Below are 57,206 nucleotides of genomic sequence, written 5' to 3'. Positions count from 1 at the left end.
GCTGCTGCCCTGGCCTGCGGGCCACGGGGGTGGCCTCCCCTGTCGTGGAGAGAACGGCGTTGTCGCCCGCGATCACGTCGGGCCCGTCACCGCCGAACAGCGTGTCCCCCTTGTCAGGGTACGTCCCGGTTCCTCCGCCGACGATCTCGTCCTCGCCCGCCTCTCCGTACACGGTGTCCGCGTCGTTGCCGCCCTCCAGGTGGTCCGCGCCGTCGTTGCCGTGGATCTCGTCGTCGCCGATCCCGCCGAAGGCGGTGTCGTCGCCGGCCCCGCCATGGATCACGTCCCCGGCGCCCGCCGTCGCCGGCGTCCCGTCGAGGTCGTGCGACCCCGTCGCCGTGCCGTTGTCGCCGACCAGCCGGTCGGCGCCGGTGTCGCCGTACAGCGTGTCGGCCCCGTCGTCCTTTCCGGCGAGACGGTCTCCGCCGACGACCAGGTCGTCCCCGGCGCCGCCGAAGAGCGTGTCCTCGCCATTGTTGCCCTCGACCGTGTCGGCCTGGGCGCCGCCGTACAGGGTGTCGTCGCCGCCGTCGCCCGACACCTGGTCGGCCCCGTCGTCGCCGTATCCGGTGTCCTTGCCCGACCCGCCTTCGACGGTGTCGTCGCCGGCGCCGCCGTACAGTTCGTCGTCACCACGTTCGCCGCAGACCCGGTCGTCGCCACCGCCCGCCGCGACTCGGTCGTCGCCACCGCCCGCCGACACGACCTCGCGGCCCGCGCCGCCCAGAATGAGGTCCCGGCCGTCCTCGGCGTCCTCGGCCTCCTCGCACGGCTCGGCGCGACGACGGTCACCGAAGACGGTGGCCCCGCCGTCCCCGCCGACCAGGTGGTCGTCGCCGTACCCGCCCACCAGCAGCTTGGCCGAGGCGACCACCCCTTCTGGCAGTGGCAGGCGGTTCACGGCGCGCACCGGCCCGTACGGCTCCGTCCCGGTGACCTCGCCGACCTCGGACGGCTCGGCGATCACCCAGTCGTCGCCGGGACCGCCGAAGATCTCGTCCTTCCCATAGCCTCCCGTGAGCACGTCCTCGCCACCGCCGCCGAAGATCCGGCTGACCTGGCCGGGCTGCGAGCGCCCGGCGACCAGGTCGACGCCCCTGCCGCCGTAGACCTTGTCGTCGCCCGCGCCGGTGTCGACGTAGTTGACCCCGGAGTCCTCCGGGCCCTCGTCCTCCGGCGCGGTGGCCTGCAGCGGACCCGTGTAGATCTCGTCGTCGTTCGAGCCGCCGGTCAGCGTGTCCCCGCCCGGCCCGCCGACCAGGGTGTTCGGCTGGGCGCGGTAGCGGGGGGATGGGTCGCCGGCGGCCAGCGGGCTGTCGGAGCCCACGCTGATCGTGTCGGCTCCACCGTTGCCCCACAGGTGGTTGCCGCCCAGACCCGCGGTGATCCTGTCGTCACCGTCGTCGGCGCGATCCTGCGGTTGTTCCGGAGTGTCGTCCCCGTCCCAGTCCGCGACCTCGACGCCACCGACCTTGCGTTTGCCGGGAACGAGCCCGCCATCGCCCGCGACCCAGTCGCCCGCGCCGCCCACGGTCAGGTAGTCGTTGCCCGGCCCGCCGGCCACGAAGGCCCTGGCACCGCCGTACTGGTCACCCGTGGTGATCTGGTCGTCGCCCGCGCCGCCGTCCACCACGGAGGCGCCCGCGCCCGTCATGACCACGTCGTTCGCCGCGCCGCCGAAGGCCACCACCTTCTTGTCGAAGGGGTACGGCTTGCCGTCCGAGTCCGCGTAGCCCTGGAAGAGCAGCCGCAGGTCGCCGGTCGCCCCACGGCCGTCGGCCAGCACCCGGTCGAACCCACCGCCTCGGTACTCCTCACGGAAGCCGAGCGCGCTGACCGCGAATCCCACCTCCTGCGCGTCGTCGGCGGGGAGTTGGATCACCGTCCACTGTTCGGCGTCGTCGCCCGGATCCGCCCAGTCGCCACCGCGAGCCCCGCGCATGGGGCCGATGTGCAGGACGAGGGCGTTTCCACTCGCCGTCGCCAGCTTCGGTGGTTCGACCTCGCAGTCGGGCCGTACGGCGAAGTCGAGCAGGGTGGCCTCGACGATCGTCCAGTCGAACCGCTTCTTGAAGATCGAGGCTCCGATCTCCACCCATGCCTTCAGGTAGACCTTGAGCTTGCCGTCCATGTTGAACAGGCACTGCGGGTTGCGCAGCAGCACGGTCACGAACTCGCCGAACCGGAACTTGCCGTCGTTGGTCGGGTCCGCCCAGCTCATCGCGATCGTCAGGGAGATGCCCCCGTTTACCCCGGCCTTGATGAGGAACAGCTCCACCGCCGCCCCGGCCTCCAGCTCACCGCGCAGGGTGATCACCGGGAGCGGGAGCCCGCGCTCGTCGGTCGTCACCAGATAGAGGCTGTCGAGAATGCGGATGTCGACCTTACGTTCCTCGATCGCCTTGCGGATACCGTAGGTGTCGAAGCCCGCCTTGATGCGCCCCTCGATGCCGGCGCTGCCGGAGATGACCACCATGATCGGCGGCGGGGCGTAGACCGGGCCGAACGACTGGCTGTAGTTGAACCCGAGCCGCAGCGGGCCCGAGTCGTACTCGACGAGCTCCACGTCCTTGCCCATGAGCAGGCTGAAGATCGCCTTCCCCTTGTTCTCGAGCACGGGGAAGCTGAACCCGGCGCTCTCCGCGTGCTCGACGGGGCCGGACGGGGCGGCCTTCGCCTTCGCGCCGCTCTTGGCGCCGGCCTTCGCGCAGGTCCTGGCCTTGTCGTCCAGCGCCTTGAAGAGATCCTCGGTGGCGAAGCGCTCCCCGGTGATGAGCGAGTCCGCCACGTCCGGCGAGTTCGGCGTGTTCAGCGCCTGGCCGCCGAGCACCTGGAAGCTCCCGATCGGGATGGCGATCGAGCCCTGGCAGTCGGGCAGGCTGGACAGGACCCTGGTGACCTCGACCACCTTGGTCAGGAACTCCGTGTCCATTCCCCCGCCGAGGGTGTTGAACTTCTCGGCGATCGTGATCAGGTTCACGTCCGTGCCCCCGGCCGCCCTGCTCAGGTCCGACAGCACGGGGATCGGCGCGTAGAGCTGGTCGATGACCGGCCTGACCGGTTCGGTGAGCCGTTTGACCTGGGTGACCACCGGGCCGAGCACGGTGCGGAAGAAGTCACCCGCCTCCAGGGTCACGTCGTTGAAGGAGATGTGCAGGTCGTCGGGGTCCGGTGTGCCCCCCTTGGTGAGGTCCCAGTCGAGCCGGAATCCGCCGTACAGGCCGGGCAGCATCGGTGAACCCGCCTGGACGGTGAACTTCCAGTCGATGTTCGCCCGAGCCGACATCGTGGTCTCCACGAGATCTCCCGGGTCGGCCAGCTGGGCCATGCCGATCCGGCCGACGGGTTTGAGGCCGACGATGAACGCGCCCGCGAAGAGTTCGGGTGCCGCCGTGGGCCGGTTCTCCAGCTTCACGTCCAGAATCGAGAGCTTGGCGTTGATCTCCTTGGGCAGCTTGACGTTCACCCCTACTCCGAGGTTGGGCCGGTCGTCCTGCTCGGAGTTGACGAAGAACCCGCTCTGGCGGTCCAGGCCGACGGTGGCGTGCAGCCTCCAGGCGAGGTTCGCCTGCACGCCGTCCCCCTCTCCCTGGCGCAGCGCGAGGCCGGGGACGCCGATGTCCAGCCGCCGCTCGACGCTCTCGCAGTCGCCGGAGCACCCCTTGACCGGGTCGAGCTCTCCGACGCCGATGTCGATGGTGAACTTGATGCCGGTCAGTTGCGGGCCCGGTACGGCGTCGCACGTCTCTCCCTCGGCGGGCCCCTGCGCGGTGACACAGCTGATCACCGGCTGCACTCCTGGGCCGATCTTGGGCGCGAGGTAGGTGGTGTACCAGGTCCGCAGGTCCTTGCCGGTGGGGACCCTGCCCTGGTTCGGCAGCTTGGAGAGCGCCTCCTTGATCTCCTGGCGCTTGGCTCCGATGAAGTCGGCACCCTGCTGGAGGTCGTCGCCGACGGCGGGCAGCTTGCCGTCCTGTGCGGCGAACCGCAGGCCGGACTCCATCAGCGTGAGGTAACGCTCGATGCCGTCGCCCAGGTTGTACCAGTCCAGCTCCATACCGGCGGGCAGGGTGCCGAAGTCGAAGTCCGGCACCTCCAGCCGTTTGATCCCGTCCGGCAGTTCGGTGGTGAGGTCGAACATGTCGGACAGCGGGGCCACACGCGGGAGCCGCACGACGAAGGCGTGCTTGCCGTCGGTGGTCACCGGACCGCCGTTGAGGTAGGTGGGGAGCACCGCGCACAGCGCCAGGTCCGTCTGCTCGCGCTGCGGGTCCTGGGCGCACTGGACCGAGTCGCTGGTCTCGTTGAGCGACAGGTCGACACCGGTGAAGAAGTCGGCCAGCTTGACAGGCTCCTCCGTCTCTCCCGCGTAGCGCAGGTTGACGCTGTAGGCGAGCTTGACCTGCAGGGGGTCGTCGTCCTTCTTGCCGAGTGCGACGGGCAGCGGCCCGATGGTGCCCTCGACCGTGCCGTTCAGCTCCGCCTGGGCCCCGAGCCACACATTCGAGGTGGGGTCGATCCGCAGGTCCTCGGCGGGGTCGAAGGCGGCCTTGAGCGGCACGACGAGGCCGAGCTGGACCCCGCCGTCCACGCCGACGTCGAGAGTGCCGGAGCCGGAGGCGGCGACCAGGCTCTTGTCGCCGAACGAGAACCGCAGCGGCTCCTCGGAGGTGGCCTTCTTGTCGTAGTTCAGTGTGATCTTGAGCTCACCGGGGGAGCCCGGCAGGTAGTTGATCCCGACCTGCCCGCCGAGCGCCTTGTTCAGCTCGTCCACCACACCCTGCAGGGTGTCGGGCGGAGCCGCCGTCAGCCGGTCGATCGCGTCCCTGAGGGGAGGTCGCAGGCGGTACCGCGTGCCGGTCTCGGGGATGTTGCCGGTGAACTTCTCGGTGAAGGCGAGGGTGTCGTCGCCGCAGACGGCGGCCACCTGCAGGAGCCGGCTGCCGACATGCACCCTCCGGCCCATGTAGGCGTCGGTGAACGTGTGCGAGGGGTCGGTGAGGTGGCCCAGGTCGGGGCGGCAGCCGCCGTTGCCGTAGAGGACGCCGGAGCCGCCGCCTGTCTCCTCGGCGGCGACGAGCTCGGACACCGAGCGGCCGACCAAGGGAAGCTTCGTGGCCAGGGCGTCCTGCACCGGGCCGGTCCCCTTGACGTTGTCGAGGTAGGCCGCCAGCGCCCCCAGTGACTTGATCAGCGTGCCGAAGAGCGCGCGGGGGTTGTCGGGGTCGAAACCGAACTCCCCGACCTCGCCGAGCCTGTCGAACCCGCGGAACTCGACGGTGGCCGGATCGCCGATGTCCGGCATCACGACGTCTCCAGAGATCGTGCCGCCGAAGAAGTCGGACGCTCCGGGAACACCCACGGCGAGCCGGCCCCTGGCCTCGGCGTTCACCTGGACGTCGAGTAGCTCGCCCGGCTTGGCGGCGAGCCGCTCGAACAGCTGTGTCAGCCGTACGTCACCCTGGTCCTTGAGCGTCACCCTGAGCAGGTCGCCCGTGTTCCCGGCACCCATCGACAGATTGCCGGTGAGCCGCACACCCAGGTAGCCGACGCCCGCGTCGACGTTCACTCCGGTCAGCACCGACAGCTGGGCACCGAACAGGTCGCGTCCCGTGCGGAGCAGGGTGCGGTCGGCGGCGCGGGGCAGCTCGGACACCACGGTCGAGGTGCCATCCGGGTTGGTGTGGCGGTAGGGGCACGCCTTGCCCTGGCCGTCCGGCCTGCTCGCGCAGCCCTGGCCGGTGACCGGGTCGCTCAGGTCGAGTACGACCGTCGCCGAGGCGTGGTAGCCCCGCATGACCTGTGCCGTCGACGCCGCGGCGTTCGCCCTGGTGATCCCGGCGTTGGCCTTGAAGGTGTCGCCGAAGGTCACCTGGCCGATCAGCGGATCGGACGAGGCGATCCGATACGTCACGCCGGGCGCGGGGACGCTTTTGCGCCAGTCGCCGGCCAGGGTGATCGTGTCCGCGGAGTTGCCGGCCACGATGCCGCTCGATGTGCCCGCGGTGATCGTGCGCCCCTTGAACTCGTCCTTCTCCCACTTCCTGCCCGTGTGCTTGAGAGTCCGGGCGGCATAGGTGACGCCGGTGCCGCCGCCACTGGTCGTCTGGCCCGCCGGGTTGAGCGGTTCCGGCGTCACGTTGACGTTGCGGTCGATGACGATCGTGAAGGCGATCTTCTTGTCGGAGTCGTCGTATCCGGCCTCGGTGACCTTGATGACCGCGCCACCGGGAAGGTTCTTCGCCGCTCCCAGCGCGGCCAACATGCTCTGGATCGAGGTGAACGTCGGCTCGCCGGTGTCACCGTTGACGCTGTCCTTGACGAACTTCTCGATCGCCTCGGAGACCCGCACCGCGTCCGCCAGGCTGCCGCGCATGAACGGTAGGTCCAGGTTGCCCTCCAGCGGGCTTTGGGCGTCCTTGCGCCACTGGGAGCGCTGGACCGCGTTGATCGCGTTGGCCAGGTGCGCCAGCCCGTCCAGCAAATCCTTGGGCGTCAGGTGCTGGAAGCGGTTGAGCCGGTCCAGGTCGGACTGGGCCACGGTGACCTGTGGCGTCCCGGTCGCGATGTCCGGCCAGTTCACCTTGACGGTCGCGGTCGCGCCGTCGACCGGCGCCCCCGCGAAGGGCTGGGCCCGCAGGTTGAAGGTGGCGGCGGCCGACCCCGCCGGGGAGACGCGGAACAGACCGGCGGCCGCGCCCTCCGCGGCCAGCTCACCTGTCCCGGTCAGGTCCAGCCTGCCGTCGCCGTTCGGGTCGGCGGCCGAGAAGGTGAGGGTGGAGCCGATGTCGAGCGCCGAGTCTCCCAGCACGTCCACGCCGAGAATGCCGAACGCCGCCGTGGCCTTCGCCGCGGAGTCCAGCCGTCCGGCGGCCTGGACCGTCAGCGCGGGGCCGGAGGCGTCCTTGATCAGGTAGACGGACCGGGTGGCCTGGTCGTATCCGAAGGACAGCTTCGCGTTCAGCTTCAGGTCGACGTCCACGCTCTTCGACGTGGTGAACGACACCCTGGGCGTCGCGCTGGAGATGCTGACCGGCTGGTCGCCGACCGACCTGGTGACGTCGAGGGTCAGGTCGAGGCGCTTGACGTCGCCCTCCTCACGGGTGCTCGCGAGAAGCCTGCCTGCCCGCGGGCCCGGCGTGGTGTACTCCGGTTCGAGTTCGGAAAGGCTGGTGATGTCCTTGATCGGGTCGTACATCGCCTGATCGAACAGGGTTTCCAGGCCCAGGCCCGCCTCGGCTCCGGGGACCAGCCCGACCAGCGGCAACCGCTCACCGAGCCTGCCCAGGGTGGCGAAGCCCCGGCTCACATCGGCGAACCGCTTCACCCCTGCCAGCAGGGCGGTGGTCTCGGCGTCCCGTTGGGACCGCGCCGACGCGGTCTGAGGCAGCCCGGCCGTCATGCTCACCGTGACGAGCACCGCACACAATATTCTGAGCAGTCCACGTGCCCGCATGAGACCTCCACGACAAACCAGGTTTCACAGGTACAAAACGCGGTTTTTGTACTCCTTCCGACTTGAGATCGACTAGGTGAGATCCGGTCGAGAAAACCCCAAGTCGCCTCGGATAGAAGAACCCGCCACCCCTGCGGCCGGCCACCACCACCCGCCCACGGGCTGGCCTTCCGCCGCCCACCGGCACGCCGCAGGGACGGCCCTGGACGCGGCACCGCCCCTGCCGCGCGCCGCGCGCGACCCGGGGTTGAGGAAACTACGGACAGCCGTTAGCGGTACCCGCCGGTAACATCGCCTGACAGAACAGATCTTGCATTCTGTCCGGTCTAGCGGACTGTTCTACGACCTGATGCCGCCCTTCACGATCGGCGTAGAGCGCGTGCGAGGCGTCGGCGATTACGACACGCCGAGCGGTGACCTGCCGGTCGCCGACACTCTCGCCCGTCAGGTGTTCGAGGGCGTCACCAGCCGCGGCTTCGATCCGGCGATCTCGCTCGACCTCCGCGTCGACCACGGCATCACCCAGGTACCTGATCCAGGGCATGCAGGATGTGGTCATCCCGGTGTCCAGGACCTACGAACTGCTGGACACCATCCCGACGGCGGACGCGCACCTGTTCAACCGATGCGGCCACTGGTCTCAGGTTGAGCGTGCGACCGACTTCAACGCGGTGGTACGCCAGTACCTGGATGTACATGGCGTGACGTCCGATGAAGGATATGGAGGCGCGAGGTCTGATCACCTCGACCAGCGAGCGGGTCGGGACCAAGTCCGAAAAGAGAACCTACGAGATCACCGCCGATGGGCGGAAGGCCATCCGGGAGTGGCCTGAGGCACCTCCGACGTATCCCCCTAACCGGGACGGGGAACGCCTGCGGCTCGTTTTCGGTGATCGCGGCAACCTCGCTGCCCTGCGCACGCACTTCGAGACCCATCGGCAGCATTGTCAGGAACGCCGCGACAGCCTGCCGCGCCTCCTCCACGAGGTCTCCAGCCGTCGACACCCGAGAATCGAGCGACGAGTCGCCAACGCTCCGGACGAGGCGCATCGGGAACTTGTGATCGCCTTGCGCGAGATGGCCTATCGCGGAGACCTTCGCCGGGCCGAGAACGAGATCTCCTGGGCCGAGGACTCTCTGCGCTGGCTCGATGCGTTCGAGATACGTCACCGGCTCGCTCCGCACTCATCCGGGGCCGAGGAGTAGGTAGCCGCGGTTGTTGCCCGCGGCCATGGACTCTTCGGCGCAGGCGCCGTGCGGCACCGCACTCACCCCGCATGGTCAAGGAGCCTGGCTCCATCTCACTCAGGACGGAGCCAGAACACAGGATCTCCAGTGGTCTTCCAGGCGGTCAGTTGTCCCAGACCGCGTTCTTCAGGACGGTGGCCAGGCCCGGGGTGGCCCACTGGTCGACGATGAGGATCTTCGACTGGGGCAGGTACCACTCGCGCTGGTTGAACGTCGACTTCTGCTCACCGCCGGTGTACGTCACGCACCGGCCGGGCCACACCCGGTAGTGCGCCTTGTGCGCCACCCCGATGTTGCGGTGGCCGACCGCGATCGCCTTGCCGAGGACCTGGCCGTACCTGGGGTTGGTCGCGCAGGGCACCACGTCGGACGCCGGGTAGAACGGCCCCTGGTCGGGGTTGTAGCGCCCGAAGCCCTCGGCTCCGTTCTTGAGGGCCTTCGGGCCCATGATCCAGAAGCTGTCGCATTTGGGCTGGAAGTAACCACCGTTGGGCCGCGCGCAGGCACCGGTCACCACCCGGACCTGATCTGTGGTCCCGTACACCCGCCAGGAGTTCGGGACCTCCAGCGTCAAACCGCCGCGCAGCCGGAGCAGCGTGGTGGAGGAGCTCGCGGACACGGGAAGCTGGGCCGCCAGCACGGCGGCTCCGGCGACAGCGGTCACCGCGATCATTCTTTTCATCATGGCGGCGATGCTAGTGAGGGCGGCTTGCCGTTTGCATGCATTCCTCTTGCCATGGGACGAGATATCACCATTTGAGACGCCGTCAGGGGATGTGTCGACGGCCTCCGAAGTCAGTGTCACGAGGTGGCCAAGTGGCCGGGGTCACGATGGCCGCATGAACCTGCCGACCCAGGAGAGCCGCTACACCCTGCGGCCGAACGCCGGTAGGACCGACACCTCCGACTATCAGGTCAACATCACACTGACGCCCAGATGACCCCTTTCTGACCCCTCCCCGAAGGGTCGACAGGCGGGTAAATGGGCATCAAGTGTCACGGAGTACCGCATACGGCTCTCCCGTGACACGGGTAAGATCATCGAGAGAGGAGCCGGGCGTGTTCAGCACTCCGAGCAACCCCGAGTCCGTCTTCACCTACGGCGCCCCCGCTCTGAAGTTCGGCTCCGGTGCCTCGGCCGAGATCGGCTTCGATCTCGGGCAGTACGGCGCCCGGCGCATCCTCGTCATCACCGACCCCGGGGTGGCCGCGACCGGCGCGCCACAACGGATCGCCGAACAGCTCTCCGGGTTCGGCATGGAGGCGAGCGTCTACCAGGGCGTACGCGTCGAGCCGACGGACGAGAGCCTGCTGGCGGCCATCGAACACGCCCGTGCCAGTGGGCCGTGGGACGCCTTCGTCGCGGTCGGGGGCGGCTCCAGCATCGACACCGCCAAGGCGGTCAACCTGCTCACCACCAACCCGGGCGAGCTGATGGACTACGTCAACGCGCCGGTGGGCGGCGGCCTGGCCCCGTCCCGGCCGCTCAAGCCGCTGGTCGCGGTGCCCACGACCACGGGCACCGGTTCGGAGAGCACCACGATCTGCGTGCTCGACGTGCTCGACCTGAAGGTGAAGACCGGGATCAGCCACGCCCGGCTCCGGCCGGTGCTGGCCGTCGTCGATCCCGACCTGACGATGAGCCAGCCCGCCGGGGTCACCGCGGCCGCCGGGATGGACATCCTCTGCCACGCCCTGGAGAGCTACACCGCCCGGCCGTACACCTCCTACGAGCGCAAGCGCCCCGAGGAGCGGGTGCCCTACTGCGGCTCGAACCCGGTGGCCGACATGTGGTCCGAGCGCGCCATCGCGCTGCTCGCGCGGTCCTTCCGCACCGCGGTACGCGACGGGGACGACGCGGAGGCCAGGGGGCGGATGGCGCTGGCGGCGACGTTCGCCGGGCTGGGGTTCGGCAACGCGGGCGTGCACATCCCGCACGCCAACGCCTACCCGATCGCGGGGCGGGTCAGGGACTTCCACCCCGAGGGCTACCCGGCGGGCGAGCCGATGGTGCCGCACGGCATGGCCGTCGCGCTGACCGCTCCCGAGGCGTTCAGGTTCACCTTCGAGGCGCGGCCGGAGCGGCACCTGCGCGCGGCCGAGCTGCTCGACCCGTCCGCCGCCAGGCCCGACGACCTTTCCGAGTACCTGCCCGGTGTGCTGACGAAGCTGATGCGCGACATCGGCCTCCCCGACGGGATCGGCGGCGTCGGCTACACCGAGGCGGACGTCCCCGCGCTGGCGGAGGGCGCGATGAAGCAGCAACGCCTGCTCAGCACCGCCCCCCGGCCGGTCACCGAGGGCGACCTCACCAAGATCCTGACCCGCTCCGTCGCGCTCTGGTGACGGGGAATCCGCTCCACCGGCGCTCAGCGAATGGTGAAGGTGCGGTCCAGACCGGTGATCCGGAGCAGGGCCGCCGTCTGGTGACGAGGCGCGGACAGCTCGAAGGTGACTCCGAGTGATCTGGCGCGGCGCTGGATGCCGACCAGTACGGCCAGCCCTGAGGTGTCGAAGAACGACACCCCGGACAGGTCGAGGATGAGCGGGTTCGCTCCGCGCCGCAGCGCGCGGAGCAGTCGTTCGCGCAGTGCCGCGCTGGTGAAGACGTCGATCTCGCCGTGCAGATGGATCACCGTGGCGGCGGGACCGGCGGCCTGGGGACCCGCTCCGTGAGAGGGCTGAGTTTGCAGGACGGTCATGATGCCTCCTCTCGAAGAGGATCTGAGCCCTGGTGACCGGCGATCTGTCCGCCCTCGCCCTCCCAGACGGCCCGGCTGTCATCCCGGGCGATCGAGCCGGCGTCCGAGGAGGCCGCGGCGGTGAGGATGTCGGTCGGGCGAGTGGCGCCCGCGCACCTGGTGGCCAGGGTGAGCGCGTGCGCGGCCGTGCCGCTCTCGGTGCCGGGTGGAACGACCAGCAGGTTGACGGGTTCCATGGCCTCGCAGATCAGGGTGACCACGTGCGGGTCCATGTTGCGGAACCAGCCCACCTTGACCTGGCGGCCGGGGGCCGCGACACGGTGCGGGATGTCGTCCCAGGACCCCAGGGGCAGACCCACCCGCCTGACGGGCCGGTCCAGCCTCCGGTCGAGGGCGGCGATGAGGCCCGGCAGTTCCACTGCCGCGTCTTGTGAGTACGGCCACCAGCCCCCGTCCACGGCGCCCCTGCGGCCGAGGTCGGGATCCAGACTGAGGCGTGCCTCAGGAGTGGTGTCGGTGAGTGGTGTGCTGTGGGCAAGAAGCTCCGGCGTCATGATCGCCCGGCCCGTCTCGGCCCCCGAAGGGACCGGAGTCGCCTATCGCCTTGGGCGACGTCGACCTGAATGTCAACGCACGAAATGTCCTCGGTACTTCCACTCTACGCCTGCTTTCCGCTGCGCGACGGGATCGAGGCCGGGCCTGGACTGTGATCGTTCCGGTGGAGTCCGCCCCACCTGAGCCCGACACGGAGGGGCGAGGACTCAGAATTCACCACTATAACGGGAGGGTTATGTCGAAAAGGGATTATCCGGGCGTATGGCGATAACACACGATGTGGGCACTAGATCCACTGCGCTCACCCCCAAGGAGACGTCGTGCCCCGCCCCCTCCGCCTGGCGCTGCTCGTACCGGTCGTCATCGCCTCCCTCGCCGTACCAACGTCCGCCGCCGCCGAACCGTCCCCGCCGGGATCCACCGAGCGGGTGGAGGTCTTCTCCCCCGACGGCACGATCCAGCAGGTCGAGATCCCGCAGCGGCAGGTGCCTCCCGCCTCGCGCGCCGCGGTCACCGCCACGGTCACCGCCCTGCAGCAGACGGGACCCTCCTCCCAGCGCTTCGACCTGGTCTTCGTGGGCGACGGTTACACCTCCACCCAGATCGCCACCTTCCAGGCCCACGCCGCGAGCAAGTGGGCCGAGATGACCGCCGTCGAACCGTTCAGCACCTACAAGAACTCCTTCAACGTCTGGATGGTCAACGTCGTCTCCAGCCAGTCGGGCGTCGACAACGATCCCACCCAGGGCATCAGCAAGAACACCGCGCTCGGGATGGGGTTCTGGTGCTCGGGAATCGAGCGCCTGCTGTGCGTGAACACCGCCACCGCCAAGTCCTACGCCGCGCTGGCCCCCGGCGTCGACCAGGTGGTGGCACTGGGCAACAGCACCAAGTACGGCGGCGCCGGGTACGGCGCGGGCGGCGGCGTCGCCACGGCCTCGGGCGGCAACGCGAGCTCCGGCCAGGTCGTGGTGCACGAACTCGGACACTCAATGGCCAACCTCGCCGACGAGTACTCCACCCTCAACAGCACCTACAACGGCGGCGAGCCGTCGGCGGCGAACGTGTCGAAGTACACCGCCGCGCAGCTCACCTCGGGCCAGCGCAAGTGGTACCGGTACCTGGGCCAGGCCACTCCCGACGGTGGCGTGATCGGCGCCTACCAGGGCGGCTACGACTACGCGTACGGCATCTACCGCCCGTCGGAGAACTCGATCATGCGCACCCTCGGAAAGAAGTTCAACCTGATCGGTCTCGACGCGATGACCAAGGCGATTCTCGCCAAGACGGGATGACGATCCGGCGCTGAACGCACACGATCGCCGAAGGACATCCGCTTTCGCGGAACATCTTTCGGCGATCGCCGTCCTGCTGCCGCGCCCCGCTCGGGGCGCGGCAGGATTGTCTGGTTCAGTGCTTGTGCTCGTCGATCGTCCAGGTGATCGACTGGGTCAGGACGTCCGCCTTGTAGACGGGGTTCCTGACGAAGTCGGTGGAGTCACCGACCTGCACCGAGTAGACACAGTCGCCCTTGACCTTCAGGTCCTTGCGCCCGCACCACGGCGCCTCGGGCTTTCCGTGGCCCTTGGGCTTCTTGGTCAGAGCCACCGCCGAGGTCCTGCCCGCCCACTCGGTGATCTCGTGGCCGTTGACGAACCAGCGGGTGGACACGGTCGGCAGGCCCACCGGGGTTACCGTCAGGGTGCTGTTCGGCTTGACCTTGCCGCTCGGGGTGGAGTCGTCGATCAGGCCGGTCGTGCCGACGAACGTGCGGACCATCTCCTCACGGCCGACCAGGTTGAACGGCTTGAGCAGGGAGCGCATCAGCGAGTTGTCGCTGGGCCGGTAGATGCCGAGGTTGTAGTAGGCGGCGCCCTCGAAGGTGTCGATCACGCCGCCGTCGGGGGTCTCGGCGCCCAGCCAGTACCACCACTTGGCCCGCCGCGCGGTCTGCTGCTCGGCGTTGTAGATCGAGACGTTGGTCTCGACCGGCTCGTCGCCGGTGTAGGTGCTGCCATCGTCCGGGTAGGCCCAGTAGGGGTACTCGTCGGCCAGGTCGCCGATGGAGTGGCCGAACTCGTGCGGCAGGATCTCCGGGCCGCTCCGGTGTCCGCCGGAGAAGGTGACCAGGTTCTCCTCGATGTAGCCGGCACCGCCGTAGGTGGGGCTGTTGACCACGACGGCGATCTGGTCGAAGGCGGGGGCCAGCGCGGCGTAGGACTGGGCGGTGGGAATGTCCACGCAGACCAGGCGCTCCAGGTCCTCGCACCAGTACTCGCCGCCCAGCGCGGTGTCCTTCAGCACCCCCTTGACCGGGTCGTTGTCGACCCCGGACTCGTTGGAGACGACGTTCACCTGCCAGACGTTGAACAGCTTGCGATAGCTCTTGAACGGCTCGCGCTGGACGAGGATGTTCCAGCTGTTGGCCACCTGGGCGGTGTAGGCGGCCTGCTCGGCCTCGGTGAAACCGTCACCGAGATAGACCAGGTCGATGCGTTTGTCGCTGGGGCCGTTGACCTCGATCGGCGTCACCGTGGCGGACGGCACGGCCAGGCCCCTCGCCTTGTCGCCGCTCTCCACCGGAACCTCGGTGTAACCACCGGGGGCGTGCTCACCGAAGACCTCGACCTTTCGCGTCTGACCCGGATCCTCGGCGTGAGCCGGGCCGGTCGACAGACACGCCATGACCATGAGCGTGGCGACGACCACGGACGATCTGCGCACGGGTTCTCCTTGCTTGGGGAATGCCGCAGATTGTCACCGATGTCGGATAACGGGGTGATCACGCGAGAGTGTCGAGCTTGCCGACCCGTTCCTGCCCGCCGGGAAGCCACAGGTCAAGGCTGCCCATAACCGGTGGGTTATGGGCAGCTGAGATGGACACGATAAACCCTTTTCCATAATTCACGGGTTATGGGAAAGGGGCATCGCCCGTGAAAGGCGATCGACGCTCGTGTGCCAGGGGACGATCGCCCTGCCGGGCCGCCGGTTCGGTACGCGCCGCCGGAAGGCGCGGGAAGCCGGACGCCCGTCATTTCAGGCTCACCGGCGGACCATCGTGACGAGCCGGTCCAGCACGGCCCCGCCCGAGGCGCTCAACCCGTCGTGGGCGTACTCGTTGGTGATCCAGGAAGACAGGCCGCGCACCGCGCTCGCGGTGCGGAGGGAGCTGTCGCGGTCCACGTACAGGTCGTCGTGATAGATCACCGCCGCCACCGGGACGGTGTTGCCGCTCAGCCGGTCCGGGTCATAGAGGCGCGGCCAGGACTCGCAGGCGGCCAGTGCCTCGGCGCAGGCCCGCAGCGGGACCAGCGCCGGGTCCTCGTCGAAGAACCACGGGAAGATCATCTCGCCGAAGAACCGGATGGGGCCGCCCTGCTCCACATCGAACTCGGGGAACTCGCCCAGCGCGCGGTGCGCGGCCCAGCCGGAGGCCTCGCCCTGGCAGTAGGACGCCTCGTGCAGCAGCGCGTACAGCGGGTGCTCGGCGTAGGAGACCGTCGCGTCCACCCGGCGCAGGAAGGCGTCGGACAGTTCCTTCTCACCGGCGAACGCCTCCTCCAGCAGATGGTGCAGCGCGTCGAACCTGCCCTCCGTGCCGAACGTGATCCCGAGGGTCTGGAAGCGCCGCGAGGTCAGCCGCTCCCCGCCGGGCAGGAACACCTCCTGCCGGTGCAGGTGGTCGACCACCTGGCGGGCGATCGCCTGGTCACCGGGATAGCGGGCGAAGAACCGCTCGTTGTGCGCCAGAACGCGGGGATAGGCCGCCCGGTACACGTCCTCGGGCCGGCCGGCCAGCGGCGGCAGCCCACCCGCGATCATGACTTCGCGCAGTCCCTCGGGGGCCAGCGACAGGTAGGTCAGCGCGCAGAACCCGCCGAAACTCTGCCCCAGCAGGCTCCACGGCCGGTCTCCCGCGAGGCGCGCGCGGAGCAGTTCGGCGTCCCTGACGATGGCATCGGCCCGGAAATGGCGCAGGTAGGCGGCGGGGTTGCCGAGGCCGGCCAGGGTCTGCCGGTTGGCGGGAGTGCTGCGCCCGGTGCCGCGCTGGTCCAGCAGCAGCACCCGGTACTCCCGGGTGGCCCGGTGCAGCCACCCGACCGGTGAGCGGGGGGCACTGTGGCCGGGGCCGCCCTCCAGGTACAGCAGCCACGGCAGGTCGTCCCCCTGCCGCCCCGCCGCGACCACCTCCCGCGCGAACACCTCGATCGTCGCCCCGTCCGGGCTGAAGTGGTCCAGCGGGACGGTGATCGTGTGCTCGGTGAAGACGAGGTCCGAACGGCGGTAGGTCACTGGCATAGGGGTTCCTTCGAAAGTCGGGATCACCGTTAACTGTGCGCCAAACGGGGGAACCTCGTCTTATCCCAGAGACATATAAATCCAGCGTTATGCCGCACTATATTTGGCCCATGCAGCTGGAGCTACGGCACCTTCGAGCGTTATGCACCATCGCCAGCGCGGGGAGTCTCAGCAAGGCGGCGGCCTCCCTGGGCGTCTCCCAGCCCGCCCTGACCGCCCAGTTGCACCGGATCGAGTCCACGCTCGGCGGCCAGGTCTTCCGGCGCAGCCGGTTGGGCGTGACACCGACCCCGTTCGGCCAGTTCGTGCTCACCCGGGCCAGGTCCGCGCTGCACACCGTGGACGAGCTGATGACGGGCACCCCGCCGCCCAGCGGCCAGACGAGCGTCGCCCGCATCGGCGGCTACGCCAACCCCCTGTTCAGCGGCCTGCTGCGGCGGCTGTTCGAGGTCCCGGGAGCCTCGATCACCGTGCACACCGAGCACTCGCCCCGCCTGCTGCTGGATCTGCTGACCTCCCGGCGGCTGGACGCCGCAACCCTCATCGACTACCCCGGCCACGAGCTGGTCATCCCCCCCTCGGTGGGCGTGCATCCCATCGCGGTGGAACCCGTCTTCGTGGCGATGGCCGAGACCCATCCCCTCGCGGTGCTGGCGGAGGTGCCGCTGGCGGAGCTGGCGGACGACGACTGGGTGCTCTCGCCACCGGACGGCGTCGGCTGGCCGGAGTGTTTCGTGACCGCCTGCCAGAACGAGGGCTTCGTCCCGAAGATGCCGTACATCATGATCGAGCCGATGATGATCCGTAATCTCATCGCCGAGAAGCACGCGATCTCGCCCTGCCAGGCCAGTTTCCCCGCGGGACCCGGGCTCGTGATCCGCCCGCTCACCGGATCACCGTTGTGGATCAGGCACCTGGCGGCCTGGCGCCGCGACGGCGCCCTCGCCCACCGGACCGAGGAACTGGCGCGCCTCGCCACCGAGGCCCACCGCGAATCCCTCGAAAGCCAGCCGCACTACACCGCCTGGCGCGCCCGCCACCCGGCGCCCGACTGACCGCGGCGGTCGTGCATCGGCGATATTTTCTTTCATTGTCATTGATTTGAAAGTAAGTTTCTGCCAATGTCACGCTCGGCGCCTTCTTCTTCAGCCCCCCGGAGGTCCGCATGAGCGCACCCACCCGACGTTCCATCCTGAGCGGCCTGGCCCTGGCCGCGGCCGCGACGGCTCTCCCCCTGTCGGCCCTCACCTCGACGCCCGCCTTCGCCGCCGACAACACCGACAGCCGCGTCCCGCCGCTGCGGCAGATGCGCGGCATGTGGATCGCCTCGGTGCTCAACATCAACTGGCCGTCGAAGCCCGGCCTGACCGTCGAGGCGCAGCAGGCCGAGTACCTGGCCTGGCTGGACCTCGCGCGGACCCGCCGGCTCAACTCGGTCTTCGTCCAGATCCGGCCGACCGCCGACGCCTTCTGGCCCTCGCCGCACGAACCGTGGTCGGAGTACCTGACCGGCGTTCAGGGACAGGACCCGGGCTACGACCCGCTGGCCTTCCTGGTCGAGGAGACGCACCGGCGCGGCCTGGCCTTCCACGCCTGGTTCAACCCGTACCGGGTGTCGATGCAGCCGGACCCGGCCAAACTGCACCCCGAGCACCCGGGCCGCAGGAACCCGGACTGGATCGTCTCCTACGGCGGCAAGCTGTACTACAACCCGGGCATCCCGGCGGTGCGGGCGTTCGTCCAGGACGCGATGATGGACGCGGTCACCCGATACGAGATCGACGGCCTGCACTTCGACGACTACTTCTACCCGGTCAACACCGCGGCCTTCGACGACTCCGCGGCCTACGCGCGCTACGGCGCGGGCTTCCCCGATCTCGCCTCCTGGCGGCGCGACAACGTGGACCTGCTCGTCCGGGAGATGCAGCAGCGGGTCCGGCAGGCCAAGCCGGAGGTCGCCTGGGGCATCAGCCCCTCGGGCATCTGGCGGAACAGCTCCACCGACCCCCTCGGCTCGGACACCGCCGGCAGCCAGTCGTACGACAACCTGCACGCCGACACGCGGGGCTGGGTCAAGAAGGGCTGGCTGGACTACATCGCACCGCAGATCTACTGGTACATCGGCCAGTCGAACGCCGACTACGCCAAGCTGATCCCCTGGTGGTCCGGCGTGGCGGCGGGCACCGACGTCCAGCTCTGGATCGGCCAGGCCGCCTACAAGGCCGGTGCCGCCGGGCAACCCGCCCAGTGGTTCCAGTCGGACGAGCTGTCCCGGCACCTGACCCTCAACCTGGACAACCCCCAGGTCGGCGGCGACATCTGGTACAACTCCGGCGATGTGCGTGCGGACCGGCTGGGCAGCGTCAGCACCGCCGTGACCGACCACTACACCCGCCCGGCCCTCGCCCCGCTGCTGCCGCGCCTCGCGGGCGGCCCGCCACCGCGCCGCCCGGTCCTGGCCGCCGCGCACAAGGTGGCCGGGGGCGCCGAGTTGCACATCGTCGCCCCCGGAAAAGACATTCCGTTCCAGTTCGCGGTCTTCAGGTTCGACCGGCAGGCCGGTCCCGGTGACTTCGCCGACGCCCGCAACCTGGTCGCGGTCATCCCCGCGGGCCGCAACGTGCGCTGGGTGGACCCCGAAGGAGCCGGGGGCGCGAACTACCACGTGACGGCCGTGGACCGGGCGAACCGCCAGAGCGAGCCCAGCCCCGGCCGCCGGGTCCGCTGACCCGGGTCGCCGAGGGGGCGCACAATGCGGAAGGCCCAGGTCGGCATCGCCGACCTGGGCCTTCCGCTCCCGGGTCGCGGCGGCGGTGACGTCGGGGACGCCGGACGGGGAGATCAGTCCCGCGCGGGACGGGAACGCCCGAAGGGATCCGTCTCCTGCCAGAGGCTGGGCAGTTCGAGGGCGACGCCCTCCCGCCGGCACCGCCGGATGAGGAATTCCATGGCGGACTCGATGTCGTCCATGAGGTACGGCGGGGCGACCAGGGGCCGGTCGAGCGGCTTCGTGAAGTCGTCCCAGTGCACGGGCAGGACGGTGGTGGCGCCGGCGGCATGGACGGTCTCCCGCCAGTACTCCTCCCGGAACCGCTCGGACTGCTTTCCGAGCCTGCCGATGCTCAGGTAGACGGTGTCGGCCCGGTAGCCGTCCAGCTTGCCGGGGATGTGGTTGGCGCTGGCATGGACGTGCAGCGTACCGGCGGGGTGCTTGAAGAAGATGGAGTGGCTCTGGCCGGAGCGCCACGCCTTGTAGCGGGCCGGCGGGGTGAAGGGGATGTCGATGCCACCGGGGGCGATGTCTCCGGGGCTGTGCGGGGTGCGCACGAGGGTGACCTCGAAGTCGCCGAACACGAAGGTCTGACCGTCCCCCGCCGGTACCAGGAGCCGGTCGGGCAGGCCGTAGCCGCGGCCCAGGGTGACCGCCGACTCCGAACCGATCAGTGGCGCGTCGAAGATCTGGGCGATGACCGGGGAGTCCAGAGCGTGGTCGTAGTGGGTGTGCGCGCACAGCACGGCGTCCAGGGCGGTGACGCGGGCGCGGGACAGGCAGACGTCGATGATCCGCCGGTCGGGGCCGATCCTGCCGGTCGCGACCCTCGGCAGGGAGGGGCGGCTGAAGAAGCCGTCGACCAGCAGGGTGGTCTTCTCGTCACGGACGAGCACGCTGCTGGTGCCCAGGAAGGTGGCGCGGACGCCGGACCGGAACTCGCCGACCGGCCGGGGAGGCGAGCGGACAACGAGGGAGCACGGGGCATCGTCAGGATGGGCGCCCAATAAAGAAAGCCCAGGTCGGACCTGCCGACCTGGGCTTCTTGCCGGTGCGCCGCCAGGGACTCGAACCCCGGACCCGCTGATTAAGAGTCAGCTGCTCTAACCAACTGAGCTAGCGGCGCTTGAAGCTCTTGAAGGATAGCGCACATCGGGCAGGGCTTCGAAATCCGTGACGATCAACGGCTAAGCTAGAACAACATTCGGTCCTGTACTGGGAGCACACATGTGGTTCGCCTCGCCCGCCGACGCCAGCGAGCGGCTCAGCGCCGTCGACTACCTCTCCGACGACTCCATCGCGACCTCGGTCTTCCTGGCGGGAGCCCTCGGCAAACCACTCCTCGCCGAGGGGCCGGCCGGCGTGGGCAAGACCCAGCTCGCCAAGGCCGTGGCGGCGGCGACCGGGGCGAAGCTGGTCAGGTTGCAGTGCTACGAGGGGCTGGACGAGGCCAGGGCGCTGTACGAGTGGAACTACAAGAAGCAGCTCCTGCGCATCCAGGCCGGGCAGGACGAGAGCTGGGACGCCACCCACGACGACATCTTCACCGAGGAGTTCCTGCTGGAGCGTCCGCTGCTCGCGGCGATCCGGTCCCGGACTCCGGTGGTCCTGCTGATCGACGAGACCGACAAGGCGGACGTCGAGGTGGAGGGGCTGCTGCTGGAGATCCTGTCCGACTACCAGGTCACCATCCCCGAGCTCGGCACGATCACCGCCGTACGCAAGCCGTACGTGGTGCTGACCTCCAACGCGACCCGCGAGCTCTCCGAGGCGCTGAAGCGGCGCTGCCTCTACCTGCACCTGGAGTACCCGACGCCGGAGCGCGAGCGCGACATCGTGCTGGCCCAGGTGCCCACGATCACGGCCGCCCTGGCCGAGCAACTCGCCCGTACGGTGGCCACCATGCGCGCCCTGGAACTGAAGAAGGCGCCCTCGATCGCCGAGACGATCGACTGGGCCAACACCCTGATCGCGCTGGGCAGGACCGAGCTGGACGAGGCGGCGATCGGGGCCACCCTCGGCGTCGTGCTCAAGCACGCCTCCGACCAGACCCGGGCACGCAAGGAGCTTGCCCTGTGACCGGCGCGGAGCGCTCGGCCCGCGGGGCGGGAGGCGGAAGGTGAGCCTGCTCGACCGGCACGTGGGATTCGTGCACGCGCTACGCGAGGCGGGACTGCCGGTGTCGCTGGCCGAGGGGCTGGACGCGGCCAGGGCACTGGAGGTGATCGACCTGACCGAGCGGGAGTCGCTGCGGGCCGCGTACGCCGCGACGCTGGTCAAGCGGCCCTCGCACCGGCCGGGCTTCGACACGCTGTTCGACCTGTGGTTCCCCGCCTCCACGACCGGCCTGCGGCCCTCGCACGAGGCCGAACCGGACCTGGAGACCGCCGAGCTCCCCGAGCTGCGCGACCGGCTGGCCGGGCTGTTGCTGGGCGCCGAGGGGATGAACGAGTTCGCGCGGGCGATGGTGGAGCGCTTCGGCCGCCAGGCGGCGAGTCCCGGCAGGCAGAACTGGTTCTCCTACTCGGTGATGCGGGCGCTCTCCCCCGAGACGCTCATGGCGCGCCTGCTCGCCGAGGTGCTGGCCGGTCAGGAGCGCGGCGGGCTGGCCGAGAAGGTCGCCCGGCAGCGGATCGGCGAGAACACCAGGCGCTTCGAGGAGGCCGTCTCCCGCGACGTGCGCCGCCGGATCGCCGAGGACTCCGGAATCGAGCGGATCGCCCGGTCCTCGGTACGCCCGCCACTGGAGCAGCTCGACTTCCTGCGGATCACCAAGGCCGACCTGGCCAGGCTCCGCAGGGAGGTCCACCCGCTCGCCCGGCGCCTCGCCGCCAGGCTGACCGTCAAGCACCGGCTCGGCCACCGCGGCCGCCTCGACTTCCGCAGGACCGTACGGGCCTCGCTGTCCAGCGGCGGGGTGCCGCTGACCACCTTCAACAGGCCGCGCCGCCCGCACAAGCCCGAACTGGTCGTGCTCTGCGACACCAGCGACTCGGTCGCCGCCTTCGCCCACTTCACCCTGCTGCTGACCTACGCGCTGCGCGAGCAGTTCACCAAGGTCCGCGCGTTCGGGTTCGTGGACACCGTGGACGAGATCACCCGGTTCTTCGTGCCGGGCGCCGACGTGGCGGAGGCGATGACCCGGCTGGTGAAGGAGGCCGACATGGTGCGGTTCGGCCGGACCAACTACGGCCACGCGCTGGAGAGGTTCGCCGAGCGGTACGGCGACGCCATCGGGCCGAAGACGTCACTGCTGATCCTGGGCGACGCCCGGTCCAACTACCAGCCGCCCGCGCTGGAGACGCTGAAGCGGCTGACCAGGGACGCCCGGCACGCCTACTGGCTCAACCCGGAGCCGACCTCCCAGTGGGACACCGGCGACTCGGTGGCGACGGCGTACGGGGGGGTCGTGCCCATGTACGAGTGCCGCAACGTCACGCAGCTGGCGGCCTTCATCGAGGAACTCGCCTGACCGGATTCCACCGGGCGGCGGTGTCCGCTTCCGGGTGTCCACTTCCCGGGGTGCCGCCCTCCCGCCCGTCGTGGGCGGGGCGGGCGCGCACGACTCCCCCGGCGCGGCAAGCGGGCCAGGTCCCACCGGCCCGTACGGTCAGCTCATCCGGCGCAGCACCCGGGCCGCGGTCCTGGCGAGCACCTCCACCTGGGCGTCGTCGAACTCCGCCCGCGGGCCGTCCTTGATCCAGCGCGCGACCAGGCGGGGCTTGAGGAGGGTGAGCCCCTCCGCGGTGACCGACCGCCTGAGCTGCCCGCCGTGCACGGCGAGCAACGGCTCGATGGTGACGGGGATGCCCGACTCGCGGGAGAGCACCTCGGCCAGTGACTCGGAGACCTCGACGAGCGCCTTCGCCGTTTTCGTGCCGTACTTCTCGCCGAGGAACAGCCGGTCGCCGTACCGGGCGATCTCGGTCTCCGGGTGCCACGCCTCGTTGTCGACCACCCAGACGCCGCCGGGACCGATGACGAGGTGGTCGATCGAGGCCTTGCCCGGAATGGCCCGGCCGTCGAGGACGTGGTAGCCGGCCCTGCGCAGCCTGCGGCGGAGCAGCCTGCCGGTGATGGTCTCGCCTCTGCGCCTGCCTCGCCAGACGGCGGTGGCGTCGTACTCGCGCCAGGTCCAGAACGCGTCCGCGGCACCGACGAGCAGACCGCACAGCAGCCCGAGGACCGGCGGGGACAGGTTGAACCGGTAGGCCAGCGCGACGCCCACCACCAGGCCGACCGCCGCCTTGACCCCGCGCATCTTCCTGCGATGGGCGACTTCCTTGAGCCAGAACTGCTCGTACATGACCTGGGGTGACAGGCCGTGAACCTGGTCGACTGGCGTCACGTAGATAGATCCGCCGGGCATGACGAACCCCCATGGCTCGATGCGGTCGTGAAGGAAATGCGGGGGGACCTGCCACACTGAAGATCCTTGGACTATGAAATACCCAATTGGGGGCTCCAGCTATCGTGCAATCGCGAAGGTGACGCAAGTAACACGTCTCGGTCAATCGGCCGCCTGCTTGACCAACCAGTCGGTACGCTTTCCTCCACCACACCATGGGGGACACGCATGACTCAGGACCAGGAGCCGGTACGGCAGCGCCTGCTCGGCGAGGCCACCCGCCTCTTCGCCGAGCGGGGTTTCGAGGGCACGTCGGTGCAGGGGATCGTCTCGGCGGCCGGTGTCACCAAGGGCGCCATGTACCACTACTTCGATTCCAAGGACGACCTGCTCCGCGAGATCTACGGCCGGGTGCTGCGCATGCAGATGGAGCGACTGACCCACTTCGCCGAGAGCTCGGGGCCGGTGGCCGAGCGCCTGCACGCCGCCGCCGCGGACGTCGTGGCGACCACCGTGGAGAACCTGGACGACTCCAAGATCTTCTTCCGGTCGATGCACCTGCTCGCCCCCGACATCCGCAAGGTCGTCCGCGCCGAGCGGCGCCGCTACCACGAGCGCTTCCGCGACCTGGTCATCGAGGGCCAGCAGGAGGGCACCTTCAGGAAGGACGTGCCCGCCGACATCGTCGTCGACTTCTTCTTCGGCTCGATACACCACCTGGGCACCTGGTACAGCGCGGAGGGCCCGCTCTCGGGTTCGGAGCTGGGGGCGCACTTCGCCGACCTGCTCCTGGCCTCACTCCGCCCGGAGTGAACGCCCCCTTTACGAAGTAAGTCCGCTACTCCGCTCGGGACGGATGCTCCCACGGAAGCAGGCGTCCCCGCTCCGGACGAGGTAGGGGCCACCCCCGCTCGCGAGCCGGGTAACACGGACCCGCGAACGGGAGAGGTGGGCGGGAGTGGGGCGGTGGATCAGACGGGCGCGGGCAGGTCCGCGAGAGCCGCCACGGCCTCCCGGTGGGCCCCGGGGGTGCCGAGTGCGATCTCGGTCGCCTTGGCGCGCTTGAGATACAGGTGCACCGGGTGCTCCCAGGTCATCCCGATCCCGCCGTGGAGCTGGACGCTCTCCTCGGCGACGTGCAGCGCCACCTCCGAGCACCAGGACTTGGCCACCGCCGCCGCCAGCTCGCGCCCACCGGCCGCCTCCACACCGTCGGGAGGCGAGAGCAGGTCCGCGGCGTTCCTCGCGGCGGCGCGGGCGCGCACCACGTCCAGCCAGAGATCGGCCATCCGGTGCTTGATCGCCTGGAAGGACCCCACCGGACGGGCGAACTGGCGCCGCTCCTTGATGTAGGCGAGCGTGGTGCCCAGACACCACTCGGCGACGCCCAGCTGCTCGGAGGCGAGCAGCCCCGCGCCGAAGTTCAGCACGCTCCGCACGTCGAGCCCGCCGAGCGCCGACGCGGGGGTGTCCGAGAAGGTGACGGTGGCGATCGGCCGGGTCAGGTCCAGCGAGGGCAGCACCTCGATCCGGGCGTTCTCCGCCTCCACCCGGTAGAGAGCCGTTCCGACGGGCACGAGCAGCACGTCCGCCACGTCCGCGCCGGCCACCGCCCTGATCTCCCCGTTCAGGAGCCCTCCGTCCGTGACGGTGACGGTCTCCGGCAGCGGCCGGTACGGCGAGGCCGCCAGCGACACCGCCAGCGCCGCCGTCGCCTCCCCCGAGGCGAGCTCCTGGATCAGGTCCTCCTCACCGACGCTCAGCAGAGCCTTCGTGGCGAGCACCGAACTGGTGAAGAACGGCAGCGGCGCCACCGCCCGTCCCAGCTCTTCCAGCACCACCGCGACCTCGCGCGCCGAGGCCCCCGCCCCGCCGTAGTCCTCCGGCACGAGCAGGCCGGCCACCCCGATGTCCCCGGCCAGCGTCTTCCACAGGTCCATGTCGTACGGTGCCTCGGACTCGACCCGCTTCAGCACGGCGTCGGCCGGGCAGCGGTCCGTGAGAAGGTCCCGTACGGAGGCGCGGAGCTCCTCCTCGACCTCGGTGTAAAGCAGTGTCACCGGTCGCTCACCACTTTCGCGTCGTACCTCATCGGGGCAGGTCCTTCCAGGGCACGTCCTTGTCGACGCGGGGTTCCGAGGGCAGGCCGAGCACGCGCTCGGCGACGATGTTGCGCAGGATCTCCGAGGTGCCGCCCTCGATGGAGTTTCCCTTGGCGCGCAGGTAGCGGTACCCGGAACCCCGGCCGACGAAGTCGACGCCCTCGGAGCGGCGGAAGGTCCAGTCGTCGTAGGCCAGCCCCTCCTCGCCGCGCAGTTCGACGTCCAGACCGGACAGGGCCTGGTTGAGCGAGGCGAAGGCGAGCTTCATACCGGAACCCTCGGGGCCCGGCTGCCCGGCGGACAGCTGCTCGCGCAACCGCGTCCCGGCCAGGCGGGTCACCTCCGCCTCCACCCACAGGCGCAGCAGCCGCTGGTGGAGGTCGTGGGTGCGCGCCTCGGGCCGGGAACGCCAGACCTCCGAGAGCAGGCCGACCATGCCGCCGCCCCGTTTGACCGGCGCGCCGCCGATGGCGACCCGCTCGTTCATGAGTGTGGTCTGCGCGACCCGCCAGCCGTCGCCGATCTCTCCCAGCCGCAGGTCGTCGCCGAGCCGTACCCCGGTCAGGAAGACCTCGTTGAACTCGGCCTCGCCGGTGATCTGCCGCAGCGGCCTGACCTCGACCCCGGGGGCGTGCATGTCGCACACGAAGTAGGTGAGCCCCCGGTGCTTGGGCACGTCCGGGTCGGTCCTGGCGACCAGGATCGCCCACCGGGAGTGGTGGGCACCGGAGGTCCACACCTTCTGCCCGTCGACGACCCACTCGCCGGCGTCCCTGACCGCGCGGGTGCCGAGCGTGGCCAGGTCAGAGCCGGCACCGGGCTCGCTGAAGAGCTGGCACCAGATCTCCTCGCCCGTCCACAGCGGGCGCAGGAACCGGCCACGCTGCTCGTCGGTGCCGAACGCCAGGATCGTGGGCGCGGCCATCCCCAGCCCGATCGTCTGCAGCCCGGGGTTGATCTGCGGCGTCCCCGCGAGCTCGTGCTCCACGACGTGCTGCAGCTCGCGGGCGGCCCCGAGCCCGCCGAGCCCCTCGGGGAAATGCACCCAGGCCAGCCCGGCGTCGAACCTGGCCCGCAGGAACTCCAGCCGATCCCCGGCGGGGTCGTGCGCGGCCAGGAACGCGACAGCGCGCTCCCTGACCGCCTCTTCGTCCAGCGCCACGAACGCTCCCTTCGTCGATCTTCATCGATTCGGGCGCCCGGCGACCCCGGGCCCCCTGGCACCGCCCGCAGTCCCGGCACCCGGGAGGGAGAACGGCGAGGTCAGGTCAGGTGCTTTTCAAAAGATCCTCAGCGCCCGGCGACCCGGGCCGCGAGCACCGGGCGGACGAACTCGTCCGTGACGTCGGGCAGCCGCCCCCGCGACTGCCCGGTCCCGGCCTGGAACACGAAATCCATGGGATCTCCTCACGGTCTGCCGGAAAGTGTACCGACCAGACGGTACGCCTGTCGACACACCTGAGCATGCCGAAATTCACGGGATCCCCGCTCCGCGACGGAACAGGACCCCCAAGTGGTCCCTGGGAAGAGCCTCCGAGTGGACCTTCAGGCAGGTCCACCCGGAGCCCTAGAGTCCCTTCCATGACCGCGCAGATGCCCGCTCCCCTCACCCTCGAAGACGACACCGTACGGCTGGAGCCGTTGACCGACGACCACCTCCCCGACCTGTTCGCCGTCGGCGGCAACGACGACGAGGTGTGGCGCTGGGTGACCGGCCCCGCCCCGCGCACCGAGGCCGAACTGGCCCGGATCGCGGCGCAGCTGGTCGACACAGCGGACCACGTGCCGTTCGCGGTGGTCCTGAAGGAGAGCGGCCGGGCGGTCGGCTGGACCACCTACATCGACACGCCCGGGTACGCCGACAGCATCGAGATCGGCTGGACCTGGTATGGCAGGGCCCTGTGGCGTTCCGGGGTGAACACCGCGTGCAAGATCCTGCTGATCGACCACGCCTTCGACAAGCTGGGCGTGAACCGGGTGCAGCTCAAGACCGACAACCTGAACATCCGCTCACAGAACGCGATCAGGCGCATCGGCGGCGTTCACGAGGGCACCCTGCGCCGCCACCGTCGCCGCACCGACGGCACCTGGCGCGACAGCGTCTACTTCGGCATCCTGGACGACGAGTGGCCCGCCCACCGCGCCCGCCTCACCGGCCTGGCCCGCTGAACGGCTCCCGAACCGGACCAACGGCGTTCATCACTCGTGAATGGCGCGATGGACGAGGTGCTCGGCTGGACGCCCCCTCGGCCTGATCCGCCTACGGCGAGACCGTCGCCTTCTCGCGCACCGAGGCCGGAACCCCCTGGTCCGGGGAGAGCTTCCCCAGGGTGACCGTCCCCCAGACGAGCAGCGCGCCCGCGAAGAGCGCGGGGATCACGTTCAGCCAGCCGGTGGGTACCGCCTCGTCGAGCAGGAGCACACCGGCGAGGATCGAGGTGATCGGGTCGACCACCTGCACCGCCGCGTAGGAGATGCCGAAGTAACCCACCTCGTAGGTCTTCTGCAGCAACACGACCGCGCAGACGAGCAGCACCGGGATGGCGACCGTGAACCAGCTGAGCAGCTTGCCGAAGTCGCCGCCGAAGTTGCCGCCCACCACCCGGACGAAGGTGGAGACGCTGGCGGTCATCGCTCCCGCGGCGACCGACAGCATGAGTGCCTTGGCCGAGCCGCCCATCTTCCGCCCCAGCAGATGGGTCGCCACGATGACCAGTCCGACGCAGCCGAGGAAGCCCAGCGCCTCCTGGTTCGTCAGGTGCGGTTTCACCGGGTGCACCGGAACCAGCAACAGCAGGCCGAGCAGCCCGACGGCCACCGCGATCGAACCGCCGATCTCCGCCCGGTGCGGACGTCTGCCATGCAGTATCGCCGCCAGCGGCACCGCGAACACCAGTGTCGCCACGCTGATCGGCTGCACCGCTATCAGCGGCGCGAAGCTGAGGGCGACGGCGTGCAGGGACGCCCCGGTGAACCCGATGACACCGCCGATCCACCAGCGGGGCCGCTTCATCAGCTTCAGCGAGGCGCCCTCGGAGACCGCCTCGAACTGCTGGAGCGCGGCCCCCAGGGCGTAGCCCAGCGCACCGACCAACGCGATCGATATCCCGACCCAGGTCATCGCCACCCCGCAGAGCGAACAGGACATCTGGGAAGAAGCGCTTCTTGGGTCACCCCGCAAGCTTAGAGCGCGAGACGAACGGGTAGAGACCTGCGCCGCTTCTCATCCCACCCGGTGCGATGACCGTCCACGCTCGCCGGGTTCGGCGGCGGGGGCTTCGGAGACGGCCTACTGGTCGCCCGCCGGGCAGACACAGAACAGGTGGCCCTCGGGGTCGGCGAGCACCACCCACCTTCCCTCGCCCGGCTGGAAGGCCGGCCTGGTGGCCCCGAGTTCCAGGTAGTCGCGGACCGCCGTCTCCACGTCGGCGACACGGACGTCCAGGTGGAACTGCTTGTCGGGGCCGGGCCACGCGGCGGGCTTGCGGTCGAGGTTCTGCTGGAAGTAGACGGCCATCGTGCCGTCGCCGATACCGGCGTAGGTGTCCTCCGCGTACTGCACCTGGTAGCCGAAGACGGCCGCGTAGAACTCGGCCAGTCGCCTGGGCTCGGCGCAGTCTATGTTCAGGGCGATGAATTTCGCTGTCATGGTCATGGCACCATCGTCTCCCCCGTACCTGTCAGCTGCTGTCAGGTACAGCGATCGATTCCCGGCGAAAACCCGCGGGCCCTCGTTCTCCACGCCCACGGTGAGCGTCCCCGGTCCCGCTCACCGCGCATCCGGCGAGGGCACCGCGACGTCGAGCGCCCAGCAGCAGAAGCTCAGCTCGTCGACGTCCTGTTCGACGAGCGCCGTCAGCGTGGTGCCGCCGCCGTGTCCCGAGGCCCGGAGCGGCAGCAGGAGATAGGGGCCACCGCCCTTGCCCTCGGACTGGAGCATGGCGACCATCTTGAGCGGATCGTGCGGCGGTGCGACCCGGTCGTTCAACGCCGACACGAACGCCATCACGGGATAGCGGCGATCGGCTCGGACGTTGTGATAGGGCGAGTACCCGGCGAGGTAGGCGCCCTCGACGGGATCGTCGGGCGAGCCGTATTCGACGGTCGCCGAGCTCAGGTGGCCGAATCTCGGAAAGTTCAGCATGTCGAGGACGGGCGCGCGGCAGTAGACGGCTCCGAACGCCTCGGGGGCCTGCATGGCGGTGACTGCGACGAGCAGACCGCCGTTGCTGTTGCCGCGCGAGAGGAGCCTGGAGGGTGTGGTGTAGCCCGCCGACTCCAACCGGCGGGCCGCCGCGATGTAGTCGTCAAAGGCGTTCTGCCGCCGCGTCTTGACCGCCCCCTCGTGCCAGGCGCGGCCGTACTCGCCACCGCCTCGCACGTTGGCGAAGGCGAGCACGCCGCCCAGTCTCAGCCAGGCGGCGTTCAGCGCGGAGAAGCGCGGCTCCAGCGGGATGTTGAAGCCGCCGTAGCCGCTCAGCCGCACGGGCCGGCGACCGTCGCGAGGCAGATCTCGGTGATGAACGATGAACATCGACACCCGGGTACCGTCCGGCGACTCGTACCAGTCCTGGTCCGTCACATACGCGGAGGCGTCCAGCCCGACGTCGGGTACGTGGTACGGCGACAGGCGGTCGGCCGCGTAGTCGTACCGGTAGACCGACGGCGGCTGCACGTACGAGGTGAAGTTCACCCACACCTCGTCGCCGCTCCAGGAGCCGCTGACACCGCTGACGATGCCCTCGCCCTCGTTGCGATTCACCGAGCCGAGCCCCGGCAGTGCCAGGTCACGCAGGTAGGCGCCGTCCTCGGTGTGGATGCGCACCCGGTGCGACGCCGCGTGCGAGTAGACGGCGTAGAGCCGGCCACCGATACCCGTGACCGTCTGCAGCGTGTCCGAGTTCTCCGGGATGAGCGTCCGCCACTCCGTCGGGGCGGCGAGCGACGCGACGCAGAGGCGGCCACGCGGCGCGTCGAGGTCGGTGTGGACGAGCAGGGAGTCGCCGACCACCTGCACCTGGTTGAGAGAGCGCATGACGGGAGCGACCGGCAGGAACGCGTCGTCGGCGAGGCGCAGCAGGTGGACGACATTGGCGTGCACGTAGTCCCACTTGTGGAGCACGGCGAAGCGCCCGCACTCACTGATCCTGACGGAGCACCAGTACTCCTTCTCGTGGTCGTCGCCGAAGATCCGGCGGGCCGGCTCGTCCGACCCGAGCCGGTGCTCGTAGACGGCGTTCCAGTGCGCCTCGTCGCCCGCGGGCACCTCGCCCGGCTCGGGACAGGCCGCGTAGAAGAACCCCGACCCGTCGGGTCGCCAGGCCGGTGCCGTGTGGCCCGTGCCGCGGGGCCGGTCGGGAAGGAGCCGCCCCGTCTCGACGTCGAGCACCTGGATCACCGCGTCGTGGGTGCCGCCGACGGCCTTCCCGAACGCGACCAGCGCGCCGTCGGGCGACGGCACGGCGAACACCAGCGCCTCGTCGCTCGGCCAGGTGTTGGGGTCGAGCACCGCCTCCAGCGGTGCGCCCTCGCGGCGCCGGAGCATGAGGGAGAGCTTCTCGTCGCCGGCGTCCGCCCGCCAGACGAACTCGCGTCCGGGCGGCCCGGCGGGAATCGGCGGCGACAGCCGCGCATGACGCGCCGATCGGGAGACCGCCGCCCGCAGCCAGTCGCGTCCGGGCTCCGCGCGCAGCACGGAGTGCGTGACGGCCTCCTGCTCCGCGATCCACGCCTGGGTCTGTTCGTCGTCGAGCCGCTCCAGCCAGGCGTAGGGGTCGGCGAACCACCTGCCGTGCAGCGTGTAACCACTGTCCGGATCACGTCGTGTCCCGGGAACCGTCAAGTCCCGGTCCGGCTTTCTCGTCATGTGATCCTCCGCTGGTGTGGCCAGCCTGTCGTTGGGAGCTTCCGGGAGCCTGGTTTCCCGGGGTATGCGAATTGAGAATCTACAGAACGCCTGGCTAGGGTGGGGCCGTGTTTTTGATCACCTCCCCGCCGACCGCCCGCTAGCGGGCGGCCCTCTCTCCTGACGACCGGACCCGAGCGGTCCGGTGGGTGCTTGCCGTCCGCATCCGTGCGACCTGACGACGATCACCTCATCTGGAGAGACCTCCATGACGCATGTCTCCGTACGGCGGGGCCTGCTGTACGTGTCCATCGCGGCGACCGCCTGGGGCACCGGCGGTGCCGCGGGCGCGCTGCTCTACCAGGCGGGCGGGCTCGGCCCCGTCGCCGTCTCCTTCTGGCGGTTCGCCGCCGGAGCCGCCATGCTCCTGCTGGCCGGCCGTCTCCTCGGCCTCGGGGAGACCCGGCCCGCCGAAGACGACCCGGCCCTCGGCGGAACCCGGCCCGCCGAACCACTCACCATCCGAAGGCCCCGGCGCGGGGCCGCCCTCGGGCGGATCCTGGTGACGGGCGTGGCGATGGCCGTCTACCAGACCGCCTACTTCGCGGCGATCGCCGGATCGGGACTGGCCGTGGCGACCGTGGTCACCATAGGCGCCACTCCCGTCCTCGTCGCCGCGGGCGGGCGGCTGCTCCTGGGCGAGCGGCTGGGCGCGGCCGGGCTGGGCGCGGTCACGATCGCCCTGACCGGTCTGGCGATGCTTACCCTCGACGACGGCTCCGCGACCTTCTCCGCGGCCGGCGTCGGGTGGGCGCTGCTGTCGGCGGCCGGGTACGCGGGCGTGACCCTGCTCAACCGGGCCTCCTCCGGCGAGCCGTACCGCACCGCCATGGGCGGCTTCGTCGTCGGCGGGCTCTGCCTGCTGCCCGTCGCGCTGGCCCAGGGCCTGCTGCCCTCCGGCGACCCGCTCGCCTCCTGGGCGATCATCGCCTTTCTGGGCACGGTTCCGACGGCACTGGCCTACGGCCTCTTCTTCACCGGGCTCGCCGCGGTGCGCGCCACCACGGCCTCGGTGATCTCCCTGGTGGAGCCGGTCGGCGCGGCGCTCCTCGGCGTCCTGCTGCTCGGCGAGCGGCTCACCGGGCCGGCCGCATGCGGCGGCGTCCTGCTGCTCGGCGCGGTCGCCCTGCTCGCCGCGGGCGAGAGGGGAGGGGGGAGCGGCACGACCTGAGCCGTACCGAATCCTCGCGAGCCGCATGGCCGTCCCCGAAGGAGGGCGTGCGGCTCGCGGGCCGTCAGTCGAACAGGTCCGGTTCCGTGGCGACGATCTGGTCGTGCAGCGGCTGGAAGTTGATCCAGCCGACCGTGTCGTTGCCGATCTGCCCGTGGGTGAGCTTGGCGTTCTCGTGGCTGATCTGGACGGTGGGCCCCGCGGCCTTGGCCAGCAGCTGCGCCTGGCACGAGCGCTCCATCGTGATGAACCACCAGGCCGCGGCGTCCACGCTGTCGCCGACGGTGAGCAGGCCGTGGTTGCGCAGGATGACCGCCTTGTGCGAGCCGAGCGCCTGCGCGATGCGGCGGCCCTCCTCGGTCTCCACCACGACCCCGGTGTAGTCGTCGAACAGCCCGTGGTCCTCGTAGAACGCGCAGGCGTCCTGGGTGAGCGGTTCCAGCAGCGTACCGAGCGAGGACAGCGCCTTGCCGTACACCGAGTGGCTGTGCGCGGCGGCGACCACGTCCGGCCTGGCCTGGTGCACCATCGAGTGGATCGCGAACGCCGCCTGGTTGACGTGGTAACGGCCCTCGACCACCTGCCCCTCGTGGTTGACCAGGATCAGATCGCTGACCTTGATGTGCTTGAACGACATGCCGAACGGGTTCACCCAGAAGTGGTCGGTGTGCTCGGGGTCGCGGACCGTGATGTGCCCGGCCACCCCCTCCTCGAAGCCGAATCTGCCGAACAGCCGCAGCGCGGCGGTCAGCCGCTCCTGGCGGTGGCGGCGCTCCTCGGCGACGGTCCCGAACTTCTGCGGCAGCCGGAAGGCGAGCTGGTCGGTGGGAACGGGCTGCAGGTCGGACAGGCTCATCGTGCCTCCAGGGCGGTCGTCGTTTCCACGGCGGTCGTGTGTTCGGTGGTCGTCGTATGTTCGGCGATCTCACAACCTTCGTGCCGATCATCGGGGATGTCCACGCCTCCCCGGCAGAGAATAAGTCCGATTTATTACGCTATGACATAACAAACATCGGATAAATTCGTATCTTGCGTCACCGGTCGGGCCGGTGACCTGGCGCCTCGGCGTCCCACCGGCCCGATGTCCGCGGCGGGCCGCCTGCCGCTTCCGGGGCCTCGCGACCCCGCTCCGATCCATGAACAATCGATCTTTGCACCACAATGTGCGAAGAGACGGAACGCGAGCCCGCAAACGGGCGTTGGAGGAGACGTGGCCTCGATAACTCAGTTCTTCAGGCGCTTCCTCGAACGCCCCGGCACCATCGACCTGTCGAAGTTCGAGCGGGTGGTGGCGGACGCGGGGACCCGCGAGGAGCGGATCCGCGCGCTCGACGAGCTGCCCGCGCCCTCGGTCGACGACCTGGCGGAGTTCTGCGCGATCGTCAGGGAGGCCGCGCGCCGCACGCTCGACCTGCGGCCGTACGACGTGCAGCTGGTCGGCATGCTGGCGATGCTGTCGGGAAACGTCGCGGAGATGGCGACCGGCGAGGGCAAGACCCTGTCCGGTGCGATGGCCGCCGCCGGACACGCCCTGCAGGGCAAGCGGGTCCACGTCATCTCGGTCAACGACTACCTGGCCCGGCGGGACGCCGAGTGGATGGGCCCGCTGTACGAGGCGCTCGGCGTCTCCTGCGGCTGGATCGGGCAGAACTCCACGCCCGAGGAGCGCAGGGCGGCGTACGCGGCGGACGTGACGTACGGCTCGGTCAGCGAGATCGGCTTCGACGTGCTGCGCGACCGGCTGAGCACCCGGGTGGAGGACCTGATCGTGCCTGCGCCGGCCGTGGCGGTGGTCGACGAGGCCGACTCCGTGCTGGTCGACGAGGCCAGGGTGCCGCTGGTGCTGGCCGGGGCCGCCGACCCCGGTGACGCGGTGCCGGAGATGGCGGCGCTGGTCAGGCAGCTGGTCAAGGGCTACCACTACGAGCTCGACGATCAGGCGCGCAACGTCCACCTGACGACCAAGGGCATCGACACCGTCGAGCAGGCGCTCGGCCTCGACCTCTACGACACCCCCGCCACGCTGACCGAGGTCAACCTCGCCCTGCACGCGCACGCCCTGCTGACCAAGGACGTCGACTACATCGTCCGGGACGGCAAGGTGCACCTGATCAACCCGTCGCGGGGCCGGGTGGCGCTGCTGCAGCGCTGGCCGGACGGCCTGCAGGCGGCGGTGGAGGCCAAGGAGGCGCTGTCGCCCTCGGAGACCGGTGAGATCCTCGACTCGATCACCGTCCAGGCGCTGATCACCCGCTACCCGGAGAAGTGCGGCATGACCGGCACCGCGGTCGCGGTCGGCGACCAGTTGCGGGAGTTCTACGACCTCAAGGTGGCCGTGGTCTCCTCCAACCGGCCGTGCGTGCGGACCGACGAGCCCGACCGGCTCTTCGAGTACCGGTTGGAGAAGGACCTCGCGCTGGTCGAGGAGATCGTCGAGGTGCACGCCACCGGCCGGCCGATCCTGATCGGCACCATGGACGTGGCCGAGTCCGAGCGCCTGGCACTGACCCTGAGCGGCCGAGGGCTGGAGTGCGTGGTCCTCAACGCCAAGAACGACGCCGAGGAGGCGGCCATCATCTCCCGGGCCGGGGAGCGCGGCGCGCTCACCGTCTCCACCCAGATGGCCGGGCGCGGCACCGACATCCGCCTCGGCGAGGGCGTCGACGAGCTCGGCGGCCTGTACGTCATCGGCTCGGGCCGGCACACCAGCAGCCGCCTGGACGACCAGCTCCGCGGGCGCGCGGGCCGTCAGGGCGACCCCGGCGGCTCGGTCTTCTACGTCAGCGGCGAGGACGAGCTGATCGCCCACTATGTCGCCGACGAGTACGCCAAGGGCGTGCCCGAGCACTCCCTGGTGGGCCACGCCCAGCGGGTCGCCGAGGGCGTCAACATGGAGATCCACCGCAACACCTGGCGCTATACCCGGCTGCTGGAGCGCCAGCGCGGCCAGTTGCTGGAGCGCCGCGACCGGGTCCTGCGCGAGCGGGTGGCCGGCGAGGCCCTGGCCTCGGCCGCTCCCGAGCGATGGTCGGAGCTGGTGGAGACCGCCGGCGAGGAGGTGCTGCACGAGGCCGCCCGCCAGATCGTGCTGTTCCACCTCGACCGCGGCTGGGCCGACCACCTGGCCTATCTGGGGGAGCTGCGAGAGGGCATCCACCTGCGGGTTCTCGGGCGGCTCAACCCGATCGACGAGTTCCACAAGGACGCGGTCCCGGCCTACCAGCGCCTGCTGGCCGAGATCGAGTCACGCTCGGTCGAGACCTTCGAGACCGCCGTCATCACCGCCGACGGCCTCGACCTCGACGGCGCGGGGCTCAAGCGCCCCACCGCCACCTGGACCTACCTCGTCCAGGACAACCCCTTCGGCACCGAGTGGGACCGCATCCTCAACCGCCTCACCACCAAGGTCCGCCACCGCTGAGCGGGTTACGGCTCACCGTCCATCGCGACCGACAGGCGTCCGCCCGATGCTGGACGGTGATCACCTGCACCACGATCCGGCCGTCGTCGATCAGATAGAGCACCCGGTAGTCGCCTCGCTCCAGCCAACACGGGTTTCAGGGGTCGGCGTTTCGGCGAACACGGACCCCTGCTCGCCTCCTCCACATCATGGCAGGCATTACATGCTCGGTAATGGTTTCACTGATCATTACCGGTTATCGTGAACTGCATGACCACCAGCGCGTCCCGGCCGGTAGGTGAGCTTCTGCGCCAGTGGCGGGAGCGCCGGCGAATGAGCCAGCTGGACCTGGCGATCCAGGCGGACATCTCCACCCGGCATCTGAGCTTCGTGGAGACCGGAAGGTCCAAACCGAGCAGGCAGATGATCCTCCATCTCGCCGAGGAACTGGAACTCCCCCTCCGCGAGCGCAACCACCTGCTGCTCTCCGGCGGTTTCGCGCCGCTCTACTCGGAGACCCCGCTCAACTCCCCGCACATGGCGTCCGTACGCGAGGCGCTGGGGCAGGTGCTCAGCGGGCACGAGCCGTACCCGGCGGTGGTCGTCGACCAGCGCTGGAACCTCATCGACCGCAACTCCGCCACCGGGCTGCTGCTGCGCGGGGTCTCGCCCGAGTTGCTGGAACCCCCGGTCAACGTGCTCCGGCTGAGCCTGCACCCGAAGGGCATGGCACAGCGGATCATCAACCTGGGCGAGTGGCGGGCCCACCTCCTGCACCGGCTCCGCCGGCAGATGAGCCTCACCGCCGACCCCGACCTGGCCGCGCTCTGGCGGGAACTCGACGACTACCCCTGCGACCAGCCCGAGCCGGAGATAGACCGGCCGGGCCCCGGTCACATCGTGATCCCGCTCAGGCTCCGCCGCGGTTACCGGGAGCTGGCCTTCTTCAGCACCATGGCCACCTTCGGCACCCCGCTGGACATCACCGTCGCCGAGCTGGCCATCGAGGCGTACTTCCCGGCCAACCCCGAGACCGCCGCCTACCTGCAGCACCAGCACCACCCGGACTGACCCGGGTGGGGGTGCGGGCGCGCGCCCGCACCCCCACCGCTCAGCCGGAGACCCCGGCTCCGGACCTGTCGGCGCCGGACTCGTCGGCGCCGGACCTCCCCGCGCGCGCCCCCTCGATCCTGGCGAGGACGACGTCGATCACGAGGAAGGCCAGCAGCGAGACGCCCAGCAGCGGGAGGAAGACGCCCACCGCGATCACCACGGCCGCCAGGGGCAGGGCCGCGACCGGGGGCAGCCTCCGCAGGCCGCCGCGCCGATAGGGGGCGCCGAAACCGCGGGTCGGGCGGCGCAGCCACCACATGCGGTAGCCCCACACGATGACCGAGATCAGCGCCACTGCCAGCACGGCCAGCAGGATCTGGTTGGCCAGGCCGAACAGCACGCCCATGTGCCCGTCGATGCCCCACCGGATCAGCTTGGCCGCCACGGGGAAGTCGTCGAAGCGCAGTTCGGCGGTCACCTGGCCGGTGGCGGGATCGACCGCCACCTGGTCGTTGCGCTGCGGCCAGAGCCGGTCCATCTCCTTGACCACGTACGAGCCCCCCGGCTCGGACGGCCAGACGACCTCAAGCGGTCCGGACAATCCCCTGCCCGCCGCCGCCCGGACCACCTGGTCGGCGTCGACGGGGTGGACGCCGCCTCCCTCATGACCCCCGGCGGCGTGGTCGCCGTGGCCGCCGGAGGAGGGCATCGACGGGGTGGACCAGCCGAACGAGGTCTGCAGCACGTCGACATTGGCTCCGGCGTACTTCGACCAGGTCAGGCCGGTGGCCGACAGGGCGAGCAGGCCGATCAGCGCCCACAGGCCGACCGAGCCGTGCCAGGAGAGGGTCCCGCGCAGGCCGCGGACGCCGCGCTCGGGCGCGACGACGCGGCGCAACCGCCGGCCTGCCCGGCGGCGACGGGTCAGCCAGAGCACCAGCCCGCCGAGTCCGACCAGCCAGAGCCAGCTGGCGGCCATCTCGCTGTAGACGCGTCCCGGCTCGCCCAGGTGCAGGTGACGGTGGAGCTGGGAGATCCAGGTCCGCACGGGCAGGGCGCCCGAGCTGCCGTAGCTCTCCAGGGCGCCCCGGACCTGACCGGTGTACGGGTCGACGAAGACCGCCAGGCGGGTGCTCTCCGCGAGGCCGGGCACGTCGAGCAGCACCCGGGTCGTCTGGCCCGGCTCGTCGAAGGTCCGCACGGCGCCGAGGGTTCCCTCGGGGTGCGCGGCGGTGGCGGCGGCGATCTGCTGTGCCAGCGGCACCTTCTGCCGCCCCTCCGGGACGGGGACGGTCAGTTCGTGGGAGTGGACCACCTTCTCCAGTTGGAAGGAGGCCGCGTACAGCAGACCGGTCGTCGCCGCCACCAGCAGGAAGGGCGCGACGAGGATGCCGGCGTAGAAGTGCAGGCGGAGCAGGAGCGAGCGCAGCGTCGCCCGGGTGGAGGGTGTTCGGGGGGCGACCGGTGTGGACGGCCCGGTCTCGGGCTGGAGGTCGACGTTCGACGTCATGGAGGTTCTCCGTTCGCAGGGAACGCGCGCACCGACAGGTACGCGTCACCGCGGTGTGGGGTTCGGTTCGCCGGGACGGCCGTCGCGAGAGCGTGACGGCATCGGGGCGGGAAGCCGGAAGGGCGTGCTCGCCACCCCGGGCAGGGGGGCGGGACGCCGGCTCGGCGCCCGAGGAGGGCGCGAGGGGGTTCGGGTCGGCCGCGCTGGGCCCCGGGTCACCGCTCGGGAAAGGCGTGACGGTTCACGGTCCGGGAGCACACGGCGTCCGGAGTCGCGTGCCCAGCGGGCACGACGGCATCCGGGCGCCGGCCCGATGTCAGATGGCGAGCGGGAGCGCGGGCGGCCCGCGACGTGACACCGCGGCGGCGAGCAGCCGGGTGCGGAGCGGCACCCGGTCGTCGGGCGCGGCGGGCGGAGCGACGCGGCAGACGGCGGGCACGCGCCACAGCAGCAGGGTGAGGACCGAGGCGAAGAGCAGGTACAGGAGCATGGCCAGGCCATGCTCCCCCCGCTCCAGCCAGTGGGCGGACAGCAGCGCCATCACGGCGTGCACCAGCAGCATGAACACACCCGCGTACAGGCCACCGGCACCGTGCTCGTGGCCGGTCACCGGCGTGACCTCACCGGAGGTGAACCACAGGTGCATGCCGTACTGCGCGGCGAAGCTCGCCCCGAGCAGCATGCCGAAGCCACGCTGCCGCCGGGCGAGGAGGAAGGCGCCCGCCGCGGTCGGCGGCACCGCCCAGACCAGCACGCCCGGCCCGACCGGGCTGCCTCCGGCCAGCACGTGCATGGCCAGCGACACCGTCACGCACACGACCGCGAACACCGCGGCGCGCAGGAGGCGGAAGGCGTGCATGGGCCAATGGTGACAGAGACCAGCGCCTTCGCCATACCCCCGATTAGCAGTAGAGGTGTGGATTCGTACCGCCCGGTGGACGCGTCACGATCGTATGGGCCGGTGCCGCTCACGTGCGGGGCGCCAACCCGGCGATGCCCTCGGTGCTCGCATACGGGACACCCGCGCCGGTGACGTCACCCGCGGGAGCGTGACGGAGCTCCGGGAAGGGCGGCACGGCCCCGGCTGTCGGGCGACCTTGGGCGCGTGGTCGGCCACCTCGACCTTCAGCAGCGCCGTCGAGGTCAGCACGCCGCCCACCGGGGCCCCGGCCCTGGCCGCGTCCACCACCACGACGACCCGCTCGTCCAGGTACAGGTAGGTGACGGGGTCGAAGACGTACTCGTGCCGCACCCCGCCCTCCCGGCTGGCCACGGCCGCCGCGACCCCCGTACGTCCCGCGGCGTCCTCGTCTCGGAGGCTCCTCGAAATCGTGGCCCAGCCCACCTCATATTGGTGATTTTCCATTATGGCTCCGCGTACAGTCTCAAACTCCGAGTCCTGCCGATCCCGACGCCGAGGAGTGAACAGACATGCGCCCTCCCGCCCATGACCTGCCGGACCATCGCGCCCGCGTGAGAGGTTGCCTGCTGGGCGGCGCGCTCGGCGACGCGCTGGGGGCGCCCATCGAGTTCGAGTCGATCGGGAGAATCCACAGGCAGCACGGGCCCGCGGGAGTGACCGGGCTGGTTCCGGACTGGCGCGGCACGGTGGGCCTGATCACCGACGACACCCAGATGACGCTGTTCACCGTGGAGGGGCTGATCCGCGGCGGCGACGTGGACGCGGTCCACCGCGCCTACCTGCGCTGGCTGGACACCCAGCGGCATCCCTCCCCGCCCCCCGGCTCTTCTGGGAACGACCCGATCCGCACCGGCCTGCTCCGCGAGCAGAGGTGGCTCTACTCCCGGCGCGCCCCCGGGAACGCCTGCCTGTCGGGCCTGCGACACCGGGGCACGGTCGTCCCCGCACCGTTCGGTGAGCCGGGTCCGGTCAACCCCGATTCCAAGGGTTGCGGAACGGTGATGCGCTCGGCCCCGTTCGGCCTGCCTGCAGGCAATCCCCGGAACCCCCGGCACGTCTTCGAGCTGGCCGCCGAGTGCGCCCAGCTCACCCACGGCCACCCCACCGGCTACCTCGCCGCCGGAGCCTTCGCGGCCATCGTGCACTTCCTGGTGACTCCCGCCGAACAGGACGACTTCCCGTCTCCCCCAGCGAATGTGGTCGCACGGGCCGTACGGCAGGCGACGGACCTGCTGGAGACCTACCCCGCGCACGAGGAGACCAGCCGGGCGCTGCGCACCGCCGTGTCCCTGGCGGCAGAAGGTGGTCCGAGCCCGGAGCGGGTCGAGTCACTCGGCGGGGCGTGGGTCGCCGAGGAGGCGCTCGCCATCGCGGTCTACTGCGCGCTGTCCCACCCCGCGCCCGGCGATGTCGAACGGGCGCTGCTGCTCGCGGTCAACCACTCCGGCGACAGTGACTCCACCGGGGCCGTCTGCGGCAACCTGCTGGGCGCCCTGCACGGCGAGACCGCGCTGCCCGCCGGGTGGCTCACCCACCTGGAGGGCCGCGAGGCCATCACCGAACTGGCGGACGACTTCGCGGCCTGGTCCGCCGGGGACCAGGAGATCACCGGCACCTGGCTCAGGAAGTACCCCGGCGGCGGCTACCAGGGAACCGGGCCGGCCGCGTCGAAGTAGCCGCCGGTGGGACCGTCGGCGCCGATCACGGCCAGGCGCACGATGACCTCCGCGCCCTGCTCGACGGTCTGGACACCGCTGTGGCCGTTGAGGTCGGTGGCGGTGTAGCCGGGGTCCACCACGTTGATCCTGATCGCCGGGTAGGCCTTGGCGTACTGCACGGTGAGCATGTTGAGCGCGGCCTTGGAGGAGCAGTAGACCAGGGCGGGCACCGTCGACTCGAAACGGGCGGGGTCGGTGGTCACCGCCAGCGAGCCCAGACCGCTGCCGACGTTCACGATGACGGGAGCCTCACCGGCTTCGAGCAGCGGCAGGAACGCGTGCGTGACGCGCACGGCGCCGAAGACGTTGGTCTCGTAGACGGTCCCGGCGTCGGAACCGGTGACCTCGCCGACCGGCTTGCGCGGTCCGGCGATACCCGCGTTGTTGACGAGGACGTCGAGGTGGCCGGCCTGCTCGCGGACGACCGCCGCGGCGGCCTGGACGGAGTCGTCGTCGGTGACATCGATCAGCAGCGGGCGGGCCTCGCCCACTCCACCCCCGGTGTTGAGGCTCTCCACCGCCTCCTTCCCGCGCAGGTCGTCGCGCGCCCCGACGTAGACGGTGTGTCCCGCCGCGATCAGGCGGCGGGCGGTCTCGAAGCCGAGACCCTTGTTCGCTCCGGTGATCAGTGTGGTTGTCATGCCCACCACTGTCGTCGGCGCGGACCCGCACAGGTAGTGCCTCGCGCTTCCTGGGAACGGCGATACCAGGCAGCGGGCGGAGTCCCCGGCACGGAACCACATCGGGGACCCGTTCCACCTGGTACAGGCGGTACCGGGAAGGGGGCACCGTCCTCGGCACGGAACGGGACAGGGAACACCGGGGCCCGTTCCACCTGGTACAGCTGGTACCAGGCTGTGGCCGGAAAACCATCGCATACTGGATGAATGACCGAGAACGGAGAGCTGGGCGCCGCGCTTCGACACTGGCGGGACCGGGTCGGCCCGGCCACCGTCGGCCTACCGGCCGGCGGCCCGCGCCGGGCGGCCGGGCTGAGGCGCGAGGAACTGGCGATGCTCGCCGGGGTGTCGGCCGACTACATCACCCGCCTCGAACAGGGCCGCGCGACCTCCCCGTCCGCGCAGATCCTCACCGCGCTGGCGCGAGCCCTGCGGCTGTCCGCGACGGAGCGACAGCACCTGTTCCTGCTCGCCGGACAGCCGCCGCCCAGCACCGGTCAGATGTCGGCCCACATCACGCCGGGGGTGCAGCGGCTGCTCGACCAGCTGGACGGCACCCCGGTCAGCGTCCACGACGCCGCCTGGACCCTGCTCAGGTGGAACCCGCTGTGGGCCGCGCTCTTCGGGGACCCGTCCGTGCTGCGCGGACGCGACCGCAACCTGATCTGGCGCCACTTCTCCGGCGGGCTCGGTCGCGTCAGCCACACCGCCGAGCAGGAGGCCCGGTTCGAGGCGGCCACGGTCGCCGACCTCAGATCGGCGACCGCCCGCTATCCCGCCGACGCCGGCCTGAGATCGCTCGTCGGCGACCTGCGGAACCTCAGCCCCCGCTTCGCGGAACTGTGGGACGCGCACGTCGTCGGCGTCCACGAGTCGGACACCAAAACATTCGACCATCCCGAGCTCGGCCCGCTCACGCTCGACTGCGACGTGCTCACCGTGCACGGCAGCGACCTCCGCGTCGTGGCCTACACCACCGCCCCCGGCAGCGAGGCCGCCGACAAGCTCAGACTGCTCGCCGTCATCGGCATCCAGAGCATGTCGCCGCCCTGACCCTCGGACCGATCGAAGATCACCGGCGACCGTGACCCGGCTGCGCCACGGTCGGCCGTACGGCCCCCTCAGCGAGTCTCGCCGAAAGTGACCGGGCACCGGTCGCACCCGTGCCGGGACGCCTGCACCCGGATCGCGAAGCGGCCGGTGGCCTGCGGCCCTCGCTCAGGTCAGCACCGCGGCGGCGACCGTGTCGACGTACCAGCGTTCGAACCGTTCGGCCGGCCAGCCGCGCCGGCGTACGAGCCAGTCGTAGTTGCGAAAGTCCATGGCCAGCCACAGGACGTCGGCGACGCTGTCGACGTCGTGGTCGGAGCGCACCGATCCGGTGGCGACGATCTCGGCGGCGAGCATGGCCATGCCGCGCCTGCGGTCTTCCACGTTCTTGTGCCAGATGCGCGCGGCGTCGGCGTCCGCGGTGGCCGCGCCGGCCAGCGCGATCATCACCTCGGTCTGGCGGGCGTGGGTAATGACCAGGTGCCGGGCGTAGCGGGCGAGCTTGGCGCGAGGATCGGGCAGGGCCCGGATCTCGGCCACGAACGGCCGGTCGGGCAGTGCCACCGGTTCGTCGTCGCCGGCGACGGTGACGTCGACGAGTTCGGACAGCAGCTGGTGTTTGCTGCCGAAGGCCGCGTAGATCGTCTGGACCGCCACACCGGCCTCGGAGGCGACGGCGCTCAGCGGAGTGGCCGCGTAGCCGGGGTCGACGAACAGTCTGCCGGCCGCGTCCAGGATCGCCCGCCGGGTCTGGCGGGCCTGCTCCCGGCGCCGTGCCGACTGGTAACTCCGCTTGCCGTCCACCCGCATTAGTATAAGGTTCTATTAGATAGAGTCTTACTCTATCCAATAGAGAGGTGGTCGCGATGCCGTTCGGAGTACTGCAGGAGATGCCCGGCGTGACCGAGGAGGAGTACCTCGCGGTGGAGCGCAATCTGGGCCCGGACCGGCCGCCGGGCCTGCTCGCCCATGTCGCGGGGCCGGTCGAAGGCGGCTGGCGGATCATCAACGTCTGGCAGGACGCGGAGGCGTTCCGGCGCTTCCAGTCCGAGCGGCTCATGCGCGCCGCCGGTCTGGCCGCCCAGACGGACGGGTTCGACGTGGGCAAGGCCGCGAATTTCCGGTCCGTGACGGTCGACGGCGCCGAGATGCCCTTCCAGTGACCGGCATCGCCGACATGCGGGCTCGCAACGTCACGTTCTGGGCGCAGGCCGCACCGGGATGGATACACCACGCCGACCGTCAGGACGAGTACGGCCGGCCGCTGGGTGCCGCGGCGCTCGACTGGCTGCGCCCCGGGCCCGGAGATCGGATCCTTGACGTCGGCTGCGGGTGCGGCGGCACCACCGCGGAACTCGCGACGGCCGTCGCCCCGACCGGCACGGTGGTCGGCCTGGACCTGGACGACTCCATGGTGGCGGCCGCGGCCGCGCGGTTCCCGAGCGACCACCATCCCGGCCTGCGCTTCACCGCCGCCGACATCGAAACCGCCGGCACCGTCGCGGGGGCGCCCTTCGACGCGGTCTTCTCCCGGATGGCCCTCATGCTGCTGGCCGACCCGGTCGCCGGCTGCGCCACGATCCGGCGGGCGCTGCGTCCGGGTGGGCGGATGGCCGCCACCGTCTTCCGCGACGGCGCGACCAGCCCCTGGATGCACGCGGTGTTGCTCGGCGCCGCGCCGCATCTCGGGCCGCTTCCGCCGATGCCCGTCGGCGACGAGCCGGGCCCGTTCGCGTTCGCCGACTCCGAACGGGTGATCCGCATCCTGACCGAGGCCGGTTTCGAGGCCGTCACCGTCCAGCCGCACGACATCGTCCTGCACGCCCCCGACGACCCCGGAACCGTGGCCGAATGGCTGATCGAGATCGGCCCGGCCGGAGCCGCGTACCGTGATGCCACACCGGCGCAGCAGGCGGCCGCACGCGCCGGGGCGGCCCGGCTGCTGGCCCGCTTCCACGAGCCGGCGTCCGGCTACCGGTTGACGACCGGGATCTGGCTCATCACCGCGGCGGCCACCCCATGAGGCGGGACGCCCCTCCAAGCCGGGGGACACGATGCCCCCTGGCCACCAGACGCCCCGCCCGGCGGTGCTCTGTCAGCTCAGCCGAGGGGCCACGGTGAACGGGCAGCCGGTCAGCGTATGGCTGCGGCGATCTCGTCGTCGCTCCTGCGGTCGGGGCGCAGCCCCGGTGTCAGGCACACGGTCACCAGGACCGAGGCCGCCGCCATCACGGACATGGCCAGAGCAGGAGAGGTGTACTGGGCGACGGCGCCGGCCAGCGTGGCTCCGACGCCTTGCATGGCCATCATGCCGGAGGAGTGCAGTCCCAGGGCCTGCCCCCGTACGTCGGCGGGAGTGAGAGCGACCAGCCGCTCCTGGAGCAGGAGGCCGGCCGCGTACCCGACCGAGGCCAGTGTGACGGCCACCGCCGCCGACGGCGGTGCGGGATTCAGGACGAAGACCAGGTACGGGGCGGCCAGCAGCAGTCTCAGCGGGGTGGCGAGCCGTTCCCGCCACCGAGGCGGGAGGAACCGGCCGACGAACACGTCCCCGGTCAGCATGCCGAACGCGGCCAGGGCGAAGAGCAGGCCCGCGTGCTCCGGTGCGTACGGTACGAAAAGCGCCTCGCAGCCGACGATCAGCCCATTCGGCACCCACAGGGCCAGATAGACGTACCGGCGAGGTGCCGACGACCACAGCCGGACGTTGTTGCGCCAGGTGACGACGACAGACGGCCGGCCAAAGGCGCGTGCCGGCCGGCGCGCCAGGCCCAAGTACGCCACCAGCGCGGCGGCGAGGTTGAGAGTCGCCGCGGCGAGCAACGTCCCCCGCGGGGACAGGGCGTTCACCAGCAGGCCGCCGAGGGCGAACCCGCAGATCTGCGCGATGCCCACCGACATGTTGAGCACGGACCGGCCGAGCAGGTAACCCTGCTGCGGCAGGATCTCGTTCAGCAACCCGTAACGCACCCCGCCGCCCAGCGAGGCGACCAGCCCGAGGCCGAAGAGGACGGCGAAGACCGCCCACACCGGCAGTCCGGGTATCGCCATGACGGCCGTCCCGAGCCCGAAGGCCACGGCCAGGACGGTCAACGCGGCGCGTGGCGGCAGCCGGTCGGCCGCGGACATCAGCGCCGTCGCGCCGATCACCTGGGCGAAGGAGGAGCCGAACATGCTCAGAGCCGAAAGGAGCGGCGAACCGGTCGCCGCATAGACGAGCGTGCCCAGAGCCAGCCCGCTCACCGTCGAGGCCATCGTCTGCACGGCGGAGGCGGCGAACAGCGGGGTGAACTCCGGCGCCTGGAAAAGCTCCCGATAAGTACGCATGCGGGAATCTCATCGGCTCCGCCGGCCGGACCGGTAACCTTTCACAAGGGGGCGAAACATGGGCTGCTGGCAGGTCAACGCGGACACCCTCGCCAGAAGCCGGTTCGCCGTCTCCGCCCTTGCCGAGACCACCGCGGGCCTGCTGACCCTGGCGACCGACATGGCCGCGCATCCGGGCGAGCGTACCTGGCTCGATGCCCACCTGCCCGCCTACCGACGCCGACTGTCCGCCGATCCGATCAGCGCGCTGCTCGTTCGTACCGCGCTCGGGCACCGCTGGATCGCCGACTTCCTCGTCCCCGCGCCTGCCGGCGAAGGAGAGACGACGTTCGAGGACGAACTGCGGCACATCCGCGCGACCCCCACCGAGGTCGCCCACGCGGACCTGGTCGTATCGCTGGGCGGGCCGCTTCCCGCCGCGTTGGACCGCGCCGATCTGGCCGAACGTGCCGCCGACCTGCTGTCGTGGGTATGGCGGGAGACGATATCGCCTTACTGGCCGCGGCGCCGCAGGGTCATCGAGGCGGACATCGCCGCGAGGTCGGAACGGTTGAGCCAGGGCGGCTGGGCCGCCGCGCTGGATGACATGCGACCCGGGATGCGCTGGCTGGGAGAGAGCCGGCTACAGATCAACGCCTACGACCATCCCCCCAGGGAGCTGTCCGGGGCCCAGTTGCTGTTCGTGCCGGTGACCCCGAGCCGCGGGTGGGTCGGCTGGCACCTGCCCCATCGGTATGCCGTGATGTACCCGTGCCGGGGGCCACTCACCGACGAGGGCCGGTCACCGGTGCCCGATGCCCTGGGCAGGCTGTTGGGGCGGGCTCGGTCAAGGATTCTCGTTCTTCTCGACAGTCCGAAGAACACGACCCAGCTCGTGGCGCTGACCGGCCAGGGGCTGGGGTCGGTGGGCCGTCACCTCAAGGTCCTCCTGGACGCCCGCCTTGTCCGGCGCCAACGCATCGGCCGGTCCGTCCTGTATTCCCGGACGAAAACCGGCGAGGCGTTGATCGAGGGCCAACGAGACGACTGACGCGGCCGCTCCACCCCGCCGCCGCCCTCCGCGTCATCGTCCACCGGTTGCCGCAGTTCGGCGCCGGAGCGCGTCATCGTCACACCACAACTGCAGGAAGTGATGCTTGTAGAGCTGAAAGGAACCCAGCCGGTTGAGCGGCAGTTCGGGAGGGCCGGTGAAGGTCTCGGGGCCGAAAATGGCCCGCCACAGACCACGGGGAAGGTGCCGCGGAAGTCCGCGGCCGAGCTTGCCGTCGGCGAGCCGTTCCGTCCACAGCTGCCGAGGATCGACATGGTTCTCCGCGTCGATCCTCGCGTGGATCGCCGGGATGTTCCGGCACACGCTCTCCAGGAAACCGTCACGCTCCGAACCGGCCGCGGTGTAGGCGAGAAGGGAACGGTCGCCGGTCTCGATCAGATACGCGGAGCGCGATCCGAGCTCGGTCAGCCGGGTCCTTCGTCGCACCTCCTCGTGAACCGCGGTCAGAATGTGGCGATCGGGTTGACCGGGCTGCCGGACGTACCGGCGAAGCGGACCGGCGCGACCGCGAGGTGGAAGTCCCACTGGCCGAGCTCGGCAGCCGTCGCCGCGCACGCCTCCAGGTCGCAGTTGTCGAGCATCCACAGACCCATGGCGACGAGGCTCACGGCGTGAACCGGCATCAACACGCCTTCGTACCCCGATGGCTGAACGTCCTGGGGCGTGTCAGCGCCGATCAGCGCGACCTCCCGTTCATGCAGCCACGGCAGGCAGGACGCGTGCCACCCGGCCTGCGTGAAACCGCTGACCGCACCGGTCTCGTGCCGGACGCGGCCATAGCCGGTCCGCAGGAGTACCGCATCGCCGGATCGCACCCGCACACCCTGGCGACGCTCGGCCTCCTCTAGATCGTCGGGAAACACACCCTGCCCCGGTTCCAACCACGGCACATCCCGCACGCTCGCAATGTCCAGCAGGACACCGCGCGTGATGATCCCGTTCGCCGCCGCCGTGACGGACGCCCACGCCGATCCGGTCGCGGCGTCGACCAGCGAGTGCGACCGCCCGTTGTACATCGTGCCGTCCCAGAAGATGTGGCACGGCGAGTCGACGTGGGTGAGGGTGTTGCCGTGGAACGTGACGCCGAGCCGCTCGGACGAAAAGCCCCAGCGCCGGTCGTTGCGGAATCCGGGCACCGGCATGTCCTCGGCACCTGGCATGTCGGCGGCGCACGGGCACGTCGTCGTCGACCGTTCCATGTCTTCCGGTACGGCGACCTCCCATGCGCACGACACGCTCCTGCCGTGGCGCACGGCCCGCGCCGCCGCCAGCCGGACGTCGTCGGTGATGTGGTTCAGAGTGCCGAGCTCGTCGTCGTCGCCCCACCGTCCCCAGTTCGACAGCGTGTTGAAGTACCCGAGCACGTCGTCCTGTGTGGGCATCGGTCGCCCTGCCGTCATCCCAGCATCGCCTCCTCCGGTCACGTGATTCGAGGCACCGCGGGCAGGGTATCCCGCCCTCTCCTCTGACATGATCTCGCCGGGGCCGGAGAGACGGCGTGAGCGACCTCGATCCACCCCCCCGGCGAGGCCCGTGTCAATCCCCATCCGCCTCGGCGATCTCATCACCCGTTACGCGTAGAACTTCTGGACAGGCGCTTAGAACCGGTCTTTGCAAAGAGATCAAGTTCAGCGGTCCGGCCGGGGCGTGAGCACGACCTGACCCGCGCCCGTACCCATGGCCTGGTGGAAGCCCTGTCGCTCGCCACCACCCAGACCGCTCTGATCACGCTCACCGACCTGGGATACGAGGGCCCGGGAGATGTTCAGGATGCCGTTCAAGAAGCTCAGGGGCGGCCGGCTCATCGAGACGGACCTCGGGCAGCATGGACCGACGGAATGAGGGTGGCGGTCCCTCCGACCTCCTTCCTCACCCGACGCCAGGCCCGGTCGGCGTGTGGGACGCGCGTACCCGCACCGCGAGCACAGCGGCCCATCCCCAGCCAAGGAGCGCGATGGCGCGCAGGAGCAGGCTCAGGGGCCGGGGGTTCTCGCCGTTGTCCGACAGCAGTCCCGCCAGCAGGTAGAGGGCGGGAAGCGCCACACCCGTGGCCGCGCAGTAGAGTGCCCATCCGCGCTCTCCCCGTACGGCGAAATGACGGGCGAAGACGGAGCATGCCGCGACCAGCGAGACGAGTACCACGCCGAAGGCGGCACCGTGCAGGATGTAGCTCAAGCCGGGCGCATCGGGAGGACCCTGCGGCGCACCGGGCGGGTAGCCCCAAGCCGGTTCGAAGCGGAAGAGGCCGGCGCCGACCAGGCCGGTCCCGTACGCGCCGATGAGTAGCGGCCCCCAGGTCCCGCCATGGCCTGGACGCAACGCCCGCCACAGCCCGACCGCGAACGCGATGTTCAGCAGCCCGGTGATGACGAAGTTGGCGATCTGGACCCATCCCAGGTCGCCCAGGCTCAGCATGCTGAGCGGCTGCCGCCTGGGGTCGAAACCCACGCGCGTGTAGTCCTGGATCACGACCGCGAGGATGAACATCGGTCCGGCTACGGCACCACAGTTCAGCAGCGCCCTGGTCAGCCGCTGTTCTCGCATGTTGGACATGGCTCTCCCCTCTGTGACCGGCCTTCGCGATCCGGCCCCGGCTCCGCGTGGTGTCCGGTGCGCAAGCATTCCTTAGCAGCGCTAAGGCACGTCGCCGTCATGCTTCCTTAGCGCTGCTAAGGTGTCAACCGATGGGTGAGAACAAACGGGGAGCCGGCCTGACCCGGCAGACGATGATCGATACAGCGCTGCGGCTGCTCGACGAGGTCGGCCTGGACGGACTGACGGTGCGCCGGCTCGCCTCGGAGCTGGGCGTCCAGTCGCCGGCGCTCTACTGGCACCTGCGCAACAAGCAGGAGTTGCTCGACGGGATGGCCGACGCGATCGTCCTGGCAGCCGGTATGGGCCCGCCCCGCGACGGCGAGTCCTGGCAGGACTGGCTCACCCGCCGTGCCCGCGCGTACCGCGGCTCCCTGCTCGCCCACCGCGACGGCGCCCGCATCGTCTCCGGTGCCGCCGCCCTGAGCCCGGCGACGATCAGGATGTTCGACGAGGAGATGGCCGCCATGGTCGACCGCGGCTTCACCCCGGTCCTGGCACTGCGCACGATCACGGCCCTCACCCGTTACGTCAACGGATGCGTCCTCCAGGAGCAGACCGAACGCCAGGAGCACGCGGGCACGCCCGCGGACCGGCCCGCGGCGCTGGCCGGACTGCTCGACGGGGGTACGGGGGCCACCTTGCTCGCGGCGCTCCGCGAGAGCGGTGGTTCGCCCGGCGAGGACGCCTTCGAACACGGCCTCCGAGCCCTGATCGACGGCACGGCCGCAGCCCTGGCCCGCCGGCCCCTGCCCCACCCGACCTGAGCCGCTAACCCGGCGGGGTCCAGGCCACGCGCGGCCCTGACACGGCTGTTCCGTGACCGGGACGGGCAGCCGGTTTGTCGGAGCCGGCTGGTAGTCATTGCGGTGCCCCCTACCGCTGGAGACGACCGTTGACTTCTGACATGGGCCTTCTCGACGAGCTCTCCGCCGAGCAGCTCGGCTGGCTCGGCGACCTCGACCGGACCCACGCTGACATGTTCGCCCGGCTCGACGCGTTCTACGTGCCGGAGCAGTGCTGGCCCGCGCCGACGTTCACCGAGACGGTCACCGCCGCGCTCGGGCCCGATCTCGACGACGCGCAGTGGCGCGCGGTGGGAGTGTGGGCGCAGTTGCGGATGAGCGTGCCCCGCGACCGCGAACACGACCACCGCCCCGACCCCGCGCTGCTGGCCCTGCGGGTCGCCGAGCGGAAGCTCGCCTGGACCGGCGACGAGATCGAGTTGCTCTGGCGGGCGGCGGTCGAGCCCATCCGGCACGATTACAGCTATCAGTCCCCGCTGGCCATCCCGTGGGCGGTCACCAAGAGGCTCACCCCCGAGGAACAACGCCGTCATCTTCCCCTGATGTGCCAGATCCAGGAGATCATGACCGGCTCCCCATGGCACTCCAGCTCGCCGTTCAAGCGCGACCTGGACATCTTCCTGGCCGGGCACGCCGAGAACGACCCGGTAACGGTCACCACCTGCCTGGCCGGCGGCGGCGACGGTTTCGCCGTCCTGATGGCCGCCGATTACGGCTCACGCCTCGGCGACCCGCGGACGTCCTCCCTGATGCGCCACTGGATGACCGCCACCTCGGCGCGCCCCAAGGCCGCCTGGCTCGGGCAGGCCGCCGACCTGCTCACACCGGAGGCCGTCGTGCTCATCCGGGAGATCCTGGATCGGGTGCCCGCCTATCGGGAGTCGTCGGTCCAGCACCGATATGGCGATCGCACGTGGACCACGACGACGTACCTTCATGGGCGCACCGCCACGCTGCTGCGCGGCATGGTGTGGACCTGCGAGCTGATCGACGAGCCGTGGACGGTCCCACTGCTCGGGGAGGTGGCGCTGGCGGCGGGCATCGGGATGGGCGGGTCCGGCCCCAACTCGCGCTGCGAGATGCTGGTCAACGCCGCCCTGCTCGTACTGGGCCGGCATGGCGGTCTGGAGGTGGTGGCTCCGCTGGCCCGGATACAGGCCAAGGTCAGGAAGAAGTTGATTCTGACGAAGGTCGCACAGCTGCTGGACACGGTGGCCGCCCAGGCCGGGCTCAGCCGCGAGCAGCTCCTCGACCGGACCGCGCCGACGTTCGGGCTCGGCCCGGACGGCGTACGGGAGGAGAGGGCGGGCGAGCATGTCATCCGGCTGGCGCTGGACGAGACGGGCACACCGCTGCTGACCTTCCTCAGCCCGGCGGGCAAACCAGTTAAGTCGGCGCCGAAAGCGGTCAGGGAGAGCCACGGCGGGCTGCTCTCCGAGTTCAGGAACACGCTCAAGGAGATCCGCGGGACCCTGCCCGCCGAACGGTTCCGCGTCGAGCGGGCGCTGGCCGAAGACCGACTCTGGCGCTGGAGTCAGGTCGAGGAGTTCTTCCTCGACCACCCCGTCACCGGCGTCCACGGCAGGCGGCTGATCTGGCAGATCCTGCAGGGCCCCGCCGGGATACCGGTCAGGTCCGGCGACGGCTGGGAGCTCACCGATCCGCCCGGTCGCCGCATCCAACCCCGTGCCGACACCCCGATGCGGCTCTGGCACCCCATCAGGGAGACCGTCGAGGAGGTCCGTGCCTGGCGCGACCACCTCCTGGAGGTCGGGGCACGGCAGCCGTTCAAGCAGGTCTTTCGCGAGGTCTACCTGCTCACCCCGGCCGAGGAGCGATCCGGGACGCTCTCCAACCGCTTCGCCGGGCACAGGCTGCGGTACGGCCAGGCCAAGGCACTGCTGTCCGAACGCGGCTGGACCGGTCTCTCGCTCGGCCACTGGGACGCGGCGGGCGGCTCGGAGCAGGGCGAGGCCGTCAAGGACGTCCTCGGCTGGCAGGCGCGCTGGGACATGCACCTGCCCTGGGAGTCCTGGGAGACCGACGGTGGCGGCACCGCCGCGTTCTGCCTCAGCGGCCCGATCCGGTTCTATCGCGCCGACGAGGAGTCGTCGCGGGAGGAGTTCCGCAGACCGGCGCCGCTGACCGAGGTGCCGTCGCTGGTGCTGTCGGAGGTCATGCGTGACGCCGATCTCGCCGTCGGCGTCTCCTCCCTCGGCCTCGAACCCGAAGGGCAGGGTGACTACTGGCACTCCTACAACTTCGGCGACCTCGGCGAGACCGCCGAGATCCGCCGCGACGCCCTGAGGCGGCTGCTCCCCCGCCTGCGCATCGCCGACCGGGCCGAACTCACCGACCGCTTCCTGCGGGTCCGTGGTGACCTGCGTACCTACCGGATCCACCTGGGATCGGGCAACATCCTGATGGAGCCCAACGACGCCTATCTCTGCATCGTCCCCCGCAGCGGGTCCGACCAGGTATTCCTCCCGTTCGAGGAGGAGGGCGGCATGCTGTCGGTCATCATCTCCAAGGCGTTCCTGCTGGCCGACGACACCGCCATCACCGACCCGTCCATCACCCGCCAGATCAAGGTCTGACCCGATGTCCACCAGGAGAGCACGACAGGCTCGCCACACCGGGTCCGCGCCTTCCTTCGCGAAGCGAGCGGACCGGTGATGTCCGTTACCTGAGGCCGTCGCCCTGCTGCGGGCCGTCACCTCCAGAGACCGGCCGCAGGACGACGAGGAGAAGCTCACCGAACTGGCCCGGTTGTGCGCCCGGCGGCTTACGATCCGAGGTCATCGTCCCCGGTACCGGGCCTCGCCGGCAGTACGAGGCCTGCCGGCCGGGGGCCGTGCGACCTGTCGGCGGTCCGGCTCGCGAGGTCCTGTTCGAGGACGCACATCAGGCGGCTCCGGCGGCGGAGGGGATCATCGTCCCGGCCGGGTCGACGACGATGCCGACGACGTCCAGGTCCTGGATCATGCCGCGCAGGGCGGGCTCGCTGAGCCGTACCCATTCCTGCCCGGTACCGAGCGCATTGGCCAGGCGCAACGAAGAGGAGAAGGCCACCCCGGTTCTCCTGCCCGCAGCCGTACGGAACAGCCGCAGCGAGACGGTGAACCGCCCCTTCCGGACCGGGACGAACAACGGCGCTTCTGACATGTGATTCCTCCTTGGAGAACTCGTACAGAAAGCGACGCTACGGTCGGGCAAACAGTACGAATGCGACCGATACGGGATCTAGACGCCGGTCAGCGAAACCCTGACGCGTGATTGACACCCACACTGAGCGATGCCGGCGTTCTGGCCGATCGGCCCGAGGCCCTCGGGCCCGCAGGTCGTACCCCGTCATGGTCACAGGCTGCTACGCCGCACCCTGCTCACCACCGGCAAGGGCTGTGGGACCTGAGCAGGCCCGACCGTCCCGCGCTGGCCGCCCCCCTGGACGGCCACTCGCAGGAGGTGCACGCGGTTCCGCGGGGCCGGGGATGGAGCGTCCCTAGCGGAGCGAGGCCAGTTGGTCCGCCGCCACCACGGCGACCCACAGCATCGCGGTGATCGCGCCGATGGCCAGGGTCAGCGATCCCGCCTGCCCGCCCGACATCGCCCAGACGTCGCCGAGGGCGAGGGCCAGGCCGCTGAGCCGCGAGGCGGCGGCGAAGCCGGGACGGCCGGCGCGGGAGAAGTGGCGGCCCAGCACGAAGCAGGCGGCGATGAGCGCGGTGAACGCGATGGATCCGACGACCATGTGCAGAAGGGCGCTCCCGCTCATCGTGGTCGGCTGGCCCAGCGGGGTTCCGGCCGGGAAACCGTCGCCCGGGTCCATGACGAACACCCCGGCGGCGGCCGTCGCGACGCCGTTGACCAGGATCAGCCTGGGCGCCCAGGTGCCGCCGGGCGTGCCGCGCAGCACGCGGCGCAGGCCGATCGCACCGGCGACCGTCAGAGCCCCGCTGACCAGGAAGTTGGCGATCTGCAGCCAGCCCAGATCGCCGGTGCTCAGCATGCTCAGGGGGTGACGCGTCAGGTCGAAGCCCTCGCGGGTGAAGGCCTGGGCCAGCGACACGACCGTGAAGAGGGCCGCGGCGGCGACGGAGCAGGTGAGCAGGGTGCGCGTCACGGGGGTGACGGTGCCGGGCTGGACGGCGGTCATGATTGCTTCCTCTCTGGTGCGACGGGGATCCGTCGCCGTATTCGGTCCGCCGGTCTCACCCGGCCTCACTGACGCGTCGAACGAGGAGGGCGGGAATCGACACCGCCCACCGTCATCCCGCTGAGCTGCGAACACGTCTTCCCACCCGCATTCCCTGTCAGATCAGACCGCGGCCCAGGTCAGGCTGGGCATGTCGATTTCCGCCGGTCCGGATCGACGCGTAGCCGGAGACCGCCGAGGATCGGTTCTCCGATCACCCGAAGGAGATATGACGATGCAGTTCCTGGTGACGACCAAGGGCGGCGACGCGGCACTCCCGAGCGAGGGGGTCCACGCGGAGATGGCCGCGTTCGTCGAGGAGACGACCGGGGCAGGGGTGCTGCCGGCGACCCGGTGGCCTGGGCCCGGCCGGCCTCCACGTCTCGGCCTCCGGTGGCGAGATGACCGTCACCGACGGGCCGTTCACCGAGGCCAAGGAGGCCGTCGTCAACTTCACGCTCATCGAGGTGCGCTCGAAGGAGGAGGCCGTCGAGATCTCCCGGCGCTTCTGGAAGATCATCAGCGAGGGTGAGGGCACCATCCAGCAGGTATTCGGCCCACAGGACTGATCGGGTCCCGAGGTCTTGACCGTCGCGCGGTGCGGCGCCACCGCACCACGCGGTCGGGTGGCCGCCCATGACAAGCGCGGCGAGCCGCCAGAAACGGTATCGGCGACCGTAACAGACAGGGCGCACGCGTACTTTTCTGAAGGGTCGAGAAGGCGAACAGAACACCCACCCTCAGCGAGCCATTCCCTCAGGGGCGAACTTTAAAATGAGATCGTGAGGCTACGCGCGGATCCGATTTATCGACTGAGCCTCACCCTCATGGGGATCGCCCTCATCGCAATGGCCTTCGAGGGAACACGGTCAAGGCTTGCCATCGAGCCAGGTGTAGGCGGTGGCGGCATAGAAGACCCACTTGGCATGGTCGAAAGTGAACGCACCCGGCCGGATCGAAGGAAACGTGAGATGAATCCGATCACGCAGGCTGCCGCGGCCTGCCTTCAGCGGGAACGCCGGCAGAACGAGGCGCTTGCCCTCACCCGGCTGCGGGACACGTTGCTGCGGCTCGGTCTGGGTCGGTGGCCTGCCCGGGCGGCGTGCTCATGAACGCCCGGGGCGTGACCGAGATCGTAGCGCTGGGCACCGGGGTCATCAGCCCGGGTACCTTCACCGTGCTCGTGCTCATGGCGTTGATCGCCACGATGATGACCGTGCCGCTGCTCCGCCGCCTGGAACTGATCCCCTCGAACACCTAGATGTGATTTGCGTCACTTTTTAGTGGTCACCGCCGCACCGCTGACACCATGACCAGCACCTACTTCCCCGTACAGGTCAAGCCGCACCTAGATGATCGTTATATCGGGATTGTCAAGATCTAGTTGAAAGATCTTAATTTCGATACAACTGCACCTGTCTTTATATACGGCTTATGGCGCTCGCCACGGCCAATACGGGGCTTTCTTCTTTACGAATTGCGAGGCGTGGCGATGCTGCGTGCACGGGGTCGTGAGAATGTGCTGGGCCGGAGCCACTTCGGGCTCGGCCGAAGCGGTCCATCACGTTGGATAACCGGTACAGCTGTCGCCGTGGTGATTGCGATATTGCCCAGTTTCCTCCCGTTGGAGGCCATGGCAGTGACCGCCGATCCCCCTCCGGCGCGACTGGACATCCCGGGGTCGCCGACCTCAGGCACCTCGACGGCGGTTCCGACCCAGAGCTCGGGCTCTGCCGACGGCCTTCCTCACCTCGTGAATTCGGATACGACGCAGCCCGACGGTATAGGGAGGCCTGGCGACGGCAAGCGGCCGAAGGACTCACTGCCGTTGGAGAAGACTCCCAGCGTGAGCGACAAGCCGGCGACCAACGGACTGAACTTTCCGCCCCCGTTGCCCTGGGAAGCGCAAGGACCCGGTGCTCGTGGTACTCAAGCCGACGTCTCTCAGGCTTCCACGGTGCGAGCGCAGGCCGCAGAATTCAGCAAGGTCTCCGCATCGAGCAACAACGCGTCCTTCCAGCACGGCGCAGGCGATGCCAGGGCTCAATCCGCTGCATCCCTACCGACGGTGTCGGCGGTGTCGGCGACTCGACTCAGCCGTCGTTCACCGCCTACGGCGCCGACCCGGAATCACGGCAGCTCCGGCTGGAGACACAGGTCGAACACGACCCAGCAGCCGCCGGCCAAGGTTCAGGACTGATCTGGTCTGGTTCCGGTGATCTGTCCACCTCGAGCTGCTCGACATCGAGCAAGTGCTGGCTGCAAACACCCACGGTGACCTCGGGCAAACTGAAGGACGGATGGCTGATCCGCTGGCGGGTGCGCACCTCCACCTCTACCGGGGTG

50 protein-coding genes and 1 tRNA gene (1 of these 51 running past the window's edge) are annotated in these 57,206 nt (G+C 70.2%); 23 read left to right on the top strand and 28 right to left on the bottom strand.

Annotation, left to right across the window (positions count from 1 at the left end):
- A protein-coding gene (locus IG98_RS46890) for a calcium-binding protein (RefSeq protein ID WP_157594349.1) crosses the window boundary here: on the bottom strand, positions 1–7,456 show its 5' portion. 2,066 nt of this gene lie to the left of the window's left edge; the window shows 7,456 of its 9,522 coding nt (coding positions 1–7,456); its start codon is at positions 7,454–7,456; the stop codon falls past the left edge of the window.
- Positions 7,457–7,805: 349 nt separating this feature from the next.
- On the opposite strand from IG98_RS46890, the gene IG98_RS52545 reads away from it, so the two are divergent.
- Positions 7,806–8,105: a hypothetical protein gene (locus tag IG98_RS52545; RefSeq protein ID WP_157594348.1), complete on the top strand. Its 300-nt coding sequence runs from the start codon at positions 7,806–7,808 to the stop codon at positions 8,103–8,105.
- A gap of 62 nt (positions 8,106–8,167) precedes the next feature.
- On the top strand, positions 8,168–8,662 hold the full coding sequence (locus IG98_RS0115145; protein ID WP_084195368.1) for a PadR family transcriptional regulator: 495 nt from the start codon (positions 8,168–8,170) through the stop codon (positions 8,660–8,662).
- Between the two features lie 145 nt (positions 8,663–8,807).
- On the opposite strand, the gene IG98_RS0115140 is transcribed toward IG98_RS0115145, so the two are convergent.
- Positions 8,808–9,389 carry a hypothetical protein gene (locus IG98_RS0115140; RefSeq protein WP_157594347.1) on the bottom strand — a complete coding sequence of 194 codons (582 nt, stop codon included), beginning with the start codon at positions 9,387–9,389 and terminating at the stop codon, positions 8,808–8,810.
- A 374-nt stretch (positions 9,390–9,763) separates the two neighbouring features.
- Between IG98_RS0115140 and IG98_RS0115130 the strand changes: the two genes are divergently transcribed.
- Positions 9,764–11,050, top strand: a complete 1,287-nt coding sequence (locus IG98_RS0115130) for a hydroxyacid-oxoacid transhydrogenase (RefSeq protein WP_030911808.1) — start codon at positions 9,764–9,766, stop codon at positions 11,048–11,050.
- A 23-nt stretch (positions 11,051–11,073) separates the two neighbouring features.
- Here the strand turns inward: IG98_RS0115130 and IG98_RS0115125 are convergent, their stop codons facing one another.
- The gene (locus IG98_RS0115125) at positions 11,074–11,406 is read right to left on the bottom strand and encodes an STAS domain-containing protein (protein ID WP_051752122.1); all 333 of its coding nucleotides are present in this window, start codon (positions 11,404–11,406) and stop codon (positions 11,074–11,076) included.
- Entirely contained in the window at positions 11,403–11,960 is a 558-nt protein-coding gene (locus IG98_RS46885) for a DUF5994 family protein (protein WP_157594346.1), read from the bottom strand. Before IG98_RS46885 ends, IG98_RS0115125 begins: the two co-directional genes overlap by 4 nt.
- Before the next feature lie 321 nt (positions 11,961–12,281).
- On the opposite strand from IG98_RS46885, the gene IG98_RS0115115 reads away from it, so the two are divergent.
- Positions 12,282–13,256, top strand: a complete 975-nt coding sequence (locus IG98_RS0115115; protein WP_030911798.1) for a M64 family metallopeptidase — start codon at positions 12,282–12,284, stop codon at positions 13,254–13,256.
- A 115-nt stretch (positions 13,257–13,371) separates the two neighbouring features.
- Here the strand turns inward: IG98_RS0115115 and IG98_RS44910 are convergent, their stop codons facing one another.
- Together IG98_RS44910 and IG98_RS0115105 are read right to left on the bottom strand one after the other, a co-directional pair.
- Entirely contained in the window at positions 13,372–14,685 is a 1,314-nt protein-coding gene (locus IG98_RS44910) for a M64 family metallopeptidase (protein ID WP_037970387.1), read from the bottom strand.
- Positions 14,686–15,003: 318 nt separating this feature from the next.
- Positions 15,004–16,260, bottom strand: coding sequence for an alpha/beta fold hydrolase (locus IG98_RS0115105; RefSeq protein ID WP_030911792.1), 1,257 nt, complete (start codon positions 16,258–16,260; stop codon positions 15,004–15,006).
- Between the two features lie 110 nt (positions 16,261–16,370).
- On the opposite strand from IG98_RS0115105, the gene IG98_RS0115100 reads away from it, so the two are divergent.
- Both IG98_RS0115100 and IG98_RS0115095 read left to right on the top strand, forming a co-directional pair.
- Entirely contained in the window at positions 16,371–17,315 is a 945-nt protein-coding gene (locus tag IG98_RS0115100; protein ID WP_030911789.1) for a LysR family transcriptional regulator, read from the top strand.
- Between the two features lie 110 nt (positions 17,316–17,425).
- Entirely contained in the window at positions 17,426–18,988 is a 1,563-nt protein-coding gene (locus IG98_RS0115095) for a glycoside hydrolase family 10-like protein (protein WP_030911786.1), read from the top strand.
- A 113-nt stretch (positions 18,989–19,101) separates the two neighbouring features.
- On the opposite strand, the gene IG98_RS0115090 is transcribed toward IG98_RS0115095, so the two are convergent.
- Both IG98_RS0115090 and IG98_RS0115085 read right to left on the bottom strand, forming a co-directional pair.
- Complete coding sequence (locus IG98_RS0115090) at positions 19,102–20,037, bottom strand: MBL fold metallo-hydrolase (protein WP_051752118.1); 936 nt, start codon at positions 20,035–20,037, stop codon at positions 19,102–19,104.
- A 45-nt stretch (positions 20,038–20,082) separates the two neighbouring features.
- Positions 20,083–20,156, bottom strand: a tRNA-Lys gene (locus IG98_RS0115085).
- Positions 20,157–20,257: 101 nt separating this feature from the next.
- On the opposite strand from IG98_RS0115085, the gene IG98_RS0115080 reads away from it, so the two are divergent.
- On the top strand, positions 20,258–21,109 hold the full coding sequence (locus IG98_RS0115080) for an AAA family ATPase (protein WP_030911779.1): 852 nt from the start codon (positions 20,258–20,260) through the stop codon (positions 21,107–21,109).
- Between the two features lie 40 nt (positions 21,110–21,149).
- Positions 21,150–22,502, top strand: coding sequence for a vWA domain-containing protein (locus IG98_RS0115075; protein WP_030911774.1), 1,353 nt, complete (start codon positions 21,150–21,152; stop codon positions 22,500–22,502).
- Between the two features lie 138 nt (positions 22,503–22,640).
- Here IG98_RS0115075 and IG98_RS0115070 read toward each other — a convergent pair whose 3' ends face one another.
- Positions 22,641–23,399, bottom strand: coding sequence for a nuclease-related domain-containing protein (locus IG98_RS0115070; RefSeq protein ID WP_030911771.1), 759 nt, complete (start codon positions 23,397–23,399; stop codon positions 22,641–22,643).
- 207 nt (positions 23,400–23,606) lie between these two features.
- Here IG98_RS0115070 and IG98_RS0115065 point away from each other — a divergent pair, with 207 nt between their 5' ends.
- The gene (locus IG98_RS0115065; RefSeq protein WP_030911768.1) at positions 23,607–24,191 is read left to right on the top strand and encodes a TetR/AcrR family transcriptional regulator; all 585 of its coding nucleotides are present in this window, start codon (positions 23,607–23,609) and stop codon (positions 24,189–24,191) included.
- A gap of 158 nt (positions 24,192–24,349) precedes the next feature.
- Here the strand turns inward: IG98_RS0115065 and IG98_RS0115060 are convergent, their stop codons facing one another.
- On the bottom strand, positions 24,350–25,438 hold the full coding sequence (locus IG98_RS0115060) for an acyl-CoA dehydrogenase family protein (RefSeq protein ID WP_030911766.1): 1,089 nt from the start codon (positions 25,436–25,438) through the stop codon (positions 24,350–24,352).
- 28 nt (positions 25,439–25,466) lie between these two features.
- Entirely contained in the window at positions 25,467–26,642 is a 1,176-nt protein-coding gene (locus IG98_RS0115055) for an acyl-CoA dehydrogenase family protein (protein ID WP_245651567.1), read from the bottom strand.
- Positions 26,643–27,061: 419 nt separating this feature from the next.
- Between IG98_RS0115055 and IG98_RS0115045 the strand changes: the two genes are divergently transcribed.
- Positions 27,062–27,649, top strand: coding sequence for a GNAT family N-acetyltransferase (locus tag IG98_RS0115045; RefSeq protein WP_030911762.1), 588 nt, complete (start codon positions 27,062–27,064; stop codon positions 27,647–27,649).
- 91 nt (positions 27,650–27,740) lie between these two features.
- On the opposite strand, the gene IG98_RS0115040 is transcribed toward IG98_RS0115045, so the two are convergent.
- The 3 genes from IG98_RS0115040 to IG98_RS0115030 form a co-directional block, all read right to left on the bottom strand.
- Entirely contained in the window at positions 27,741–28,628 is an 888-nt protein-coding gene (locus IG98_RS0115040; RefSeq protein WP_245651566.1) for a DMT family transporter, read from the bottom strand.
- A gap of 141 nt (positions 28,629–28,769) precedes the next feature.
- Complete coding sequence (locus tag IG98_RS0115035; RefSeq protein ID WP_037970421.1) at positions 28,770–29,129, bottom strand: VOC family protein; 360 nt, start codon at positions 29,127–29,129, stop codon at positions 28,770–28,772.
- A 120-nt stretch (positions 29,130–29,249) separates the two neighbouring features.
- Positions 29,250–31,346, bottom strand: a complete 2,097-nt coding sequence (locus IG98_RS0115030; protein WP_030911756.1) for a prolyl oligopeptidase family serine peptidase — start codon at positions 31,344–31,346, stop codon at positions 29,250–29,252.
- A 247-nt stretch (positions 31,347–31,593) separates the two neighbouring features.
- On the opposite strand from IG98_RS0115030, the gene IG98_RS0115025 reads away from it, so the two are divergent.
- Entirely contained in the window at positions 31,594–32,556 is a 963-nt protein-coding gene (locus IG98_RS0115025; protein WP_030911753.1) for a DMT family transporter, read from the top strand.
- Between the two features lie 64 nt (positions 32,557–32,620).
- Here the strand turns inward: IG98_RS0115025 and IG98_RS0115020 are convergent, their stop codons facing one another.
- On the bottom strand, positions 32,621–33,412 hold the full coding sequence (locus IG98_RS0115020) for a class II aldolase/adducin family protein (protein WP_030911750.1): 792 nt from the start codon (positions 33,410–33,412) through the stop codon (positions 32,621–32,623).
- 354 nt (positions 33,413–33,766) lie between these two features.
- On the opposite strand from IG98_RS0115020, the gene secA2 reads away from it, so the two are divergent.
- Positions 33,767–35,977 (top strand): accessory Sec system translocase SecA2, encoded by a 2,211-nt coding sequence (gene secA2 / locus IG98_RS0115015; RefSeq protein WP_030911747.1) that lies wholly within the window; start codon positions 33,767–33,769, stop codon positions 35,975–35,977.
- A gap of 249 nt (positions 35,978–36,226) precedes the next feature.
- Positions 36,227–37,027, top strand: coding sequence for a helix-turn-helix domain-containing protein (locus IG98_RS0115010; RefSeq protein ID WP_030911744.1), 801 nt, complete (start codon positions 36,227–36,229; stop codon positions 37,025–37,027).
- A gap of 40 nt (positions 37,028–37,067) precedes the next feature.
- On the opposite strand, the gene IG98_RS0115005 is transcribed toward IG98_RS0115010, so the two are convergent.
- The 3 genes from IG98_RS0115005 to IG98_RS0114995 all read right to left on the bottom strand — a co-directional run bounded on the left by IG98_RS0115005 (position 37,068) and on the right by IG98_RS0114995 (position 39,885).
- A complete protein-coding gene (locus tag IG98_RS0115005; RefSeq protein ID WP_037970384.1) occupies positions 37,068–38,519 on the bottom strand; it encodes a PepSY-associated TM helix domain-containing protein in 1,452 nt (483 codons plus the stop codon).
- Positions 38,520–38,835: 316 nt separating this feature from the next.
- Positions 38,836–39,378 (bottom strand): hypothetical protein, encoded by a 543-nt coding sequence (locus IG98_RS46880; protein ID WP_030911738.1) that lies wholly within the window; start codon positions 39,376–39,378, stop codon positions 38,836–38,838.
- Between the two features lie 84 nt (positions 39,379–39,462).
- Entirely contained in the window at positions 39,463–39,885 is a 423-nt protein-coding gene (locus IG98_RS0114995) for a hypothetical protein (protein WP_157594345.1), read from the bottom strand.
- Between the two features lie 65 nt (positions 39,886–39,950).
- On the opposite strand from IG98_RS0114995, the gene IG98_RS0114990 reads away from it, so the two are divergent.
- The gene (locus IG98_RS0114990; RefSeq protein ID WP_051752116.1) at positions 39,951–41,117 is read left to right on the top strand and encodes an ADP-ribosylglycohydrolase family protein; all 1,167 of its coding nucleotides are present in this window, start codon (positions 39,951–39,953) and stop codon (positions 41,115–41,117) included.
- On the opposite strand, the gene IG98_RS0114985 is transcribed toward IG98_RS0114990, so the two are convergent.
- Positions 41,084–41,800, bottom strand: a complete 717-nt coding sequence (locus IG98_RS0114985) for an SDR family NAD(P)-dependent oxidoreductase (protein ID WP_030911730.1) — start codon at positions 41,798–41,800, stop codon at positions 41,084–41,086. The two genes, IG98_RS0114990 and IG98_RS0114985, sit on opposite strands and share 34 nt — an antisense overlap.
- Positions 41,801–42,046: 246 nt before the next feature.
- Between IG98_RS0114985 and IG98_RS0114980 the strand changes: the two genes are divergently transcribed.
- On the top strand, positions 42,047–42,892 hold the full coding sequence (locus IG98_RS0114980) for a helix-turn-helix transcriptional regulator (RefSeq protein ID WP_030911727.1): 846 nt from the start codon (positions 42,047–42,049) through the stop codon (positions 42,890–42,892).
- Positions 42,893–43,057: 165 nt separating this feature from the next.
- On the opposite strand, the gene IG98_RS0114975 is transcribed toward IG98_RS0114980, so the two are convergent.
- Complete coding sequence (locus IG98_RS0114975; protein ID WP_037970411.1) at positions 43,058–43,693, bottom strand: TetR/AcrR family transcriptional regulator; 636 nt, start codon at positions 43,691–43,693, stop codon at positions 43,058–43,060.
- A gap of 62 nt (positions 43,694–43,755) precedes the next feature.
- Here IG98_RS0114975 and IG98_RS44900 point away from each other — a divergent pair, with 62 nt between their 5' ends.
- Positions 43,756–44,052: a hypothetical protein gene (locus IG98_RS44900; protein WP_157594344.1), complete on the top strand. Its 297-nt coding sequence runs from the start codon at positions 43,756–43,758 to the stop codon at positions 44,050–44,052.
- Positions 44,049–44,912 (top strand): class I SAM-dependent methyltransferase, encoded by an 864-nt coding sequence (locus IG98_RS0114965; RefSeq protein ID WP_051752115.1) that lies wholly within the window; start codon positions 44,049–44,051, stop codon positions 44,910–44,912. The genes IG98_RS44900 and IG98_RS0114965 overlap by 4 nt, the downstream gene beginning before the upstream one ends.
- 110 nt (positions 44,913–45,022) lie before the next feature.
- Here the strand turns inward: IG98_RS0114965 and IG98_RS0114960 are convergent, their stop codons facing one another.
- On the bottom strand, positions 45,023–46,216 hold the full coding sequence (locus tag IG98_RS0114960) for an MFS transporter (RefSeq protein ID WP_030911714.1): 1,194 nt from the start codon (positions 46,214–46,216) through the stop codon (positions 45,023–45,025).
- Positions 46,217–46,274: 58 nt separating this feature from the next.
- Here IG98_RS0114960 and IG98_RS0114955 point away from each other — a divergent pair, with 58 nt between their 5' ends.
- Entirely contained in the window at positions 46,275–47,246 is a 972-nt protein-coding gene (locus IG98_RS0114955) for a winged helix-turn-helix domain-containing protein (protein WP_030911713.1), read from the top strand.
- Positions 47,247–47,279: 33 nt separating this feature from the next.
- Here IG98_RS0114955 and IG98_RS0114950 read toward each other — a convergent pair whose 3' ends face one another.
- From IG98_RS0114950 to IG98_RS0114935, 4 genes are all read right to left on the bottom strand, one after another.
- A complete protein-coding gene (locus tag IG98_RS0114950) occupies positions 47,280–47,693 on the bottom strand; it encodes a hypothetical protein (RefSeq protein ID WP_030911711.1) in 414 nt (137 codons plus the stop codon).
- A 17-nt stretch (positions 47,694–47,710) separates the two neighbouring features.
- Entirely contained in the window at positions 47,711–48,667 is a 957-nt protein-coding gene (locus IG98_RS0114945) for a cyclase family protein (protein ID WP_245651565.1), read from the bottom strand.
- Between the two features lie 228 nt (positions 48,668–48,895).
- Positions 48,896–49,072, bottom strand: a complete 177-nt coding sequence (locus IG98_RS54850) for a hypothetical protein (RefSeq protein WP_157594343.1) — start codon at positions 49,070–49,072, stop codon at positions 48,896–48,898.
- A 64-nt stretch (positions 49,073–49,136) separates the two neighbouring features.
- Positions 49,137–49,820, bottom strand: coding sequence for a DUF998 domain-containing protein (locus IG98_RS0114935; RefSeq protein ID WP_037970379.1), 684 nt, complete (start codon positions 49,818–49,820; stop codon positions 49,137–49,139).
- Between the two features lie 131 nt (positions 49,821–49,951).
- Between IG98_RS0114935 and IG98_RS0114930 the strand changes: the two genes are divergently transcribed.
- Together IG98_RS0114930 and IG98_RS44895 are read left to right on the top strand one after the other, a co-directional pair.
- On the top strand, positions 49,952–50,626 hold the full coding sequence (locus IG98_RS0114930; RefSeq protein ID WP_030911703.1) for a TetR/AcrR family transcriptional regulator C-terminal domain-containing protein: 675 nt from the start codon (positions 49,952–49,954) through the stop codon (positions 50,624–50,626).
- Between the two features lie 140 nt (positions 50,627–50,766).
- A complete protein-coding gene (locus tag IG98_RS44895; protein ID WP_051752114.1) occupies positions 50,767–53,262 on the top strand; it encodes a DUF4132 domain-containing protein in 2,496 nt (831 codons plus the stop codon).
- A 307-nt stretch (positions 53,263–53,569) separates the two neighbouring features.
- Here the strand turns inward: IG98_RS44895 and IG98_RS0114915 are convergent, their stop codons facing one another.
- Together IG98_RS0114915 and IG98_RS0114910 are read right to left on the bottom strand one after the other, a co-directional pair.
- On the bottom strand, positions 53,570–53,830 hold the full coding sequence (locus IG98_RS0114915) for an SAV_915 family protein (RefSeq protein WP_051752113.1): 261 nt from the start codon (positions 53,828–53,830) through the stop codon (positions 53,570–53,572).
- Between the two features lie 337 nt (positions 53,831–54,167).
- Positions 54,168–54,821, bottom strand: a complete 654-nt coding sequence (locus tag IG98_RS0114910; RefSeq protein ID WP_030911694.1) for a DUF998 domain-containing protein — start codon at positions 54,819–54,821, stop codon at positions 54,168–54,170.
- Positions 54,822–55,261: 440 nt separating this feature from the next.
- Between IG98_RS0114910 and IG98_RS53315 the strand changes: the two genes are divergently transcribed.
- The 3 genes from IG98_RS53315 to IG98_RS50515 all read left to right on the top strand — a co-directional run bounded on the left by IG98_RS53315 (position 55,262) and on the right by IG98_RS50515 (position 56,121).
- Positions 55,262–55,429, top strand: a complete 168-nt coding sequence (locus IG98_RS53315; protein WP_245651564.1) for a YciI family protein — start codon at positions 55,262–55,264, stop codon at positions 55,427–55,429.
- A 213-nt stretch (positions 55,430–55,642) separates the two neighbouring features.
- Positions 55,643–55,972, top strand: a complete 330-nt coding sequence (locus IG98_RS50520) for a hypothetical protein (RefSeq protein ID WP_157594341.1) — start codon at positions 55,643–55,645, stop codon at positions 55,970–55,972.
- A gap of 11 nt (positions 55,973–55,983) precedes the next feature.
- The gene (locus IG98_RS50515) at positions 55,984–56,121 is read left to right on the top strand and encodes a hypothetical protein (RefSeq protein WP_157594340.1); all 138 of its coding nucleotides are present in this window, start codon (positions 55,984–55,986) and stop codon (positions 56,119–56,121) included.
- Positions 56,122–56,971: 850 nt separating this feature from the next.
- Here the strand turns inward: IG98_RS50515 and IG98_RS52540 are convergent.
- The coding region (locus IG98_RS52540; RefSeq protein ID WP_211263989.1) for a hypothetical protein at positions 56,972–57,206 on the bottom strand (235 nt) is incomplete at its 5' end.

Source organism: Streptosporangium amethystogenes (assembly GCF_000721075.1).
GTDB classification, from domain to species: domain Bacteria; phylum Actinomycetota; class Actinomycetes; order Streptosporangiales; family Streptosporangiaceae; genus Streptosporangium; species Streptosporangium amethystogenes.
The sequence above is the reverse complement of the archived record's forward strand: the minus strand, read 5'-3'. Positions and strand labels throughout refer to the sequence as shown.

Bases quoted from the DNA above. Each gene is read 5' to 3' on its own strand.
- IG98_RS52545 (WP_157594348.1), top strand. From the start codon at position 7,806: ATGCCGCCCTTCACGATCGGCGTAGAGCGCGTGCGAGGCGTCGGCGAT.
- IG98_RS0115145 (WP_084195368.1), top strand. From the start codon at position 8,168: ATGAAGGATATGGAGGCGCGAGGTCTGATCACCTCGACCAGCGAGCGG.
- IG98_RS0115140 (WP_157594347.1), bottom strand. From the start codon at position 9,389: ATGATGAAAAGAATGATCGCGGTGACCGCTGTCGCCGGAGCCGCCGTG.
- IG98_RS0115125 (WP_051752122.1), bottom strand. From the start codon at position 11,406: ATGACCGTCCTGCAAACTCAGCCCTCTCACGGAGCGGGTCCCCAGGCC.
- IG98_RS46885 (WP_157594346.1), bottom strand. From the start codon at position 11,960: ATGACGCCGGAGCTTCTTGCCCACAGCACACCACTCACCGACACCACT.
- IG98_RS0115105 (WP_030911792.1), bottom strand. From the start codon at position 16,260: ATGCCAGTGACCTACCGCCGTTCGGACCTCGTCTTCACCGAGCACACG.
- IG98_RS0115100 (WP_030911789.1), top strand. From the start codon at position 16,371: ATGCAGCTGGAGCTACGGCACCTTCGAGCGTTATGCACCATCGCCAGC.
- IG98_RS0115095 (WP_030911786.1), top strand. From the start codon at position 17,426: ATGAGCGCACCCACCCGACGTTCCATCCTGAGCGGCCTGGCCCTGGCC.
- IG98_RS0115080 (WP_030911779.1), top strand. From the start codon at position 20,258: ATGTGGTTCGCCTCGCCCGCCGACGCCAGCGAGCGGCTCAGCGCCGTC.
- IG98_RS0115070 (WP_030911771.1), bottom strand. From the start codon at position 23,399: ATGCCCGGCGGATCTATCTACGTGACGCCAGTCGACCAGGTTCACGGC.
- IG98_RS0115065 (WP_030911768.1), top strand. From the start codon at position 23,607: ATGACTCAGGACCAGGAGCCGGTACGGCAGCGCCTGCTCGGCGAGGCC.
- IG98_RS0115045 (WP_030911762.1), top strand. From the start codon at position 27,062: ATGACCGCGCAGATGCCCGCTCCCCTCACCCTCGAAGACGACACCGTA.
- IG98_RS0115040 (WP_245651566.1), bottom strand. From the start codon at position 28,628: ATGTCCTGTTCGCTCTGCGGGGTGGCGATGACCTGGGTCGGGATATCG.
- IG98_RS0115035 (WP_037970421.1), bottom strand. From the start codon at position 29,129: ATGACAGCGAAATTCATCGCCCTGAACATAGACTGCGCCGAGCCCAGG.
- IG98_RS0115030 (WP_030911756.1), bottom strand. From the start codon at position 31,346: ATGACGAGAAAGCCGGACCGGGACTTGACGGTTCCCGGGACACGACGT.
- IG98_RS0115025 (WP_030911753.1), top strand. From the start codon at position 31,594: ATGACGCATGTCTCCGTACGGCGGGGCCTGCTGTACGTGTCCATCGCG.
- IG98_RS0115020 (WP_030911750.1), bottom strand. From the start codon at position 33,412: ATGAGCCTGTCCGACCTGCAGCCCGTTCCCACCGACCAGCTCGCCTTC.
- IG98_RS0115010 (WP_030911744.1), top strand. From the start codon at position 36,227: ATGACCACCAGCGCGTCCCGGCCGGTAGGTGAGCTTCTGCGCCAGTGG.
- IG98_RS0115005 (WP_037970384.1), bottom strand. From the start codon at position 38,519: ATGACGTCGAACGTCGACCTCCAGCCCGAGACCGGGCCGTCCACACCG.
- IG98_RS46880 (WP_030911738.1), bottom strand. From the start codon at position 39,378: ATGCACGCCTTCCGCCTCCTGCGCGCCGCGGTGTTCGCGGTCGTGTGC.
- IG98_RS0114995 (WP_157594345.1), bottom strand. From the start codon at position 39,885: ATGGAAAATCACCAATATGAGGTGGGCTGGGCCACGATTTCGAGGAGC.
- IG98_RS0114990 (WP_051752116.1), top strand. From the start codon at position 39,951: ATGCGCCCTCCCGCCCATGACCTGCCGGACCATCGCGCCCGCGTGAGA.
- IG98_RS0114985 (WP_030911730.1), bottom strand. From the start codon at position 41,800: ATGACAACCACACTGATCACCGGAGCGAACAAGGGTCTCGGCTTCGAG.
- IG98_RS0114980 (WP_030911727.1), top strand. From the start codon at position 42,047: ATGACCGAGAACGGAGAGCTGGGCGCCGCGCTTCGACACTGGCGGGAC.
- IG98_RS44900 (WP_157594344.1), top strand. From the start codon at position 43,756: ATGCCGTTCGGAGTACTGCAGGAGATGCCCGGCGTGACCGAGGAGGAG.
- IG98_RS0114960 (WP_030911714.1), bottom strand. From the start codon at position 46,216: ATGCGTACTTATCGGGAGCTTTTCCAGGCGCCGGAGTTCACCCCGCTG.
- IG98_RS0114955 (WP_030911713.1), top strand. From the start codon at position 46,275: ATGGGCTGCTGGCAGGTCAACGCGGACACCCTCGCCAGAAGCCGGTTC.
- IG98_RS0114945 (WP_245651565.1), bottom strand. From the start codon at position 48,667: ATGACGGCAGGGCGACCGATGCCCACACAGGACGACGTGCTCGGGTAC.
- IG98_RS54850 (WP_157594343.1), bottom strand. From the start codon at position 49,072: ATGAGCCGGCCGCCCCTGAGCTTCTTGAACGGCATCCTGAACATCTCC.
- IG98_RS0114935 (WP_037970379.1), bottom strand. From the start codon at position 49,820: ATGTCCAACATGCGAGAACAGCGGCTGACCAGGGCGCTGCTGAACTGT.
- IG98_RS0114930 (WP_030911703.1), top strand. From the start codon at position 49,952: ATGGGTGAGAACAAACGGGGAGCCGGCCTGACCCGGCAGACGATGATC.
- IG98_RS44895 (WP_051752114.1), top strand. From the start codon at position 50,767: ATGGGCCTTCTCGACGAGCTCTCCGCCGAGCAGCTCGGCTGGCTCGGC.
- IG98_RS0114915 (WP_051752113.1), bottom strand. From the start codon at position 53,830: ATGTCAGAAGCGCCGTTGTTCGTCCCGGTCCGGAAGGGGCGGTTCACC.
- IG98_RS0114910 (WP_030911694.1), bottom strand. From the start codon at position 54,821: ATGACCGCCGTCCAGCCCGGCACCGTCACCCCCGTGACGCGCACCCTG.
- IG98_RS53315 (WP_245651564.1), top strand. From the start codon at position 55,262: ATGACCGTCACCGACGGGCCGTTCACCGAGGCCAAGGAGGCCGTCGTC.